A 57671-nucleotide genomic window follows, 5' to 3' on the forward strand; every position below is an offset into this window, starting at 1 on the left:
GGGTGGTACCCTTCCTGGCGACCCGGGGGGCCCCGAAGAGGTAGCGTCGCCCCCCGAGCAACCGCTTGTGGGTCATCGGTGGCGACGGGGGGGGGCTTCCCCCCCCTCCCCAGGCGCGCAGGCTCAAGGGGCCGGACGAGCTGGAGATCGTCGCGTTCGAGCGCGGTCACTTCTCCTCGTACTCGGCCTGCGGCATCCCGTACTGGGTCGGCGGTGACGTCGCCACCCGCGACGAGCTGATCGCGCGCTCCCCCGAGGAGCACCGGGCGCGCGCCGTCGACCTGCGGATGCGGACGGAGGTGACGGCGCTCGACGTGCCCGGCCGGCGGGTCCTCGCACGGGACCTGGAGACCGGTACGGAGACCTGGACGGACTACGACAAGCTGGTGGTCGCGACGGGCGCCCGCCCCAAGCGGCCGGCGCTGCCGGGGATCGACGCCCCCGGGGTGCACGGGGTGCAGACCCTGGACGACGGGCAGGCCCTGCTCGACTCGCTGGACGCGACCCCGGGGCGGCGGGCGGTCGTGGTCGGCGCGGGCTACATCGGCGTGGAGATGGCCGAGGCGCTCCTCAACCGGGGCTACGAGGTGACGGTCCTGCACCGGGGAGAGCAGCCGATGGCGACGCTGGACCCGGACATGGGCCGCCTGGTGCACCGGGCGATGGACGGTCTGGGGATCACGACGGTCGCCTCGGCGGAGGTCACGAAGATCCTCACCGGCGAGGACGGCCGGGTCAGGGCGGTGGCGACGGACGAGGCCGAGTATCCGGCGGATGTGGTCGTCCTGGGCATGGGCGTGGTGCCGGAGACCTCGCTCGCCCGCGCGGCGGGGCTGCCCCTGGGGGCGCACGGCGGGCTGCTCACCGATCTGGCGATGCGGGTCCGCGGCCACGAGGACATCTGGGCGGGCGGTGACTGCGTGGAGGTCCTGGACCTGGTCTCGGGCCGCGAGCGGTACGTGCCGCTGGGGACGCACGCGAACAAGCACGGTCAGGTCATCGGGTCCAACGTCGGCGGCGGCTACGCGACGTTCCCGGGGGTCGTGGGCACGGCGGTGTCCAAGGTCTGCGACCTGGAGCTCGCCCGGACCGGCCTGCGGGAGAAGGACGCCCGGGAGGTGGGGCTGCGGTACGTGACGGTGACCGTGGAGTCGACGAGCCGGGCCGGGTACTACCCGGGGGCCGCGGCGATGACGGTGAAGATGCTGGCCGAGCGGCGCACGGGCCGGCTGCTCGGGGTGCAGATCGTGGGCCGGGAGGGGGCGGCGAAGCGGGTGGACGTCGCGGCCGTGGCGCTGACGGCGGGGATGACGGTGGAGCGGATGACGGCTTTGGACCTCGGGTACGCGCCACCGTTCTCGCCGGTCTGGGACCCGGTCCTGATCGCGGCCCGCAAGGCGACGGCGGCGGTCCGCGCGGCGGGCTGACGACAGCACGACGGCCGCCGGGGTCTCCCCCGGCGGCCGTCGGACAGGCGTCGCGGGTGCGTCAGACGGCCGTCCTGGTGTGGACGTACTCGACGAGCCGGGACAGGGCGTCCGGGTCCATCGACGGCATGACGCCGTGGCCCAGGTTGAAGACGTGCCCCTCGAGGTTCTTCGCGGCGGCCAGGACCTCGTCCGTCTTGGCCTCGACGACCTCGCGCCCGGCGAACAGCACGGCCGGGTCCAGGTTGCCCTGGAGGGCCTTGCCGGGGCCGACGCGGCGGGCGGCCTCGTCGAGCGGGACGCGCCAGTCGACGCCGACGACGTCCGCGCCGGCCTCGCCCATGAGGCCGAGCAGCTCGCCCGTACCGACACCGAAGTGGATGCGCGGGACGCCGTACCCGGCGACCGCGTCGAACACCTTCACGGAGGCCGGCATCACCGAGCGGCGGTAGTCGGCCGGGGCGAGGGCGCCGACCCAGGAGTCGAAGAGCTGGACGGCGGAGGCGCCGGCCTCGATCTGGACCTTGAGGAAGGCCGAGGTGATCTCGGCGAGACGGTCGAGCAGATCGGCCCACAGCTGCGGGTCGCCGTACATCATCGCCTTGGTGCGCTCGTGGCTGCGCGACGGGCCGCCCTCGACGAGGTAGCTCGCGAGGGTGAAGGGCGCGCCCGCGAAGCCGATGAGCGGGGTGTCGCCCAGCTCCTCGGTGAGCATCCCGATGGCCTCGGTGACGTAGTGGACGTCCTCGGGGGTCAGGTCGCGCAGCCGGTCCAGGTCGGCACGGGTGCGGATCGGGTCGGCGACGACCGGACCCACGCCGGGCTTGATGTCGAGGTCGAGGCCGATGGCCTTGAGGGGGACGACGATGTCGCTGAAGTAGATCGCGGCGTCGACCTTGTGGCGGCGGACCGGCTGGAGGGTGATCTCGGTGACCAGCTCGGGCCGCATGCAGGACTCGAGCATGGGGATGCCCTCGCGCACCTTGAGGTACTCGGGGAGCGAGCGCCCGGCCTGCCGCATGAACCAGACGGGGGTGTGCGGCACGGGCTCCCGCCGGCACGCCTTGAGGAACGCGGAGTCGTGCGTCCGCGACTGCTGCTTCGTCTGCTGGCCCTGCGGGCTGTCGTTGGCACTCACGCCCAGAATCTTCGCATGTGGCGGGAAGCCGCTCGTCCGGGCAGGGTGTCCCTCCCTGCACGGAGGGCCCGTTCCGCCTACTCTTCCCCGCATGGCTGCGGCTCAGGGACATTTTTCCGATCATTCCGACGGCGATCGAGGGACGGACGAAACGGCGGACAGTACGGAGGCGAACCCGGTTCCACCCGCGTTCCGGCGGGCGGTGGAGGCGTTGCGCTCGGCGCGGCTGCGACCCGAGATCGAGATCGACCCCACGAGGCCGCCGCAGCGCCTCGCCCCGTACGCGTACGCGGTGGAGGCGGCCGTCGTGGACGGCGAGGAGGACCTCGCGGACGGGCGGCTCGTGCTGCTGCACGATCCGGACGGCCACGAGGCCTGGAAGGGCACGTTCCGCCTTGTGACGCTGGTCCGGGCGGAGCTGGAGCCGGAGATGGCGGCGGATCCGCTGCTGCCCGAGGTGTGCTGGTCCTGGCTGACCGGGGCGATGGAGGCCCGGGGGCTCGCGTACGGGGAGGCGAGCGGCACGGTCACGATGGCGGGCTCGCACTACTTCGGCGGTCTCGCGGACCGCAGGCCCGCGACGCAGATCGAGATCCGGGCGTCCTGGACGCCGCGCGAGGGTCTGGGCGGTGTGCCGGACACCGGGGCGCACCTGGCGGCCTGGTGCGATCTGCTCTGCCAGATCGCGGGACTGCCGCCGGCGCCGGCCGACCCGGCGACGGGCGCGGCGGGGACGGTGTCGGGTGCGGGGATCGTCTCGCTGCCCCAGCGGCGGGGGCCGCAGCAGGTCTGAGGGGTGGGATCAAGCCAACCTTCGAAGCGTCCGAACGACGGCCCCGGCGCTCCCTCTCAGGGGTGAAACGAGGGGGCCCGCTCGTAGGATGATCGATCACGCGTCCGAATTGCCCTAATTATTACTCACCAAATCGTGATCTTTCCCTAAAGGCGGGCGGCCCAGCTGCCGAAGGAACCAGTGACCCCTTCACAGCACGGGTTCGCCCCCGGCTTCTTCCCCGAGCCGGCTCCGTCCCGCACCCTTCCCCCCAGGAGGCCTGGTGTCCGTTCTCCTCGAGCAGCCCGCAAGCCTGGTCGCCTACCGCCCGAACAAGCCGACGGCCATGGTCGTCGTGGCCGACCCGCGCGTCCGCTCCACCGTGACCCGCCACCTGTGGGCCCTCGGAGTACGCGACGTGATCGAGGCTTCTTCCATCGCGGAGGCACGTCCCCGCGTCGGCAACCCGCGCGACATCTGCGTTGCCGACGTCCACCTGCCCGACGGCAGCGGCCTGACCCTGCTGTCCGAGACCCGCGCCGCGGGCTGGCCCAACGGCCTCGCCCTCTCGGCGGCGGACGACATCGGTGCCGTACGCAACGCCCTGGCGGGCGGCGTGAAGGGCTATGTCGTCACCGGCACCCGTACGAACATCGGCCACCCCACCCGACCCGGCGCCGCCCCCATCGGCGCCGCGGCCGCGCGGCTCGGTCACCGCCGCCCCCCGGGTGCCCCGAGCCACCCGGGCGGCTACCGCGAGCTCTCCGGCCGTGAGGTCGAGGTGCTCCGGCTCGTCGCGGAGGGCCAGTCGAACAAGGCGATCGGCGTCTCCATGGGCCTCTCTGCCCTCACCGTGAAGAGCCACCTCGCCCGGATCGCCCGCAAGCTGGGCACCGGCGACCGCGCCGGCATGGTCGCGGTGGCCCTTCGGACGGGGATCATCCACTGAGGAACCGCTGTACGAGAAGCCGGCGCCTGTCGACGGAACGTTCCGTCGACAGGCGCCTGCCGTTCACCGATACCCTTGACAGGTGACCGACGCCCAAGAGACCGCAGCAGACACAGCACTGCGCACCACCGGGGGCGGCCCCCCGGACGACGATGTCCCTGCGAATGGGCTTCCGATCCCGTTGCTGGAGCCCCGCGAGGGGATTCCGCCCGTCGTCGAGACCGAGGACGCCCTCGCCGAGGTGATCGCCGCCTTCGCGGCCGGCCGCGGCCCCGTCGCCGTGGACGCCGAGCGTGCCTCCGGCTACCGCTACGGCCAGCGCGCCTATCTCGTCCAGCTCCGCCGCGAGGGCGCCGGTACCGCGCTCATCGACCCGGTGGGCTGCTCCGACCTCTCCGGACTCGGCGAAGCCCTCGCCGGGACCGAGTGGATCCTGCACGCCGCGACGCAGGACCTCCCGTGCCTGCGCGACATAGGCATGCTCCCGACGTCGCTGTTCGACACCGAGCTGGCCGGGCGGCTCGCGGGCTTCCCGCGCGTCGGCCTCGGCGCGATGGTCGAGTCCGTCCTGGGCTACGCCCTGGAGAAGGGCCACTCCGCCGTCGACTGGTCCACCAGGCCGCTGCCCGAGCCCTGGCTGCGGTACGCGGCCCTCGACGTGGAACTCCTCGTCGACCTGCGGGACGCCCTGGAGAAGGAGCTCGACCGGCAGGGCAAGCTCGAATGGGCGCACCAGGAGTTCGACGCGATCGCCTCGGCCCCGCCCGCCCCGCCGCGCAAGGACCCGTGGCGGCGCACCTCCGGCATGCACAAGGTGCGGCGCCGTCGCCAGATGGCGGTCGTACGGGAGCTGTGGACGGCCCGTGACCAGGTCGCCCAGCGGCGGGACGTCTCCCCCGGCAAGGTGCTGAGCGACGCGGCGATCGTGGAGGCGGCGCTCGCGGTGCCGGTGAACGTGACCGCGCTCACCGCGCTGCCCGGTTTCGGGCACCGCATGGGCCGCCGCCAGCTGGAGCAGTGGCAGGCGGCCGTCGACCGGGCCCGCGCCCTGCCCGAGAGCGAGCTTCCCCAGCCGGGCCAGCAGGTGGCCGGCCCGCCGCCGCCGCGCGCCTGGGCGGACAAGGACCCGGTCGCCGCGGCCCGACTGTCGGCGGCGCGCGCGGCGGTCTCGGCCCTCGCGGAGGAGCTCAACCTGCCGCAGGAGAACCTGATCACCCCGGACACGGTGCGCCGGGTCTGCTGGGAGCCGCCGGCCCCGGCCGACGCGGCCGGCGTCGCCGCCGCCCTCGCGGGGCACGGCGCGCGCGCCTGGCAGGTCGGCCTGGTGACCCCGCTCCTGGTGAAGGCGCTGACGGCGACCGCGTGACCCGCTCGCCCGGAGAGCCCCTGGACGGTGAGAACCGCCAGGGGCTCCGTCGTGCCTACGGGGCGGGGCTGAGGTTGCCGTCGGTGTCCATGTCGAAGACGCCGTTGGTCTTGCCGTCGACCTTGTGGTGCTTGAGCCAGTGCTTCGAGAGGTTGTGGACGTTCTTGTGCTGCATCTCCCACACCACCGAATGCCCCGCGCACGCCAGCTTGACCATCAGTTTGTGGGCGCCCGCGACGGCGTCGTAGAGGGCGGGGACGGAGAAGTCGAGTTCCGGGTCCGGGTTGGGGGGTGACGTGTTCACCTGCTTGTCGTACTCCCCGTACACCATCAGCACGGGGACGCTTCCTCCGAGCACGCCGCCCTGTGCCGCGGTGGTCTTGTTCCATCCCCACCGCCAGAAGTTCCTGATCCGGTTGCGCCCCTCCCCGACCGGCCCCCAGGTGCTGCCGACCGGGTCGCTCTTCATGATCGCGTTCCACGCCGCCTCGACGACGGCGTCCTCGCGCTGGCCGTCGCAGTGCACCTCGGTCTTCCAGTTGTCGCCGAATCCGCCCTTCGTGCCGAGGAAGGTCGGGAAGCCCGGTCGCGGCAGCGAGGCGGGCGGGTTCGACGTTCCCTTGGGCGGGAAGATCGGTGCCAGGAGGAACAGGCTCTCGACCTTCGTGGGGTTGTTGACCGCGTACGGTCCCATCGTGAAGGCGGCGGCGGACCAGCCGATGAAGGCGACCTTCTCCGCGTCGCACTCGTCCAGGATGTAGTCCACGACGGTGTTCAGCTCGTCCCGGTCGCTGTTCGAGTTGGTCAGCTGGAACGGGTAGTTCGGCGGACCCGGCGTGAAGCCCACCGGCCGGGGCTTCAGCAGGTGCTGGTGGGCCGGGTTGACGTTGCGGGGGTCGTCCATCTTGGGGCGCGGCGACAGCCCGGACCCCTGGAGGTCCATCATGAAGACGTCGTAACCGGCCTTCGCCAGCGCCTCCGCCCAGTTGTACGTCTTGTAGGAGAGGTCGAAGCCGGCGAGCACGGGCACGCTCCGGCCGTGGAGCATGAGGACCGGCCTGCGCGGCTGGCCGGGGGGCGTGCCGTTCCGCTCCCGTACGAAGAGCTCGACGACATCGCCCTTGTTCGCGGGGACGGTGGATGTGTGGGTGACCTTGTGGTCGGTGGTGTCGATGGGCATGGGAGTCCGTTCCGTGGGCCTGGTCGGGGGCCTCGTGCCCCGGGCCGGTGCCAGACTCCGCCCGCCGACGCACGGAGGCGGCGCGACACGGCCGCCGCTCTGGGCCCATCGGGTTGCGGGACCGTCCGATCAGACGGGCGTACGCGGGGGGCGCGCAGTCGGCCCGGTGGCATCCTCGGGGTGTGACCTTCGCCGCTTGGGGCCCAGGGACTGGGCAGCCTGGTTACCCACAAGTAGCATGGGGGAAGCAAGCGCACGCTTAGGCGTGTGCCGCAGCAGTGCCATCCCGCACCCTGGAGGAGAGCCATCGTGCCTCGTACCGTCAGGGACGTCGTCTTCGTCGACGGCGTCCGCACCCCGTTCGGCAAGGCGGGCCCGAAGGGCATCTACCACGAGACCCGCGCCGACGATCTCGTCGTCAAGGCCATCCGGGAGCTGCTGCGCCGCAACCCCGGCCTGGACCCCGCGCAGATCGACGAGGTCGCCATCGCCGCGACCACGCAGATCGGTGACCAGGGTCTGACCCTCGGCCGCACGGCGGGCATCCTCGCCGGACTGCCGCAGTCGGTGCCGGGCTACTCCATCGACCGCATGTGCGCCGGTGCGCTCACGGCCGTGACGAGCGTCGCCGGTTCGATCGCCTTCGGCGCCTACGACGCCGTCATCGCCGGTGGCGTCGAGCACATGGGCCGCCACCCCATGGGTGAGGGCGTCGACCCGAACCCGCGCTTCGTGTCGGAGAAGCTCGTCGACGAGTCCGCCCTCTTCATGGGCATGACCGCCGAGAACCTGCACGACCGCTACCCGAGCATCACCAAGCAGCGCGCCGACGAGTACGCCGTGCGCTCGCAGGAGAAGGCCGCCAAGGCGTACGCCGACGGCAAGATCCAGCAGGACCTGGTGCCGATCTCGGTCCGCCGCACCGACGCCTCCACCGGCGAGACCGGCTGGGGCCTGGTCACCGCCGACGAGCCGATGCGCCCGGGCACCACCCTGGAGTCGCTGGCCGGCCTGAAGACGCCGTTCCGCGTCCACGGCAACGTCACCGCGGGCAACGCGGCCGGTCTCAACGACGGCGCCACCGCCTCGATCATCGCCTCCGAGGACTTCGCCCGCGAGAACGACCTCCCGGTGAAGATGCGCCTCGTCTCGTACGCCTTCGCCGGCGTCGAGCCCGAGGTCATGGGCTACGGCCCGATCCCGGCGACCGAGAAGGCCCTCGCGAAGGCCGGTCTGTCCATCGAGGACATCGACCTCTTCGAGGTCAACGAGGCCTTCGCCGTCCAGGTCCTCGCCTTCCTCGAGCACTACGGCATCGCCGACGACGACGCGCGCGTCAACCAGTACGGCGGCGCCATCGCCTACGGTCACCCGCTCGCCTCCTCCGGCGTCCGCCTCATGACGCAGCTGGCCCGCCAGTTCGAGGAGAACCCGCAGGTCCGCTACGGCCTCAACACGATGTGCGTCGGCTTCGGCATGGGCGCCACGGTCATCTGGGAAAACCCCCACTGGGAGGGCAAGTGAGCACCACCGCCGAGCTTCTGAAGGGCGCCGCGGAGCTCTTCCCCGACGAGGTCGTCACGAGCGCCCACGTACGGCACTTCGAACTGCCCGCGGGCGCGGGCCGGTTCGCCCTGATCACGCTGGACAACGGCTTCGACCACACCAAGCCGACCACCTTCGGCCCGCAGTCGCTCGCCAACCTGAACACGGCGATCGACCAGGTCGAGGCCGAGGCCGCGAACGGTGAGATCACCGGCGTCGGCATCACCGGCAAGCCGTTCATCTTCGCCGTCGGCGCCGACCTCAAGGGCGTCGAGCTGCTGAAGAAGCACGACGAGGCGCTCGCCATCGGCAAGGGCGGCCACGACGTCTTCAAGCGGCTGTCCGCGCTCGCCGTCCCGACCTTCGCGTACTACAACGGCGCGGCCATGGGCGGCGGCGTCGAGGTCGGTCTGCACTGCACCTACCGCACCGTGTCGAAGGCCCTGCCGGCCTTCTCGCTGCCCGAGGTCTTCCTCGGCCTGGTGCCCGGCTGGGGCGGCTGCGCCATCCTGCCGAACCTCGTCGGTGCCGAGAAGGCCGTCTCGGTCATCATCGAGAACTCGCTGAACCAGAACCGCCAGCTCAAGGGCAAGCAGGTCTTCGAGCTCGGCATCGCCGACGCGCTGTTCGAGGGCGCCGACTTCCTGGAGCAGTCGCTGATCTGGACGGCCTCCGTCCTCAACGGCTCCGTGACCGTCGAGCGTCCCGCGATCGACCGCGGCGAGGCCTGGGACCAGGCCGTCGCCAAGGGCCGCGCCATCGCCGACTCCAAGGTGCACGGCGCCGCTCCGGCCGCCTACCGCGCCCTCGAGATCATCGAGGCCGCCAAGGACGGCGACCTGCAGAAGGGCTTCGACGCCGAGGACCAGGCCCTCGCGGACCTGATCATGGGCGGCGAGCTCCGCTCCGGCATCTACGCCTTCAACCTGGTGCAGAAGCGCGGCAAGCGCCCCGCGGGTGCCCCGGACAAGTCGCTGGCCCGCCCGGTCACCAAGGTCGGTGTCGTCGGCGCCGGTCTGATGGCCTCCCAGCTCGCCCTGCTCTTCCTGCGCCGCCTGGAGGTGCCGGTCGTCCTGACCGACATCGACCAGGAGCGCGTCGACAAGGGTGTGGGCTACGTCCACGCCGAGATCGAGAAGCTGCTCGGCAAGGGCCGGATCAACCAGGACAAGGCCAACCGCCTCAAGGGCCTGGTCTCCGGTGTCCTGGACAAGGCGGCGGGCTTCGCGGACGCGGACTTCATCATCGAGGCCGTGTTCGAGGAGATGTCCGTCAAGCAGAAGGTGTTCGCGGAGGTCGAGGCGGTCGCCCCGGCGCACGCGATCCTCGCCACCAACACCTCCTCGCTGTCCGTCTCGGAGATGGCCTCCAAGCTCCGGAACCCGGAGCGCGTGGTCGGCTTCCACTTCTTCAACCCGGTCGCGATCCTCCCGCTCCTGGAGATCGTGCGCGGCGAGAAGACGGACGACGCCTCCCTCGCCACCGCTTTCGGTGTCGCGAAGAAGCTGAAGAAGACCGCGGTCCTCACCAAGGACGCCCCGGCGTTCGTCGTGAACCGCATCCTGACCCGCTTCATGGGCGAGATCCAGAACGTCATCGACGAGGGCACCTCGGTCGAGACGGCCGAGAAGGCCATCGAGCCCCTCGGCCTGCCGATGTCGCCGCTGGTGCTCCTGGAGCTCGTCGGCCCGGCCATCGGTCTGCACGTCTCCGAGACCCTGAACCGCTCCTTCCCGGAGCGCTTCACCGTCTCGCCGAACCTCAAGCGCGTCGTCGAGGCCGGCAAGCGCGGCTTCTACGTCTACAACGCCGAGAACGGCTTCAAGCCGGAGCTCGACCCGGAGGTCGCCGCCCTCCTCGTCCAGGGCGACTCCGTCCTGACCGAGGAGCAGGTCCGCGACCGCGTCCTGGACGCGGTGGCGCAGGAGATCGGCCTGATGCTGGAGGAGGGTGTCGTCGCCGAGGCGCAGGACATCGACCTCTGCCTCATCACCGGTGCGGGCTGGCCCTTCCACCTGGGCGGCATCACGCCGTACCTGGACCGTGAGGGCGTCTCCGAGCGCGTCAACGGCAAGCGTTTCCTCGCGCAGGGCGTGGCGAGCGTCCCGGCGTAACACCCGGCCTCGCGCCCCGGGGCGTACGTGGACGGCCCCGGCACCTGTTCCAGGTGCCGGGGCCGTCCGCGTACCGTCAGGCGCGTTCTCCCGGTGCTCCGGCTGGGCCTCCCGGGGTACGCGCCCGGGAGGCCTGGAGAAGCCCTGGGGAGGTCGCGTCGGGGCGTCACCCTATGGAGCGCCAGCCCTCCAGGAGCAGACCCTCCGCCGACGCCTTCTGGCGGGTGGTGATCGGGGCGCCCGCGCCGACCCGGGCCATCGCGACCAGTCGCCCGTCGAGCCCGCGGGTGAGGACGGCGGCGAGCTCGTGGTGCCGGTCCCCCGTCTCCGACCACTGGATGCCCTCGGTCTCCTGCTCGCTCGGGTAGGCGGCGAGGGCGAGCCGGCCGTCGGCGGAGTGCTGCGCGAGGACCGTGCAGTCGAAGCCGTCGATGAGACAGCGGGTGGCGGAGAGCCGTCCGGTGCCGACGGCCTTGCCGAGCACCGTCGGCTCCAGGGAGCGCTCCGGCGACCAGGCGCGGACCTGGCCGTCCAGGTCGAGGTAGAAGAGGGTGACGTGCCCGGAGGGGCCGGTCGTGGCCGCCAGGGTGCCCATGGTCACCGAGGCCGGGAGGAGCTCCTCGCGGATCGGACGGGCGCCGGACTCGCGCTGTACGTAGCGGACGAGGCCCTTGGCGTGCGAGCTGTACAGCTCGACGAAGCCGGAGCCGTTGGTGACCGCGACCGGCGAGGGGTCGGTCTTCGACCCCATCAGGTCCCACCAGGGGTGCCAGCCGCCGGCGTCCTTCTGGGCCCGCACGCTCAGTCCGCCGCCGCCGTTGCGCATGAAGGCGTACACACGGCCCTGGCCGTCCACCGCGACGGCGGGGTTGCCGGTCCACGGCCCCTTGCCGTTGGAGTGCCCGATCGGGCGCCAGGCGACCGCGGGGCGGCCCGTCTGGAACTGGACGCTGTGCACCAGCTCCACGTGGTCGTCGCCGCCGTCCGTGGGCCGCAGACCGACGAGGTGGACGTAGCGGTCGGCGCCCTGACCGACCGCGAGGAAGGGGGTGAGTCCGCCGGAGGGGCCGGGGCCGCCCAGCGAGACGGGTCCGCTCCAGCTCCCGTCCGGCTCCTCGGTCCAGCGCACCACCTCTCCGTCCCTGGGCAGGTAGGCGCTGAACCGGCCCTCCGTCCCTCTGGTCAGCCAGGCGCCCTGGAGCAGCGGGCCGGCGGAGGAGCCGTGGGACGGGGGGGTGGGGGCCTGGGATCGATTAGCCATGGGGGGATCCAGCACTCCGGTCGTCGGAAGGAGTTCGGGTACGAACCGACTGTAGTCGCCGTTCCGAACGGTCCCTTCCGCGCCTGCGGTGTCACCGCCTCACGACCCGCTCAGTGCAGCGCGCCCTGGCCTTGCTTCCCGAGCCGACTGTGACTGCGCCCGTACAGGAAGTACACGACGATGCCGATCGCCATCCAGACCGCGAACCGGAACCAGGTCTCGCCCGGCAGGTTGAGCATCAGCCACAGCGAGGCGGCGATGGAGAGGATCGGCAGCGCCGGCACCCAGGGGGTGCGGAAGGCGCGCTGCAGGTCGGGGCGGGTGCGGCGGAGCACGATGACACCGAACGCGACGACGACGAAGGCGAAGAGGGTGCCGATGTTCACCAGGGTCGCGAGCTCGTTGATGCTGGTGAAGCCGGCGACGACGGCGATGATCACACCGAGCAGGATGGTCGGGCGGTAGGGGGTCTTGAACCGCGGGTGCGTGACGGAGAAGAAGCGCGGCAGGAGGCCGTCGCGGCTCATCGCGAAGAACACCCGGGTCTGGCCGAGCAGCAGGATCAGACAGACCGTGGTGAGTCCGACGGCGGCGCCGAAGCTGATCACGCCCGCGTAGAAGGGATGCCCGGCGGCCTTGAAGGCGTCGGCGAGCGGGGCGCTGACGGACAGCTCGGTGTAGTGCTGCATGCCGGTGACGACCAGCGCGACGGCCACGTAGAGCACGGTGCAGATGAAGAGCGAGCCGAGGATGCCCCGGGGCATGTCCCGCTGCGGCAGCTTGGTCTCCTCGGCGGCGGTGGCCACCACGTCGAAGCCGATGAAGGCGAAGAAGACGACCGAGGCGGCGGTGAAGATGCCCATGACGCCGAAGTTCGTCGCCTCGTACCCGAAGAGCAGCTGGACGAGTGGCGCGTCCCAGTTGGAGCCGCCGCCCTCGGGGGTGACGGCCGGCGGGATGAAGGGCTTGTAGTTGTCGCCGACGATGAAGAACAGACCGGCGACGATCACGATCATCACCACGGTCACCTTGATCGCCACGACGATCGCGGTGATCCGGGCGGAGAGCTTCATGCCCAGGACGAGGACGACGGTCAGCACCAGGACGAGGAGGAAGGCCAGGATGTCGAAGGTGCCGCCCGGCACGTCCGGCCCTTCCAGCGCCGCGGGTAGGTGCCAGTCGATGTTGTCCATGAGCGAGCGGACGTAGCCCGACCAGCCGACGGCGACCACCGCCGTACCCAGGGCGAACTCCAGGACGAGGTCCCAGCCGATGATCCAGGCGGGCAGCTCGCCGATCGAGGCGTACGCGAAGGTGTACGCCGATCCCGCCACCGGCACCGTCGAGGCGAACTCGGCGTAGCACAGGGCGGCGAGCGCGCAGACGATGCCCGCGGCGACGAAGGCGAGCGCGGTGGCCGGGCCCGCGTTCTCCTTGGCGACCTTGCCCGTCAGGACGAAGATGCCGGTGCCGATGATGACGCCGACGCCGAACACCATGAGATCCCAGGCGGACAGGGATTTCTTGAGTGCGTGCTCCGGTTCCTCCGTGTCACGGATCGACTGTTCGATCGTCTTGGTCCGGAAGATGCCGTTGTTGGCTCGTGGCCTCTGGTCCGTACTCACTCGTCGTACCTCCCTGCCATGGGGCTGCCCGCCCTGTGGTCAGAATGCACGCGAAAGGGCCGATCGGCACTCCGAAGAGTGAGCCGATCGGCCCCAGGATGACGCGGGGTGACCGTGTCGGTCAGTCGCGGGCGGGCTCCACGGCCTGCGCGCTGCTCTCGAACCTGCCGTCGAGACGCGAGACCAGACCGGTGACCTGCCGGGCGATGTCCGGGGCGGTCAGGCCGATCTCCGCCAGGACCTCGCCGCGGGAGGCGTGGTCCAGGAAGCGCGGCGGGATGCCGAAGTCACGCAGCGGCACGTCCACCCCGGCGTCGCGGAGCGCCTGGGCGACGGCCGAGCCGACGCCGCCGACGCGGCTGTTGTCCTCGACGGTGACGACGACCCGGTGACGCTCGGCGAGCGGGGCGAGGGCCTCGTCGACGGGCTTGACCCAACGGGGGTCGACGACCGTGGTGGTGATGCCGTGCCGGTCGAGCAGATCGGCGATCTCCAGGCACATCGGGGCGAGCGCCCCGACGGAGACCAGGAGGACGTCCGGCCGGTCCGAGCCGGGCTCGCGGAGCACGTCCATGCCGCCGACGCGGCGCAGGGCGGGTACGGCGGGGCCGACCGCGCCCTTGGAGAAGCGGACCACGGTGGGTGCGTCGGTGACCTCGACGGCCTCGCGCAGCTGGGCGCGGACCTGGTCGGCGTCGCGCGGGGCGGCGAGCCGCAGGCCGGGGACGACCTGGAGGATCGACATGTCCCACATGCCGTTGTGGGAGGCGCCGTCGGTGCCGGTGATGCCGGCCCGGTCCAGGACGAAGGTGACGCCGCACTTGTGCAGGGCCACGTCCATCAGGACCTGGTCGAAGGCGCGGTTGAGGAAGGTCGCGTAGACCGCGAAGACCGGGTGCAGACCGCCGGTGGCGAGGCCGGCGGCGGAGACCGCGGCGTGCTGCTCGGCGATGCCGACGTCGAAGACCCGCTCGGGGAAGGCCTTGGCGAACTTGTCGAGACCGACGGGCTGGAGCATGGCCGCGGTGATGGCGACGATGTCCGCGCGCTCCTTGCCGAGCGCGACCATCTCCTCGGCGAAGACGCCGGTCCAGTCGGCGCCGGAGGTGGAGATGGGCAGACCGGTGTCGGGGTGGATCTTGCCGACGGCGTGGAAGCGGTCGGCCTCGTCCTGGAGGGCCGGCTGGTAGCCGCGGCCCTTCTCGGTGAGGCAGTGGACGATCACCGGGCCCCCGAAGCGCTTGGCGCGCGTCAGGGCGGACTCCAGGGCCTCGATGTCGTGGCCGTCGATGGGGCCGACGTACTTGAGGCCGAGGTCCTCGAACATGCCCTGCGGGGCGATGAAGTCCTTGAGGCCCTTCTTGGCGCCGTGCAGGGTCTCGTAGAGCGGCTTCCCGACGACGGGGGTGCGCTCCAGGATGTCCTTGCCGCGGGCGAGGAAGCGCTCGTAGCCGTCGGTGGTGCGCAGGGTCGCCAGGTGGTTGGCGAGGCCGCCGATGGTGGGCGCGTAGGAGCGCTCGTTGTCGTTGACGACGATGACGAGCGGCCGGTCCTTGGCGGCGGCGATGTTGTTCAGCGCCTCCCAGGCCATGCCGCCCGTGAGGGCGCCGTCGCCGATGACGGCGACGACGTGGTCGTCCTTCTTGAGGACCTCGTTGGCCTTCGCGAGGCCGTCGGCCCAGCCGAGGACCGTGGAGGCGTGCGAGTTCTCGATGACGTCGTGCTCGGACTCGGCCTGCGAGGGGTAGCCGGAGAGGCCGCCCTTCATCTTGAGCTTCGAGAAGTCCTGGCGGCCCGTGAGCAGCTTGTGGACGTAGCTCTGGTGGCCGGTGTCCCAGAGGACCTTGTCCTTCGGGGAGTCGAACACGCGGTGCAGGGCGATGGTCAGCTCGACCACGCCGAGGTTGGGCCCGAGGTGCCCGCCGGTCTTGGAGACGGCGTCCACGAGGAACGTCCTGATCTCGTCGGCCAGCTGATCCAGCTGTTCCGGGGAGAGCCGGTCCAGATCTCGCGGTCCCCTGATACGGGTCAGCAGAGCCACCCGTGCCTCCTTGCGTTTGAGCTGGTCGAGCTTGCCGATTTGTCGAGTCTAATGTTCCGTCTTGGATCGTGGGCATCGGGCCGGGGGATGACAGGTCACCCCCACGGCCTACATGCCGCTGATCTGTACGGCTCCGGACGCCGATCCGTGCTGCTCCCCGCGGGTCGGGGCACTGCTCCGGACGCAGCAGTGCCCGGCGCCGGTTTCACGGCGCCGGGCGGTGTGGCGAGCGTTACGCGCGCGGGACGGGGTCCCTAGGCGCGTCCTGCCGTCTTCTGCGTCTTGCGGGAGACCGAGTCGATGATCACGGCGATGAGCAGGACCGCTCCGGTGATCATGTACTGGATCGCGTTCGAGGACAGGTTCATCTGGTTGAGGCCCTGGACGATCGACTGGATGACCAGGATGCCGAGGAGCGCCGACCAGACCTTGCCGCGTCCGCCGAACAGGGACGTTCCGCCGATGACCGCGGCGGCGATGCACATCATCAGCTGGTTGCCGCCGCCGAGGGAGCGGTCGGCGCCGCCGGTCGCGGAGGCGAGGAACAGACCGCCGATCGCGCCCATGGTGCCGGAGATCATGAAGACCGAGATCCGGATCCACGAGACGTTGATGCCGGCGCGGCGGGCGGCCTCGATGCCACCGCCGACGGCGAAGACCTGGCGGCCGTACGTGGTGCGGCGCAGCACGAAGTCGGTGACGAGCAGGATCACCAGGAAGATCACCAGGGAGAGCGGCAGGCCCTGCTCCTGGTTGAAGCCGTACGCGGCGACGAGGACCAGGACCGCGAGGATCGCGGTGCGCAGGATGATCTCGCTCTGCGGGCGGTGCGGCAGCTCGGCGGCCTTGCGGCGGCGGGAGTCGCGCAGCTGGGCGAGGTAGAACGCGGCGACGACGGCCACGGCGAGGCCGTAGGCGGCGGCGACGTCGGAGAAGTAGTACTTGGTGAGGTCGCCGACGAAGCTGCCGATCGGGGTGGGGATGGTCGACTTGTCGCCCATCACCCAGGTCTGCAGACCGGCCCAGCCGAGGAAGCCGGCCAGGGTGACGACGAAGGCGGGCACACCGATCTTGGCGAAGACCAGACCGTGGAAGGCGCCGAGGAGGGTGCCGGAGAGGATGCCGAGGAGGATCGCGAGGCCGTCCGGCATGTCGGTGCCGAGGACGCCCCAGACGGAGCCGGCCAGACCCGCCACGGAGCCGACGGCGAGGTCGATCTCGCCGAGCAGCAGCACGAAGACGATGCCGACGGCCATGATGCCGGGGCCGACCGCGTACAGCGTGATCTGGTCGAGGTTGTACGAGGTGATGAAGTTGCCGGTGAGCGCCTGGAAGACGATGCCGATGACGATCAGGCCGACGACGACGGGCAGCGAGCCGATCTCACCGGAGCGGATCTTGCGCTTGAACTCCTCGACGTAACCCTTGAAGCCCTGCTCGCGGACGAGGAGGCGGGGGTCGACGGCGGGTATCGCGGCGGCGGCCGGGACCTCGCTGACCGGGGTCGTCTCTTCGGTGGTACGGGGCTCGGGCACCGCTGCCTCTTCGCTCGCGGTGGGAGGGGTGTTGCTCACTTCGCTACCTCCGCGTTGCGGGCCTGACGGCGGGTCACGGCGTTGTCCGTGGCACCGGTGATCGCGGCGATGATCTCTTCGTGCGTGGTGGTGGCGACCGGGAAGGTGCCGTTGTTGCGGCCCAGGCGGAGCACGGCCACGGTGTCGGCGACGGCCTTCACATCGGCCATGTTGTGGCTGATGAGGATGACGCCGAGGCCCTGCTCGCGCAGCCGCTCGACCAGGTCGAGGACCTGGGCGGTCTGCTCGACGCCGAGGGCGGCGGTCGGCTCGTCGAGGATCACGATCTTGGGGTTGCCGACCAGGGCGCGCGCGATGGCGACGACCTGGCGCTGACCGCCGGAGAGCGCGGCGACGGGGATGCGGACGCTGGGGATGCGGATCGAGAGCGTGGAGAGCAGGTCCTTGGCCCGCTTCTCCATGGCGACCTCGTCGAGGACGCCGCCCTTCTTGATCTCGCGGCCGAGGAACAGGTTGGCGACGACGTCGAGGTTGTCGCAGAGCGCGAGGTCCTGGTAGACGGTCGCGACACCGAGGTTCTGGGAGTCGTGCGGGCGCTGGATCTCGACCTGCTCGCCCTCCCACTCGATGACGCCCTCGTCGATCGGGTGAACACCGGCGATCGTCTTGACCAGCGTGGACTTGCCCGCTCCGTTGTCGCCGACGAGCGCGACGACCTCTCCTGCGTGGACTTCGAGATCGACACCGGAGAGGACCTGAACCGCTCCGAACCGCTTGAAGATCCCGCGCAACGCCAGCACGGGCGCCTGCGTCTGGGACACGTGAACCAACTCCTTCGCCGCCCGCGGGCGGCGGCATGTCGCGCCGCCGGTGCAGCGCCAAAGTTCGAGGGGGGGCTGAGCTCGTCCGGCCCCCGGACCGACAGCGGGGTCTGGGTCGGCCGGGGGCCGGACGGGCAGGGGGACGGATCGTTTCGACGGGCGCCGGGCGGTCGGCGAGGGCTTCACCCTGTGGCGGGGTGTCACCCTCGACGGGGCTCTTCACCCCGTTTCCGGGGCTTCAGCCTCTGTACGCGGGCCGTTGTCGTGATCCGTGACGCCGGGCCCTCGGGGGGCCCGGCGGGCTCGGCTCAGGGCTTACTTGATGCCCAGTTCCGTGCACTTGGCGGCCAGGTCCGAGGTGCAGAGGTCGGCGGCCTTGTAGATGCCGTCCTTGATCACCGTGGTCTGGATGTTGGCCTTGTCGACGACGACCGGCGGGAACAGCGTCGACGGCACACCGTCGGTCGCGCCCTGGGCGCCGAGGTCCTTGCCCTGGAGCAGGTTCACCGCGAACTTGGCGGCCTCGGGGGCCAGCTGGAGCGGCGACTTGTAGATCGTGAAGGTCTGCGAACCGGCGATGATGCGCTGGATGCCCGCGACCTCGGCGTCCTGGCCGCCGACCGGGATGTTCTTGATGCCGGCGTTCTCGAGGGAGGTGACGATGCCACCCGCCATGCCGTCGTTCGCGGAGTAGACCGCGCCGATCTTGTCCTTGCCGACCGAGGAGATGGCGGCGGACATCTTCTCGCCGGCGACCTTCGGGTCCCACTCGCCGGACGCCTCGTAGGCGATCTTGCCGACCTTGCCGTCGAGCGCGGTGTGGGCGCCCTTCTTGAACAGCGCGGCGTTCGGGTCCTTCTCGTCGCCGTTGATCATCACGACGTTGGCGGAGGCGGCCTTGCCGCCCAGGGCCGCGAGGAGGGCCTGGCCCTGGAGCTCGCCGACCTTGTTGTTGTCGTGGCTGACGTAGGCGTCGGCGCCCTTGACGGCACGGTCGTACGCGACGACCTTGACGCCCTTGGCCTTGGCCTCGGTGACCCAGCCCTCGGCCTTGGTCGCGTCGACCGGGTCGAGCGCGATGACCTTGATGCCGTCGGCGATCAGCTGGTCGAACTGCTGCTTCTGCTTGACGACGTCGGAGACCGCGTTGTTGTACACGACCTCGCAGTCGCCGCACGCGGCCTTGACGGCCTTCTCGAACTGGGGCTTGTCGAGAGCCTCGTAGCGCGAGGTCTTGTTCTCGGGAAGGAGCAGACCGATCTTGGTCGAGCTGCCCTTGTCACCGCTGTCGTCGCCGCCGGCCTGGCCACAGGCGGCGAGCGAGAGGGCCATCGACACCGCGGCCGTGGCTATGACGGCGCGACGCGTCACTGCGTTCATTTGGGTTGCCTCCCTGACGAGGCCGCGACGTTGCGGCCGAGGTGGCACGAAGTCAACTCGGCCGTCACACCGACGTCAAGAAGTAAATCCTTAACGAGATGACAACGGTGGTGTTCGTTATCTAAGTGAACGCAAGGCGTGAGGTCGGAGCAGCTGCCGGCAGGGCACTCTCCAACAGGGTCGAATCGCCCATTTCACTCAGTACGAGGGCCAGCGCGCCGAGCACCTCGGCGCGGCCTCCCAGGGCCCCCTGGGCCAGCGAGAGCTGCCTGGCGGCGCTGGGGATCGCGTACCGCGACACGGAGTCCCTGATGGGCGCCAGGACCAGCTCCCCGGCCTCTGCCAGGTCGCCGCCGAGCACCACCCGGCTCGGGTTCAGAAGATTGCAGAGGTTGGCGATACCGCTGCCGATGTGCCGCCCCACGTCGGCGATCACCCGGCGGCAGCCGGGGTCGCCCTCGCGGGCCAGTTGCACGACCCTCTCCATGGTCAGATCGGGGCCGTGACTGGGCTGGAGCAGCGGCAGCACGTACCGGGCGGCCGTGAAGGTCTCCAGGCAGCCGCGGTTGCCGCAGCGGCAGACCGGGCCCGACTCGTCCAGCGTGATGTGCCCGATCTCGCCCGCGGTGCCGCCCGGGCCCCGGTAGACCCGCCCGTCGATCACGAGGCCGGCGCCGACGCCGCTCGCCACCTTGATGTACGCCAGGTCCTTGACGCCCCGCCCACTGCCCCAGACCAGCTCGCCGAGGGCTCCGAGGTTGGCGTCGTTGTCGACGTGCACGGGGACGCCGAGGCGGCCGGAGAGCTCCTCCGCGGGGTTGATCCCGCTCCAGCCCGGCAGGATCGAGGTCGAGCCCAGGGTCCCGGAGGAGACGTCGATGGGGCCCGGTACGCCGAGCCCGACGCCGATCACCTTGTCCGGGCCGATCCCGGTGGCCAGGATCAGCCGCTTGACCAGCTGCTCCGCCCGGTCGAAGCCCTCCGCGGCGGAGGCGTCCACGTCGAGCGGCTCCGCCTCCTCGGCGAGCACCTGGTGGGCGAGGTTGCCCACGGCGACCCGGAGGTGGGTGTGGCCGAAGTCCACGCCGATCACGATGCCGGCGTCACCGGAGAGCGAGACGCTGCGGGCCCTGCGACCGCCCGCCGAGGTGGGCGTGACGTCGACGGTGCCGCCGTCCTTCAGCTCCCTGACGATGTTGGAGACCGTCGCGGCGGACAGTCCCGTCGCCCGGGCGATCTCCGCCTGGGTGAGCGAGCCGGCCATGCGCACCGCCCGGACGACCCGTTCGAGATTGGCCCTGTGCAGAGACGTCTGCGACCCCGGAGTCTCCATCGACTCACTCACTCCCACCGTTTTCTCCAACATGTGAACTCTAAGGGGACTCTTTCGGCTTGCTCCCCGTCAAGACCTTGAGTTGGGGAGGGTCTGTGTCACACGACGCGCGGGGCCCCCGGCGCGGGTGCGCCGGGGGCCCTGGAGACCGTGGGGACGGGGGTTACTTCACGGCGCCGGCGGTCAGACCGGCCACCACCTGCCGCTGGAAGATGATGTACGCGGCGAGCACGGGGAGCATCGCCATCACCAGACCGGCGAAGAGACCCGACCAGTCGCCCTTGTAGCCCTGGCTCGTGGCCAGCTGGACCAGGCCCTGGGAGAGCACCTTCTCGTCCTGCTCGGTGTTGAGCACCGTGGGCAGCAGGTACTGGTTCCACTGGCCGAGGAAGTTGAAGATGCCGACGCTGATGAGGCCCGGCTTCGCCATCGGCAGCATCACCTGGAAGAAGGTCCTGGTGTGCGAGGCGCCGTCCACGAAGGCCGCTTCCGCCACCGAGCTCGGCAGCGTGCGGAAGAAGGCCGTGAGGAAGAAGACGGTGAAGGGCAGCGAGTACGCGATGTAGACGAGGATCAGGCCGTGCGGGGTGTTGAGCAGGGCCATGTTCTGCATCACGTAGAACAGCGGCACGAGCGCCAGGATGATCGGGAAGCTCATCCCTCCGATGAAGAGGAAGTAGATGAAGCGGTTCCCGGGGAAGTCGAAGCGGGCCAGCACGTACGCCGCCATCGAGCCGAGGAGCAGCGTGCCGACGAGCGAACCGCCGACGACCACGATCGTGTTCATGAAGTAGTCGCTCATGTGCGCCTGGGACCAGGCGCGCGACCAGTTCTCGAAGTGCAGGGTGTCGGGCAGGGCCCACGGGGAGGTGAAGATCGCCCGGTCGGTCTTGAAGGAGGTCATGACCGCCCAGAGCAGCGGCATGACGACCATGATCGCCCAGATGATCAGGACGCCGTGCGAGAAGACGTTGAGGACCGAGCCCTCGCTCTTCGACTCCTTGCGGGGCGCGGGCGGCACCGTCTTGGTGACCACGGGCCCCGAGCCCCCCGAGGGGCCGGGGGCGTCGACGCCGGGGGTGGCAGTGTCGGTCGTCTTCATCAGAACTCCAGCCGCTCGCGCCGGCCCAGCTTCATCACGATGGCCGCGAAGGCCAGGGTGACGAGAAGGAGCGCGACACCGATGGTCGTTGCGTAGGCGGCCTGACCGTCCCGGAACGCCTTCTGGTACACGTACAGCGGAAGGACGACGGTGGAGTAGTCGGGCCCGCCGCCGTTGGGGCCGACGGTCATGATCTGGACGACGGCGAAGGACTCCGCGCCGAGCGCGAGGATGCCCATGTAGATCCAGCCGGACTGCACGGTGTCCCAGAGCAGCGGCAGGGTGATCTTGAAGAAGGTCGTGAAGCGGTTGGCGCCGTCGAGCAGCGCGGCCTCGTAGAAGTCCCTCGGAATGGACGCCATGCCGGCCGAGAAGAGGACGACGAAGAAGCCGACCGTGGACCAGACGAGAACCGCCATCACACAGATGAGGGCGAGTTTCGGATCGCCCAGCCAGTCCGGCTGAATACTGCCGAGGCCCACGAGCTGCAGAGCGGAATTGATGGCTCCGCTGTTCGGGTTGTAGGCGAACTGGAAGAGCAGCGCGACGATGGCGATCGACAGCACCTGCGGGAAGAAGTACACGATCTTGTAGAAAGCCGATCCGCGCACGCCGGCGATGGCCGCTCCGCGACGGCGCCGACCGCCGACATTGAGCATGAACGCGAAGAACAGCGCGAGTCCGACGGTCACCAGCGGCAGCACCACCGCGAGGGTCAGACTGTGCTGGAGCGATTTCCAGAAGATCTCGTCGTCCAGCATTCGACTGTAGTTGTCGAATCCGACGAACCCGAATTCGGGGCTCAGGCCGCTCCAGTCCGTGAGCGAGTAGTAGATGGACTGGACGAACGGCCAGATGACGAAGAGCGCGTAGAGCGCGAGGGGTGCCGCCAGGAACCCCACGATGAAACGGTACTTGCCGTGCTGCATTCCTACCGACCCCGATCTTCCCGCGGAGGCGCGCCGCGGGTGCCGCGCGCCAAGGGGCCGGGGCCCGCTCCCGGTCGGCGGGAAGGGGCCCCGGCACTGCTCACTGGTGCTTGTAGTGCTTGATCGAGGTGTCCTTGGCCGCCTCGTCGGCGAACTTCTGGATCTTCTTGATCGTCTCGGCCGGGGTGGCGCGGCCGGCCATCATCTCGCCGATGCCCGCGACACCGATCTTCTCCTTCTGGAGGGCGACGTACCAGTCCTGGAGGCGCGGGTTGACGACGTTCTGGCCGGCCTTCTCCAGGGCCGCGACACCGGACTTGAGGCCCGGCGTCAGCTCGATGCCGTCGGTGCCGCCGTTGAACGCGGAGAGGGACTTCACGGACTGCGTGAAGTTCTTGGACGAGGCCTCGCTCAGCATGATGCGCAGCTGCTCCATGCCGCCCTCGGGGTTGGCCGCCTTGGCCGGGACGATGAACGGCTCGCCGCCGGACGCCCACATGGTGCCGAAGGGCATCTTGTCGGAGGCGTCGATGCCGCTCGGGGCGGAGACGGCCAGGTCGAAGTCGGCCGGCATGGTCTTCGCCGCCTCGTTCTCGACCCAGGAGCCGTTCGGGATGAACAGCGCCTTGCCCTCGGTCCAGGCGGTCTGCGACTGGATGTGGTCGAGGCCGGGGGTGCCCTTGAGGATGTAGCCCTTCTGGACGAGCTCGTAGTAGGCCTCGAAACAGGCCTTGACCGCGGGGTGCTCCCAGGCCTTCGGCTCCAGGTTGTCGATGGCGTCCAGGACCTCGCGGCCGCCGACCTTGCCGATCATCGGGTAGAGGGAGAAGGGGAGGTAGTACGGGTGCTTGCCCGCGTACGTCCAGCCCGCGATGCCCTTCTTCTTGGCCTTCTCGCAGACGGCCAGCATCTCGTCCCAGGTCTCGGGGTACTTCGCGTCGAGCGAGTCGAGCAGCTTCTGGGAGTACCAGACGCCGTAGACGGTGTACGCGTAGTAGAGGACCCAGACCGGGGCGCCGTCGAACTGGCCCATCTCAACGATGCCGGGCCGCAGGGTGTCGCGGACCTTCTTGCTCGGGTCGTCGACGGAGGCCGAGTCCAGGAGCGCGGTGAGGTCGGCCAGCTGCTTCTGGCCGACGAGGACGCCCATGTCCATCTGCTCGGCGCCGGAGTTGTCGATGAGGTCCGGCGGGTTGCCGCCGTTGAAGCGCGGCTGGAGCTCGGTGGTGATCTTCTGGGTGGGCGTGAACTTGACCTTGGCCTTGGGGTAATTCGTCTCGTAGACCTTGATCGCGTCCTTGGCGTACTGCTGTCCGAATCCGCCGTCGAAGAGGACGAAATCGAGCGGTGCCGACTCGTTCACCCCGAGCGGGTTCTTGTCGGACTTCGTACCCTTCTCGACCTTCGCGTTTCCGTCGCCGCTGCTGCTCGCGCAGGCGGAGAGGAAGCCCATGGTCGGCACCGAAATCAGGCCGATCGCGGCGGAACGCTTGATCAGGTCGCGACGGCCAAGGCCCTCATTGGTCTGAGCGGAGGTGGATCCCATGCTCAAGTCCTCGCCTTCATTCAGGACTCAGGCGGTGTACCGGTCGCCCGTACTCACTCGCCACAGGCGAAGGGCCCCGCCACCGCGGTCATTTGCAGCCGGGTCGTGCAGGCGTCGGGCCGTCGTGTGAGGAAACCGACTGGCTGGACGCGACAGGTATAGTCCACTTCCCTTCGCCTGAGCAAGATCGAAAGCAGGTTTTGACGGCCATCTTTCCCGAGTTGAGACCTCCGGGATAAGCACGCTGGATCTGCGGCGTTTCGTCCAACCATCCGTCCGTCAATGCCCTTGACAGGGCCTCAGGCCTCCCCGTAGTGGAGCATCTTGAGGGGTGTGGCCCCGCGCGCCGCGGGGGCATGGGCGGGCAAAGGGGACATACGGTCGGGATCGAAACAGTCGTGTCACAGACACCCCGAAAAGTAAGGATCCTGTGAGGACGGCAGGGATCATAGGAGGACCGCCGAGCTCGTCCGCGTGTTCGAGCGCCCGGCGGTGACTTCCTTGTCCCTCTCCCTTATGGAGTACTACGTGGCCAACTCTTCTGGCCTGAACCGCACGGGTCTCCTGTCCCGTGTCACGGTCGCCGCGATAGCCGCCGCCCTGGTGGGCACCTCGACCGCCGCGGTCGCGGCGGAGCCGGGCCCCGCGACGAAGGCTCCCTCCGCGGCCCAGTCGGACCGCGTGTCCGCCGCAGGGCAGTCGGACCGTGCGTCCGCCGCCGCGGCCTCCGCGACCGCCGCCTCCGGTGCCGCGCTGAACAACCTCTACGGCTGGCACACCAACGGCGACATCATCGGTTACACCCCCGTCGGCGGCGGCGCCATCCAGCGGATCGCCGGGCGCCAGGGCTGGAACTGGGTGGGATACAAGAACTTCACCCAGGCGGACACCGACGCGCGGCCCGACGCCGACGGCTGGTACCACGCCGACGGCTGGTACGCCGTCAACCGCACCGGCCGCCTGCACTTCGCCAGCGACGGCCCGGTCCGTGACCTCGGTGGCGGCTGGAACGCCTACAACCGTGTCATCTCGGCCGGCAACACCGGTGGCGGCGCCCCGGACGACGTCCTGGCCCGTGACGGCGCCGGTGTCCTCTGGCACTACCTGGGCAACGGCAACGCCTCCCTGACCCAGCGCTACCGCGTCGGCTCCGGCTGGAACGCGTACACCCAGATCGCGGGCAAGGGCGACGTGACCGGCGACGGCCGCGCCGACCTGGTCGCTCGTGACCGCAGCGGCGTCCTGTGGCTCTACAAGGGCACCGGCAACTACCGGTCCCCCTTCTCCACCCGGACCCGCGTCGGCGCCGGCTGGAACATGTACAACCACATCTTCTCCCCCGGCGACCTGACCGGTGACCGCCGCGCGGACCTGGTGGCCCGCGACAGCGCCGGCGCGCTGTGGCTGTACAAGGGTGCGGGCAGCTCGACCAACCCGTACCCCTCCCGCATGAAGATCGGCACGTCGGGCTGGAACGGCTTCGGCGCCCTGTTCTAAGTCGCCCCCGGGCAACGCAAGGGCCCCGCTCCTCTTCCGAGGAGCGGGGCCCTTCCCGTTACCGGATCCGGCGCTGGTGTCAGCCGCGGATCAGGTTGCGGAGCACGTACTGCATGATGCCGCCGTTGCGGTAGTAGTCCGCCTCACCGGGGGTGTCGATGCGGACGACCGCGTCGAACTCGACACCGGTGTCGGTGGTGACCTTGACCGTGCTCGGCGTGGTGCCCTCGTTCAGCTCCGTGACGCCCGCGATGGAGAAGGTCTCCTCGCCGGTCAGGCCGAGCGAGTCGGCCGACTGGCCGGCCGGGAACTGGAGCGGCAGGACGCCCATGCCGATGAGGTTCGAGCGGTGGATGCGCTCGTACGACTCGGTGATGACGGCCTTGACGCCGAGGAGCGCGGTGCCCTTGGCGGCCCAGTCGCGGGACGAGCCGGAGCCGTACTCCTTGCCGCCCAGGATGACCAGCGGGGTGCCGGCGGCCTGGTAGTTCTGCGAGGCGTCGTAGATGAACGACACCGGCGCGCCCTCGACGGTGAAGTCGCGGGTGAAGCCGCCCTCGGTGCCCGGCGCGATCTGGTTGCGCAGGCGGATGTTGGCGAAGGTGCCGCGGATCATGACCTCGTGGTTGCCACGGCGCGAGCCGTAGGAGTTGAAGTCACGACGCTCCACACCGTGCTCGGTGAGGTACTTGCCGGCCGGGGTGTCGGCCTTGATGGCACCGGCCGGGGAGATGTGGTCGGTGGTGACCGAGTCGCCCAGCTTGGCCAGGACACGGGCGTCGACGATGTCGGTGACCGGGGTGGTCTCCATCGTCATGCCCTCGAAGTACGGGGGCTTCCGGACGTAGGTGGACTCGGTGTCCCACTCGAAGGTGTTGCCGGTCGGGATCGACAGCGCCTGCCACTGGGCGTCGCCCGCGAAGACGTCCTGGTAGGACTTGTTGAACATGTCCTCGCCGATGGCGTTGGCGACGACGTCGTTGACCTCGGCCTCCGTCGGCCAGATGTCGGCCAGGTAGACGGGCTTGCCGTCCTGGTCGACGCCGAGGGCGTCCTTGGTGATGTCCACCTTCATGGAACCCGCGAGGGCGTACGCGACGACCAGCGGCGGGGAGGCCAGGTAGTTCATCTTGACGTCGGGGTTGATACGACCCTCGAAGTTACGGTTGCCCGAGAGCACCGAGGTCACGGCGAGGTCGTGCTCGTTGACGGCCTTGGAGACCTCCTCCGGCAGCGGGCCGGAGTTGCCGATGCAGGTGGTGCAGCCGTAGCCGACGAGGTTGAAGCCGACCTTGTCGAGGTACGGGGTGAGACCCGCCTTGTCGAAGTAGTCGGTGACGACCTTCGAGCCCGGGGCGAGGGTGGTCTTGACCCACGGCTTGCGGGTCAGGCCCTTCTCGGTGGCCTTCTTCGCGACGAGCGCGGCGGCGACCATCACGTACGGGTTCGACGTGTTGGTGCAGGAGGTGATCGCGGCGACGGTGACGGCGCCGTGGTCGATCTCGTAGGTCGAGCCGTCGGGGGCCGTGACGGTGACCGGCTTCGACGGGGCGCCGTTGGGGTGGTTCGCCGGGGCGTCGGAGGCCGGGAAGGACTCCTTGCCCGCCTCGTCCACCTCGTCCACGTAGTTGCGGACGTCCTGGGCGAACTGCGCGGCGGCGTTCGCGAGGACGATGCGGTCCTGCGGGCGCTTCGGGCCGGCGATGGAGGGGACGACCGTGGAGAGGTCGAGCTCCAGCTTCTCGGAGAAGTCGGGCTCGGCGGCCGGGTCGAGCCAGAGGCCCTGCTCCTTGGCGTACGCCTCGACGAGCGCGACCTGCTGCGCGGAGCGGCCGGTCAGCTTGAGGTAGTTCAGGGTCTCGCCGTCGATCGGGAAGACGGCGGCGGTGGAACCGAACTCCGGCGACATGTTGCCGATGGTGGCGCGGTTCGCGAGGGAGGTGGCGGCGACGCCCTCACCGTAGAACTCGACGAACTTGCCGACGACGCCGTGCTTGCGCAGCATCTCGGTGATCGTGAGGACCAGGTCGGTGGCGGTGGTGCCGGCCGGGAGCTCGCCGGTCAGCTTGAAGCCGACGACGCGCGGGATGAGCATGGAGACCGGCTGGCCGAGCATCGCGGCCTCGGCCTCGATGCCGCCGACGCCCCAGCCGAGCACACCGAGGCCGTTGACCATGGTGGTGTGGGAGTCGGTGCCGACGAGGGTGTCGGGGTACGCCTGGCCGTTGCGGACCATGACCGTACGGGCCAGGTGCTCGATGTTCACCTGGTGGACGATGCCGGTGCCCGGGGGGACGACCTTGAAGTCGTCGAAGGCGGTCTGGCCCCAGCGCAGGAACTGGTAGCGCTCCTTGTTGCGGCCGTACTCCAGCTCGACGTTCTCCGCGAAGGCGGAGTTCGTGCCGAACTTGTCGGCGATGACGGAGTGGTCGATGACCATCTCGGCCGGGGAGAGCGGGTTGATCTTCGCCGGGTCGCCGCCGAGCGCCGCGACGGCCTCACGCATGGTGGCGAGGTCGACGACACAGGGAACGCCGGTGAAGTCCTGCATGATCACGCGGGCCGGCGTGAACTGGATCTCCTGGCTCGGCTGGGCCTGCGAGTCCCAGCTACCCAGGGCCCGGATGTGGTCGGCGGTGATGTTCGCGCCGTCCTCGGTGCGGAGCAGGTTCTCCAGGAGGACCTTCAGGCTGTAAGGGAGGCGCGCGGAGCCCTCGACCTTGTCCAGCTTGAAGATCTCGTACGACTCGTCGCCCACGCGCAGCGTGCTGCGGGCGTCGAAGCTGTTCGCCGACACGACAGTCTCCTTCATCAATGTGCGCGTACTACCGCGCCGCGACAATATGCGGCTCCGCCGCGTGGTGCGCGCCACGACTCCCTCGCCGATCCGCTAAGGTAAGGCTTGGTTAGGTAACCCTTACCGGGTGGGCGGCCGCGGTGCGCCGTAAGCAGTTATCTCGATGTCGAGATAACTCTAGTGCATCCCCGCTGCTCGGTCATGCCCGGCATGCCTGTGACGGCCGCCATCCTGACGACCGCCCGAGGGCGACCCCCGAACGCGGCGGGCGAATCGGGAGATGCCGCGGGCGAACCCGGAGGCGCGGCGGGCGGTATCGGGTGAGGGCCGCGGCCCTCACCCGCTCCCCCGGCGGGCCGACGCGCGCGGGCACAGCCGGGCCGGGACCGTCAGGCCGCCCGGCGCGGGGGCCGGCCGGGCGGGGTCGAGCCGGGACACCAGCGTCGTGATCGCCGTCTCCGCGATGGTCTCGGGCCGCAGCGTCACCGTGGTCACCGGCGGGTCGGTCTCGGCGTACGCCGGATCCTCGCTGGCGCAGACGAGGAGCAGGTCGTCGGGGATCCGCAGCCCGTGGCGGGCCGCCGCCGCGAGGACCTGCCGGCCGCCCGGGTCGTAGAGGGAGTGGACGGCGTCGCAGGACCGGTCGGAGAACGCCCGGTCGAAAGCGTGGCCGGGCGCGTCCGCCGGGTCGAAGGCGATCACCGACGGCTCCCGGCCGCGCTCCCGGCACCACTCCTCGTACGCCCGGGTCACGGCGCCCGTGTAGTACTCGCGGCCGTACCCGGCGTGCAGGGCGATCCGGCGCGCACCGGCGGCGGCCAGATGGTCGAGGACCTCGCGGGTGGTCGTGGCGTGGTCGTTGTCGACCCAGACGTCGCCGGGGTGCGGGTCGGTGGGACGGCCGTCGAAGACCACGGGGATGCCCCGGGCCCGCAGGGCGCGCAGCACCCGGTCGTCCTCGGGACTGTCGAGCAGGAGCATGCCGTCGACGGACAGGGTGTGCCACAGGGTCTCGCCGCCGCGCGCCGCGGGCAGGACCGTCAGCGCGTAGCCGAGGGCGTGCGCGGTGGCGGCGGCGGCGGTCAGCAGGCGGGAGAAGTAGGGGACCTCGAGGTAGTTCCAGGGCGCGCCCGCGTAGGTGGTGACGGCGAGGCCGAGCGTCCCGGTCCGGGTGAGGGGCGTCCGGCGCGAGCCGTAGCCGAGGGCCGCCGCCACCTCGCGGACCCGGCGCCGGGTGGACTCACCGAGCCGGCCCGTGCCGTTGAGGGCGTGGGACACGGTGGCGGTGGACACCTCCGCGGCGCGGGCGATGTCGGTGAGGGTGGGCCCTGACATGCGCGCCATCGTACGGATTTCGCGGTCCGCGGAGGGTACTGGTTACGACGTTAATCAGCGAGCGTCCGGCCACAGCCAATGTTTGGAGTGGTCATGACTTCTTCCCTGAGCCGGCGCACCGTTCTCGCCGCCGCCGGCGCGGCGGGTCTCGTCGGGGTCGCCGGGAGCCCCGCGGCCGCGGGCTCGCGCCCCCGGTCGGCCGCGCTGGTCGTGCACAACGCCCGGGTGTTCACCGGCCGGTCCGGCGGCCGTCGCGTCGAGGCCGTGGCCGTCGGCCGCGACGGCCGGATCCTGGCGACCGGGCGGGGCAACGAGCTGCGCCGTCTCGTCGGCCGGGACACCGAGGTCGTCGACGCGCGCGGCGGGACCGTGATGAGCGGCATCCACGACGGCCACGTCCACCCCCTGGGCGCGGGCAGCCGCTCGCTGCGGCCCTCCCTCGAAGGGGCGGAGACGACGCGGGAGGAGCTGCTCGCGATCCTGACCGGCTTCCTGAAGGACAGCCCGGGGCAGGAGCCGGACGGCTGGCTCGTGGTGGAGGACTGGAATCCGGTCGGCCTGCTGCCGCAGGGCTCCCTCCCCCACCACTCGCTGCTCGACGCCCTGCCCACCCGCCGTCCGGTCGCCCTGGTCGGCGGCGACGGCCACAACGTCTGGGTCAACGGCCGTGCCCTGGAGATCGCCGGCATCACGGCCGCCACGCCGGACCCGGCGGGCGGGAAGATCGTGAAGGGCGCGGACGGCAGGCCGACCGGCGTCCTCAAGGACGACGCGCAGCCGCTGGTGACCCGGCACATCCCGGAGCCGAGCGAGGCCGAGCTGGTCGCGGCCTGCGCGCGGGTGCTCGCCCAGGCGGCGGCCTCGGGGGTCACCACGATGATGGACGCCCTGGTCGGGCGCGGTGAGCTGCACACGTACCGGGCGCTCGCCGCGGCCGGGAAGCTGCCGCAGCGGATCGTCCCGGCGATCCGGCTCGACCCGGACCAGGCGAAGGACCCGGCGGCGGCGCTCGCGTACGCCCGGGGGCTGCGCCGCGAGTTCGGCGAGGTGCGGGGGCTGCGCTTCGGAATGATCAAGGTGTTCCTCGACGGGGTGATCGAGTACCCGGCGCAGACGGCGGCGCTCCTCGAGCCGTATCTGGACGGCGAGGGGCGAACCACCACCAACCGGGGCGAACTGTACGTCTCGGCCCAGGACTACGGACGACTTTCGGCCGTCTTCAACCGGGCCGGCTGGCAGATGCACGCCCACGGCCTGGGCGACCGGGCCGTACGGACGGCGCTCGACGGATACGCGTACGCCCGCCGCGCCACCGGACTGCGCGATCCGCGCAACGCCGTCGCCCATCTCCAGCTGGTGGACCCGGCCGACCTGCGGCGCTTCGCCCAACTGGGCGTGGCGGCCTGCATGCAGCTGCAGTGGGCGTCCGCGGACACCTGGACGATGGAGGCGCTCCTGCCGTACATCGGGCCCGAGCGGCACCGGTGGATGTACCCGGCGCGTTCGCTGGAACGTCACGGCGCAGTGCTCTCGGGCGGTTCGGACTGGCCGGTGGACGCGCTCCAGGTGTGGAACCAGATCCGGACCGCGATCGACCGGCAGGGGGCGCACGGCGAGGGCCCGCTCCACCGCGAGCTGGAGGGCCTGAGCCGTGCCTCGACGCTGCGGATGCACACGTACGGCACGGCCTGGCAGCTGCGGATGGACGGGGAGACCGGGACGATCCGGGAGGGGCGGGCCGCCGATCTGCTGCTTCTCGACCGAGATGTAATGGAATGTCCGGTCGCGGACATCAGTGACACCACGGTGCGGCTCACCCTCGTCGGGGGCCGCGTGGTCCACGACGCGGAGTCGGCCTCGGGCCGTACGGCCACCGCGGGGCTGGCCCGCGCGGCGTCCGCGCCGCGCCCCTCGACGTACGCGGCGGTGCACGGCGGCCGGCACCGGGCGTGCGGCTGCTCGGCACACTGAGCCCCCGCTCCCTCGCACCCACCCGCCCGTACGGCCGCGGACGAATTGCCGCGGCCGTGCGGGCGGCCGACGATCGGGACATGTTCAGTGGCGCGCATGTGATTCTCTACACGCGGGACGCGGAGGCCGACCGGGCCTTCCTCAAGGACGTCGCCGGCTTCCCGCACGTGGACGCCGGGCGCGGCTGGCTCATCTTCAAACTGCCGCCCGCCGAGGTCGCCGTCCACCCGACGACGGAGGAGCCGAAGCACGAGCTCTACCTCATGTGCGACGACCTCGCCGCGACCCTGAAGGACCTCGAGGACCGGGGCGCGGAGATCTCACGCGCCATCACCGACCAGGGCTGGGGCCTGCTCGCCGCCGTACGGCTGCCGAGCGGGACCGAACTCCCCCTGTACGAGCCGCGTCACCCGACCGCGCACAGCCTGTCACTCTGATGGCCCACCCCAACGACAGGCACCATCTCATATCTGAGATAACGTGACGCCATGGCAGACGACTACCTCGTACGCATCGGCAAGCTCATCCGTGACGCCCGTCAGCACCGCGGCTGGACACAGACGCAGCTCGCCGAAGCACTGGCCACGAGCCAGAGCGCCGTCAACCGGATCGAGCGCGGCAACCAGAACATCAGCCTTGAGATGATCGCCCGGATCGGCGAAGCCCTCGACAGCGAGATCGTGTCCCTGGGTTACGCCGGACCGATGCACCTCAGGGTCGTCGGCCGCCGCCGCCTCTCGGGCGCCATCGACGTCAAGACGAGCAAGAACGCCTGTGTCGCGCTGCTCTGCGCCTCCCTCCTCAACAAGGGCCGCACGGTCCTGCGCCGGGTCGCCCGGATCGAGGAGGTCTTCCGGCTCCTGGAGGTCCTCAACTCCATCGGCGTGCGCACCCGCTGGGTGAACGACGGCGTCGACCTGGAGATCGTGCCGCCGGCCGAGCTGGACATGGACTCGATCGACGCCGAGGCCGCGATCCGCACCCGCTCGATCATCATGTTCCTCGGCCCGCTGCTGCACCGCATGGACCGCTTCAAGCTGCCGTACGCCGGCGGCTGCGACCTCGGTACGCGCACGATCGAGCCGCACATGATCGCGCTGCGCCGCTTCGGCCTCGACATCACCGCGACCGAGGGCATCTACCACGCCCAGGTCGAGCGCTCCGTCTCCCCCGACCGCCCGATCGTGCTGACCGAGCGCGGCGACACCGTGACCGAGAACGCCCTGCTCGCGGCCGCCCGCCACGACGGCGTCACCGTCATCCGCAACGCCTCCTCCAACTACATGGTCCAGGACCTGTGCTTCTTCCTGGAGGCCCTGGGCGTACGGGTGGACGGCATCGGCACCACCACCCTCACCGTGCACGGCGTGCCGCAGATCGACGTGGACGTCGACTACTCCCCCTCCGAGGACCCGGTCGAGGCGATGAGCCTGCTGGCCGCGGCGGTCGTCACGGAATCCGAACTGACCATCCGCCGGGTCCCGATCGAGTTCATGGAGATCGAGCTCGCGGTCCTGGAGGAGATGGGCCTCGACCACGACCGCTCGGCCGAGTACCCGGCGGACAACGGCCGGACGCGCCTGGTCGACCTCACGGTCCGCCCCTCCAAGCTGGAGGCGCCGATCGACAAGATCCACCCGATGCCGTTCCCGGGCCTGAACATCGACAACGTCCCCTTCTTCGCGGCCATCGCGGCCACGGCCCAGGGCAAGACGCTGATCCACGACTGGGTCTACGACAACCGGGCCATCTACCTCACGGACCTCAACCGCCTCGGCGGGCGCCTCCAGCTCCTCGACCCCCACCGCGTCCTGGTGGAGGGCCCCACCCGCTGGCGCGCCGCCGAGATGATGTGCCCGCCGGCCCTGCGCCCGGCGGTGGTCGTCCTCCTCGCGATGATGGCGGCCGAGGGCACGTCGGTCCTCCGGAACGTGTACGTGATCAACCGGGGTTACGAGGAGCTCGCTGAGCGCCTCAACTCGGTCGGTGCGCAGATCGAGATCTTCCGGGACATCTAGGCACCGGAGCCCGAAGGCCCCCTCGCTCCTCAGGAGCGAGGGGGCCTTTCCCGTGGGGTGTCAGGAGGCGTTCGGGGCGCTCGCGTCGGTGTACGGGGGGGGCGCCAGGCGGGTGAGGAGGGAGGTGCGGCCCAGGAGGGATCAGCCGCCCACGCCCGGGCCCACCCCGCCCTTGAGGCGGTCGATGTCCGACTGGCGGACCTGGATCACGAAGAGGGCCACCAGCGCGCCGACCACGGCGAAGATCGCCGCCGTGACGAAGCCCGCGGAGACGCCGGAGGTCAGCACCTGGTCGCCCCAGGGGGCGGGGAGTTGGCCCGTTCTGGCGAACTCGGCCTTCTCCAGCGGTGTGGCCTGGGAGAGGAAGGCGGGGACCTGGGTGTCCGCCTCGTTGCGGCTGGCCGTGCCGAAGACCGTCACCAGGATCGACAGGCCCAGCGAACCTCCCACCTGCTGCATGGCGTTGAGCAGGCCGGACGCGGCGCCCGACTCCTGGGGTTCGACGTTCGACAGCGCCATGATGGTGAGGGACACGAACATCAGGCCCATGCCGAGGCCGAAGACGAGGATCGGTCCGAGGATGCTGCCGAGATAGGTGGAGTCGATGTTGGTCAGGGTCAGCCATGACAGGCCTGCCGCGGCGAGCACCGACCCCACCACCATGAAGGGTTTCGGGCCGTACCGGGGCAGCAGGTTGGACGTGAGGCCGGCGCCGACCCCGATGATCGCGCTGACCGGCAGGAACGCGAGCCCGGTCGCCAGGGGGCTGAAGCCCAGCACCTGTTGGACGAACAGGGTGAGGAAGAAGAACATCCCGAAGATGGCCGCCGCCAGACAGAGCATGATGACGTAGGTGCCCGAGCGGTTGCGGTCGGCGAACATGTGCAGGGGCGTGATGGGTTGCTGGGAGCGCCGCTCGATCAGGATGAACATGGCCAGGAGGACGACCGCCGCGACGAACGAGCCGATCGTGTACGGGTCGCTCCAGCCCTCCTGGGCGGCGCGGATGAAGCCGTACACCAGGGCCACCATGCCGAGCGTGGAGGTGAGGGCGCCGGCGAGGTCGAAGTGGCCGGGGTGCCGCTCGGACTCCTTGACGTGGCGCGGGGTGAGGAAGGCGATCAGCAGCGCGATCGGCACGTTCACGAAGAAGATCCAGCGCCAGTCGAGCCATTGGACGAGCATGCCGCCCGCGACCAGGCCGATCGCGCCGCCGCCCGCCGAGACGCCCGCGAAGACGCCGAAGGCCCGGTTGCGCTCCGGGCCTTCGTCGAACGTCGTGGTGATGAGGGAGAGCGAGGTCGGGGAGGCTATCGCGCCGCCGACGCCCTGGAGGGCGCGGGCCGCGAGGAGTTGCCACTCGCTCTGTGCGAGTCCGCAGAACAGTGAGGCAAGTCCGAAGAGCAGGACGCCGAAGATGAACACGCGCCGCCGGCCCAGGATGTCACCGGCGCGTCCGCCCAGGAGGAGCAGACCGCCGAAGGTCAGGGTGTAGGCGTTGACGACCCAGGACAGGCTGGTGGTGGAGAAGTCCAGCGCGGTCTGGATGTGTGGGAGCGCGATGTTCACGATGGTGATGTCGAGGACCACCATCAGCTGACACGAGGCGATCACGAACAGGGCGATGCCCTTGCCGTCCTTCCCGCCCTTGCGGGGGGCGGTCGCCGTCGGAGTCTTCGGCTCGGGGGTTCTACTCATGGCAGTTCATGGCGCATCGCGCCCTCACCTGACGGGTCCGTGGGCCGGTCAGTCCACCTTTCGACATTAAGCCCGGCCCACGTGGGTGACCAATTGATCAAGTGTGGGCGGGTTCGTCCAGGACCGCGAAGCCGTCCAGCTCCACCAGGGCCTGCTCGTCCCAGAGCCGTACGACGCCGATCACGGCCATCGCCGGGTAGTCGCGGCCCGCCAACCGTCGCCAGATCCGGCCGAGTTCGGGTGCGTGCGTGCGGTAGTCCTCGACGTCGGTGGTGTAGACGGTGACGCGGGCGAGGTCTGCAGGGGTGCCGCCGGCGTGGCGCAGGGCGGTGAGCAGATTGGCGAGTGCGGTGGTGAACTGCTCGGCCAGGGTGTTCCCCACGACGGCGCCCCCGCTGTCGAGTGCGGTCTGTCCGGCGAGGAAGACCAGCCGGGTGCCGGTGGCGGTGACGGCGTGGGAGAAGCCGGTGGGCGGGGCGAGTTCGGCGGGGTTGTGCCGGTGCAGGCTCATGGGGTCGGCTCCTCCTGGCGGGAGTGGGACCGTCGGTGGGACGCGTACAGCTCCTTGGCGATGATCGTGCGCTGGACCTCGGTCGCCCCCTCGTAGATACGGGGTGCCCTGACCTCGCGGTAGAGGTGTTCGAGGAGGTGGCCGCGCTGGAGGGCGCGGGCGCCGTGGAGTTGGACGGCGGAGTCGACGACGTACTGCGCGGTCTCGGTGGCGAGGAGCTTCGCCATGGCGGAGCGCCGGGGCACGTCCGGGTCGCCGTCGTCGTACGCGGTGGCCGCCGCGTAGACGAGGAGGCGGGCGGCCTCGGTACGGGTGGCCATCTCGGCGATCCGGTGTGCGACGGACTGGAGGTCGGCGAGGTGTCCGCCGAAGGCGGGACGGTCGGCGGTGTGGGCGAGGGCCGCGTCCAGGGCGGCCTGGGCCATGCCGACGGCGAAGGCCCCGACGCTGGGGCGGAAGAGGTTGAGGGTGTTCATGGCGACCCGGAAGCCCCGGTCGGGTTCGCCGAGCAGGTCGTCGGGGCCGACGGGGACGCCGTCGAAGGTGAGGGTGCCGAGGGCGTGCGGGGCGAGCATGTCGAGGGCCTCGCCGCCGAGTCCGGGCCGGTCGGCGGGGACGAGGAAGGCGGTGACTCCTCGGGCGCCGGCGTCCGGGGTGGTGCGGGCGAAGACGGTGGCGAAGTCGGCCTCGGGGGCGTTGGAGATCCAGCGCTTCTCGCCGTGCAGGCGCCAGCCGCCGGCTCCGTCGGGGCGGGCCTCCAGGGCCAGCGCGGCGGCGTCGGAGCCGGCGCCGGGCTCGGAGAGCGCGAAGGCGGCGACGGCGCGTCCCGCGGTGGCCTCGGGGAGCCAGCGGGCGCGCTGCGCGGGGGTGCCGAAGGCGGCGACGGGGTGGGTGCCGAGGCCCTGGAGGGCGAGGGCGGTCTCGGCCTCGGTGCAGGTCCGGGCGAGGGATTCGCGCAGGAGGCAGAGTTCGAGGGCGCCCGCGTCGAAGAGCCGGGCGAGGAGGCCGAGCTCGCCGAGTGCGGCCACGAGGGGCCGGTTGACCCTGCCTGGTTCGCCCTTGTCGGCGAGGGGCTTCAGTCGTTCGGCGGCGAGGGTGCGGAGTTCCGCACACCAGGTGGTCTGTGCCGGATCGAGCGAGAATGCGGGCATGTGGGCCCTCTCTGACGCCCTCGGGCGTCTTCGTCCCCGCACCGGGCGGGGTGCCTGTGCCACCCGGTGCGGGCGTCCCTGCGCCGTCCGGCGTCCGCGCGCCGTCCGGTGCCTTCGTCGGGGCGCTCGGAAGCACCCTTGTCGCGAACCGTTGACTGCCGTCACCAACACGATACGCTCGTGGAGCGACGGGCGACCCCACCACGACAGGGGGACGGACTCATGGAGCTGACACCCTCGGCCCACCTCGACAGCTTCGCCCGTGACCGGCTGCCTCCGCCCGACCGGTGGCCGCGTCTCGTCTTCGACCTCCCCGAGCTGGCGTACCCCGACCGGCTCAACTGCGGCACCGAACTCCTCGACCGCACCACCGAACGGTTCGGCGCCGACCGGCCCGCCTTCCACGACGGCGACGGCGGCGTCTGGACCTACGGAGAGCTCCAGGACCGGGTCGACCGCATCGCCCATGTCCTCACCTCCGACCTGCGGGTCCGGCCCGGCAACCGGGTCCTCCTGCGCGGCCCCACCACCCCCTGGCTCGCCGCCTGCTGGCTCGCCGTGATGAAGGCCGGCGCGGTCGCCGTCACCGTCCTCGCCCAGCAGCGCGCCCCCGAGCTGGCCACCATGGCCGACGCGGCCCGCTGCACCCACGCCCTCTGCGACGTCCACAGCCTCGACGAGCTCCTCGCGGCCCGGATACCGGGGCTCCGCGTCACCCCCTTCGGCGGGGACGGCCCGGACGACCTGCTCACCCTCGCGGCCCGCCGCCCCGGCCCGTACACGGCGGTGGAGACGGCCGCCGACGACGTGGCCCTCATCGCCTTCACCTCCGGCACGACCGGGCGGCCCAAGGGCTGCGTCCACTTCCACCGGGACGTCCTGGCCGTCGCCGACACCTTCTCCGCGCACGTCCTGCGCCCGCTGCCCGACGACGTCTTCGCCGGTTCTCCGCCGCTCGCCTTCACGTTCGGCCTCGGCGGGCTCGTCGTCTTCCCCCTGCGGGCCGGGGCGAGCGCGGTCCTCCTCGAACAGGCCGGACCCAAGCAGCTGCTCGCCGCGATCGAGCGGCACCGGATCTCGGTTCTCTTCACCGCCCCGACGGCCTACCGGGTCATGCTGGACGAGCTCATCCAGGGCACGGCCCCCGATCTGAGCTCCCTGCGCCGCTGTGTCTCGGCCGGGGAGAACCTGCCGGAGGCCACCTGGAAGGCCTGGTACGCACGCACCGGCCTCCGCCTGATCAACGGCATCGGCGCCACCGAACTCCTGCACATCTTCATCGCGGCCGCCGACGGCGACATACGCCCCGGCACCACGGGCCGCCCCGTCCCCGGCTGGCAGGCCAGGGTCGTCGACCACGAGGGCAAGGACGTCCCGGACGGCGAGGAGGGGCTGCTCGCGGTACGCGGCCCGGTCGGCTGCCGCTATCTGGCCGATCCGCGCCAGACGGAGTACGTACGGGAGGGCTGGAACGTCACGGGCGACACGTACGTCCGCGAGCCCGACGGCTACTTCCGCTACGTCTCCCGCGCCGACGACATGATCATCTCGGCCGGGTACAACATCGCGGGACCCCAGGTCGAGGAGGTGCTCCTCGACCACCCCGACGTGGTGGAGACGGCGGTCGTGGGCCGCCCCGACGAGCTGCGCGGGCAGGTCGTCGTCGCCTACACGGTGATACGGGACGGGGTGCCGCGCGACGCGAGCACCGCCGCCGCGCTGCGGTCCTTCGTCCGCGCCCGGCTCGCCCCCTACAAGTCGCCCCGCGAGATCGTCTTCCTGGACGCGCTGCCGCGCACCCCCACGGGAAAGCTCCAGCGCTTCCGGCTGCGCGACTCGGCGTGACGGTCGCCCCTATGCCGGTGCCGGCCGTCCCGGCACCGGTCGCCCCGCCGGGACTCCCCCGGCACGGCTCCCCCGCCCGGCCCCGCCCGACCCGGCCGGACCGGCGAACCACCCTCTACAGTGATCACGTGGCCGAGCAGCACACCCCCCGATCCCTGATCGTCTCCCTCTACGGCGCGTACGGCCGTGCGCCCGACGGGTCGCCGATGCCGGTGGCCGCGCTCATCCGGCTGCTCGCGGTCCTCGGGGTGGACGCGCCCTCGGTGCGTTCCTCGGTGTCGCGACTGAAGCGGCGCGGACTGCTGCTGCCGGGCCGGACGGCCGACGGGGCCGCCGGATACGCCCTCTCGGACGACGCCCGCAGGCTCCTGGACGACGGCGACCGCCGGATCTACGCCCGTACCGAACCCAAGCTCTCCGAGGGCTGGGTCCTGGCCGTCTTCTCGGTGCCCGAGGCCGAGCGGCACAAGCGGCACCTGCTGCGCTCCCGGCTCGCCCGCCTGGGCTTCGGCACGGCGGCGCCCGGCGTCTGGATCGCCCCCGCGCGGCTGTACGAGGAGACCCGGAACGCCCTGGAGCGCCTGGAGCTCTCCTCGTACGTGGACCTCTTCCGGGGCGATCACCTGGGGTACGCGGCCACGGCCGAGGCGGTGGCCCGCTGGTGGGACCTGCCCGCCATCGCCCGGCTCCACGAGGAGTTCCTGGCGGCCCATGAACCGGTGCTGCGGGCCTGGCGCGGGACCCGCGCGGCGGGCACGGAGGGCCCGGAAGGCGCCGAGGCCCCGGGAAGCGCCGAGAAGGCCTACCGGGACTATCTGCTCGCCCTGGACTCCTGGCGCCGCCTGCCGTACGCGGACCCGGTGCTCCCGGCCGAGCTCCTGCCCGACGACTGGCCGGGCCGGCGCTCCGCGGAGGTCTTCGCGGCCCTGCACGAGCTGCTGCGGGACCGTGGCGCGGAGTTCGTCCGCCCACACGTGGCCGGGTCCGGGGACTAGGGCTCCGGTCCGGGTCCGGGACCGGACCGGGGTTCCGTTCCGTCTCGCTGTCCGGGGGCTCGGCGCGGGCCTCGGCCTGCCCCTGCGGGAGCAACCGTGAGGGGCGGCCGGAACCCGGCCGCCCCTCACGGTTTCTCCCTTGGGAAACGCGCGTCCGTCAGGTCACTCGGCGGTGGATCCACCAGGCGCAGAACCCGCTCAGGGCCAGGGCGAGACCGAGGTAGAGCCCGGTCTCGGCCCACTGGAGGGTCCAGAAGTTCCCCGCGGGCTGGTACGTCACCTGCTGGCTGTAGCCCAGGGCGTGGAGGTCGGCGAAGCAGCCTTCGACCTGCTGCAGGGCGGGCGGGCCCGACTCGGTGCGCAGGCAGTCGGCGAACGACGACGGTACGGGGGCCGGCCGGCCGGCGGCGTTCAGGGTCTGTTGGGAGATGACCCAGGACCCGGGCACTTCTTCGAGATGCGCGACGATCTGCTCGGCGCCGTCCTGGATGCTGATGGGGGCGCCGCCCGGCTCGATGGGCACGACGGTCCGGTCCGCGGCGGCCAGGTGGGGCCTGATCCATGTCGGTACGACGATCTGGACGGCGGTGTAGAGGGCGAACGTGGTGGCCATCGCGGACAGGGTGCGACGGATGACGAGGCCGAGGGCGACGCCCAGGGCGAAGGCGAAGGCGGCGTGGGCCATGGGGACGACACCCCGTGCGGCGAAGGCGACGGGGTCGAGCCGCGGGAAGTACGTGTCCGTGGCGCCGCCGCCGTCGACGGCCCGGTCGATGGGGCTGCTCCACCAGCTCACCGCGAGTGCGGCCAGCCCGGCGGCGGTCATGGAGGCCGCCGCGCCGAGGCCCAGCTTGGCCGCCAGCCAGCGGGTGCGGGTGACGCCCTGGTTCCATGCGAGGTAGTGGGTACCGGTCTCCAGTTCACGGGCGATCAGTGGCGCGCCCCAGAACATCCCGATGACCGCCGGCACGGCGAGCACGACCAGCAGTCCGGTGTAGTAGAGGGTCTGGTCCGCACTCGAGATCTGGTCCACCAGGCTGCTGCCGGCGGTCCGGTAGAGGTCGGCCAGCTGCGGGCCGGTGGCCGCGAGCGTGGCGGCGAGGACGGCCACGGCGGCGAACATCACGGCGGCCTGGGTACGGAACTGGCGCCAGGTCAGCCAGATCATCGGATCACCTCCAGTGTGGGCCGGGTGTCCCGTACCGCATCGGCGGGCCGGGTCATGTAGGCCAGGACGATGTCTTCCAGACCGACCGGGCCGACGGTCCAGGACGGATCGTGGACCGCGGTGTCGGCGCGCACCAGGAGGGTGGTCTGCCGGTCGGTGTGGCTGGCGGTGATGACGTGGACACCGGACGGGAGGGTGTCCGGGTCCCGGCGCGGTCCGGTGAGCCGGTGGTGGCAGGCGACCAGGTCGTCGAGGTCTCCGGCCAGTTGCACCTGGGAGTCGACCAGGACGATGACGTAGTCGCAGGTCCGCTCCACGTCGGAGACCAGGTGGGAGGAGAGCACGACGCTCAGCTCCTGCTCGGCGACGGCCTCCATCAGGTCCTGCATGAACTCCCTGCGGGCGAGCGGGTCCAGGGCCGCGACCGGCTCGTCCAGGATGAGCAGTTCGGGGCGCTTGGCGATGCCCAGGGTGAGAGCGAGCTGCGCACGCTGGCCGCCGGACAGCTTGCCCGCCCGCTGCCCGGGGTCCAGACCGAGGCGACGGATCCGGTCGCGGGCCACGGCGTCGTCCCAGTTCGGGTTGAGGCGCTTGCCGAGGTCGAGGTGGTCGGCGACGCTCAGCGCGACGTAGACCGGGGTGTCCTGGGCGACGAAGCCGACCTTGGCCAGCTGTTCCACGCCCGCGGCGGGGCGGCCGCCGCACACCTCGATGGTGCCGGCCGTCGGGGTCAGCATGCCGGAGGACAACTTCAGCAGGGTCGACTTGCCGGCGCCGTTGGGGCCGACGAGGCCCACCACCCGGCCGGCGGGGACGTCCAGGTCGCAGTTCCGCAGCGCCCAGCGCTGCCGGTACCTCTTGCCCAGGTCCTGGGCTCGCAGGACAGTGCTCATGCCACGCCCTCCCCGGCGGCGTGCCGGAACGTGTTCGTGAACAGCGCCTCGATGCTCTCGTCGTCGAGCCCGGCCAGGCGGGCCTTGGTCAGCCAGCGCTGCAGGTCCTTGCGCAGCGGTCCGTGCGCGGCGAGCGTGCCGTCGGCCAGCGTCCGCGTCACGAACGTCCCGACGCCGGGACGGGCGGCCACCAGGCCGTCGTGCTCCAGCTCCCGGTACGCCTTGAGCACCGTGTTCGGGTTGACCGCCATCTGCTTGGCGACGTCCTTGACCGTCGGGAGCCGGTCACCCTCCTCCAGCAGGCCCAGACGCAGGGCGTGCCGCACCTGCTGGACCAGCTGCTGGTACGGGGGCAGGCCGGACCGGCTGTTCAGATGGAACTCAATCACCGGTTCCTCCATTTATCTAGTTGCCTAGCACTATAGCTCTCTCCGTCGGCTGTGCGGCAAGGCACGCACGCACAACCGACGGGACGGCAGGCAACCGGAGTTCGCCTCTAGCGCGGGGGCCGGGACCGTACGGCAAGGGCCCGGAGCAGGCAGGCGAAGCCCACCGTGGTCAGGAGGGCGCGGACCAGGTTCCACGCCACCCAGGGCGCCTCGAAGGCCGCACGGGCGGCCGCGGGGTCCTTGGCCGCGGCGAGCGCGTCGTTGAGGGGGACGTTCACCGCCGAGGTGACCAGGAAGACCGCCACGGAGAGGACCAGCGCGGCGAGCGTCCAGATCCGCGCCCGGGTGGCGCGGTGCTGCCAGGCCGCCACCGCCGCGAGGATCGTCGACCCGAAGAACGGGGTGAAGAAGACCGGGTTCTGGATCACCTCGTTGATGTTCCGCATCACTTCGACATAGACCCGGTCGTCGCTGCGTGCCAGCGCCGGCATCACCGAGCACACATACGCGAACCACACCCCCGCGACCAGTCCGGTCGCCACCGTCGCCGTGCCGAGGACCGCCCCGGCACCCTTCCCACCCCGCTGCTCTGTCATGTCCTCATTCAAGAGCAGGGGGTGGTGCGCGGACCATGCTTCCGCGTCGCCCCCGCATACGCGGACGTCCACGCACCGCGGGGCGCCCCCTCCCGAGAGGGCGTCCGCGGACCGCGGGGCGCCCTCAGCCCCGACGGCCGGTCGGGGGTGGGCGGTTGCCCGCGCGGTACGGGGCCGGCCAGGGGGCCGCCGGGCCCTCGTAGCCCTGCTCGGCGGCTGCGTGCAGGGTCCAGTTCGGGTCGTAGAGGTGCGGGCGGGCGAGTGCGCACAGGTCGGCGCGGCCGGCCAGGAGCAGGGAGTTGACGTCGTCCCAGGAGGAGATCGCGCCGACCGCGATCACGGGGACGCCGGTCCCGTTGCGGATCCGGTCGGCGTACGGGGTCTGGTACGAGCGGCCGTAGGCGGGGGTCTCGTCCGGGACGACCTGGCCGGTGGAGACGTCGATCGCGTCGGCGCCGTGCTCCGCGAAGGCGCGGGCGATCGCGACCGCGTCGGCGCCGGTCGTCCCGCCCTCGGCCCAGTCGGTGGCGGAGATGCGGACGGTCACGGGGCGGTCCTCGGGCCACACCTCCCGTACGGCGTCGAAGACTTCGAGCGGGAAGCGGAGCCGGGCGGCCAGGTCGCCGCCGTATCCGTCGGTGCGGTGGTTGGTGAGCGGCGAGAGGAAGCCGGAGAGCAGGTAGCCGTGGGCGCAGTGCAGTTCGAGGAGGTCGAAGCCGGCGTGCGCGGCGCGGCGGGCGGCGGCCGCGAACTCCTCGCGCACGACGGTGAGTCCGGCGCGGTCGAGGGCGCGCGGGGTCTGGTTGACGCCGGGCCGGTACGGGAGGGGGGAGGCGGCGACGAGCGGCCAGTTGCCCTCGGGCAGGGGCTGGTCGATGCCCTCCCACATGCGCCGGGTGGAGCCCTTGCGGCCGGAGTGGCCGAGCTGGACCCCGATCGCGGTGCCGGGTGCCCGGCCGTGGACGAAGGCCGTGATCCGGCCCCAGGCGGCGGCCTGTTCGTCGGTCCACAGGCCGGTGCAGCCGGGGGTGATCCGGCCCTCCGGGCTCACGCAGACCATCTCGGTCATGACGAGTCCGGGGCCGCCGAGGGCTCTGGACCCCAGGTGGACGAGGTGGAAGTCGCCGGGGACGCCGTCCTCGGCGACGTACATGTCCATCGGGGAGACGACGATCCGGTTGCGCAGGGTCAGTCCGCGGAGCCGGAAGGGCGTGAACATCGGCGGGGTGCCGGGCGGGCAGCCGAAGTCGCGTTCGACGGTGGCGGTGAAGGCCGGGTCGCGGAGCCGCAGGTTGGCGTGGGTGACGCGGCGGCTGCGGGTGAGCAGGTCGAAGGCGAAGCGGCGGGGCGGCCTGTCGACGTGTCCCGCGAGCTCCTCGAACCACTGGAGGCTGGCGACGGCCGCGCGCTGGGTGGACTCGACGACGGGCCGGCGCTCGGCCTCGTAGGCGGCGAGGGCCTCGGCGGGGGTGGGGTGGTCGCGGAGGCTGTGGGCCAGTGCCAGGGCGTCCTCGACGGCCAGTTTGGTGCCGGAGCCGATGGAGAAGTGGGCGGTGTGGGCGGCGTCGCCGATGAGCACGGTGTTGCCGTACGACCAGCGCTCGTTGACGACGGTGCGGAAGGCGGTCCAGGCGGAGCGGTGGGAGCGCAGCTCCCGGCCGCCGAGCGCCTCCGCGAAGATCTTCGCGCAGCGGACGGTGGACTCCGCCTCGTCGAGTTCGTCGAACCCGGCGGCCCGCCAGACCTCCTCGCGCATTTCGACGATGGCGGTGGAGGCACCCGCCTCGTAGGGGTAGGCGTGCAGCTGCATCACGCCGAACTCGGTCTCGGCGGTCTCGAAGCGGAAGGCGTCGAAGGCGAAGTCCGCGGCGAGCCAGATGTAGCGGCAGCGGTGGGTGGTGATCCGCGGGCGGAAGTGGCCGGCGAGGGCCTCGCGGGTGTGACTGTGGACGCCGTCGGCGGCGACGACCAGGTCGTGGCCGGCGGCGAGGACGTCGGCGGTCGGGGCCTCGGTGCGGAAGCGGAGCCGTACGCCCAGGTCGGTGCAGCGGGCGTGCAGGATCTCCAGGAGCCGTCGGCGGCCGAGGGCGGCGAAGCCGTGGCCGGTGGAGGTGGTGCGGTGGCCCCGGTGGACGACGTCGATGTCGTCCCAGCGGACGAGGTCGCGGCCGAGCGCCTCGTGGACGACGGGGTCGGCGTCCCGGATGCCGCCGAGGGTCTCGTCGGAGAGGACGACGCCGAAGCCGAAGGTGTCGGAAGGGGCGTTCCGCTCCCAGACGGTGACCTCACGGGCGGGGTCGAGCCGCTTGAGGAGCACGGCGGCGTAGAGCCCACCGGGTCCGCCGCCGACGACGGCGATGCGGGAGAGGGTGGAGGGGGAGGCGGAGGCAGGAACAGGGGTTGAGGCCAGGGTGGAGGCGGAGGCAGGGGTGGAGGCGGCCGCGCGACGCGGGTCGGGGCTCGGGCTCGGGGCGGGGCCCACGCCCGTACCCGGGGCCGAGCCCGCGCCCGTACCCGGGGCCGAGCCCGCGCCCGTACCCGGGGCCGAGCCCGTACCCGAGCCCACGCCCGTACCCGGGTCCCGCCCGGGGCCCGGCATCGTCAGCACCCCCGCCATTTCGGGGGCCGTTTCTCCGTGAAGGCGGCGTGGAACTCGGCGTAGTCCTCGCCGTTCATCAGGAGCGCCTGGGTGGCCGCGTCCAGTTCGATCGAGGCGGCCAGCGGCATGTCCAGTTCCGAGGTGAGCAGCGCCTTCGTCTGGGCGAGCGCGAGCGCCGGGCCGTCGGCCAGGCGGCGGGCGAGCTCGGCGGCCCGCTCCCCCGCCGCGCCCTCCTCGGTGAGCTCGGAGAGCAGGCCGATGCGCTCGGCCTCGGGGGCCAGGACGGGTTCGCCCAGCATGAGGAGCCGGGTGGCGTGGCCGAGGCCGACGACCCGGGGCAGCAGATACGCCGCGCCCATGTCGCCGCCGGAGAGTCCGACCCGGGTGAAGAGGAACGCGAAGCGGGTCGTGGGGTCGGCGATCCGGAAGTCGGCGGCGAGGGCGAGGACGGCCCCGGCGCCCGCCGCGACGCCGTGGAGGGCGGCGACGACCGGGAAGGGGCACTCGCGGAGGGCCCGGACGACCTGGCCGGTCATGCGGTTGAAGTCGAGGAGCTGGGCGGTGTCGAGCGCGAGCGTGGCGCCGATGATCTCGTCGACGTCTCCGCCGGAGCAGAAGCCGCGGCCCTCGCCGTCGAGGACGAGGGCGCGGACGGACCGCTCACGGGAGAGCTCGGCGAGGAGGTCGCGCAGGTCGGCGTAGGCGCCGAAGGTGAGGGCGTTGAGTTTCGCGGGGCGGGCCAGTGTGACGGTGGCGACGCCCCGGTCGATGTCGACGCGCAGATGGTGCCAGCGTGCCGTGCGGGGCGTGGAGCCGGTAAAGGGGCTCATCCGGAACGGCCTCCTTCCTCCGTTCGGAGGGTATCACCCTACTGTGACTGTCGTCACGAGTACGCGATAAGGGAGGGATGAGGGTGCGCCGCAGAAGGTCCTGGGCAGTCGATGACGGACGTCCCTGCCGATCAGGGAGGGGCGCCTCTGGAGAAATGGATTGCGCCTCGTAAGGTTGAAACCAGGACGTCTCGGGATGCCTCCGCCTCACTCGCCCACCCCCCACTCGGTGAAGGGAGCCTGCTCCATGCCCGAAGCCAACGGCCCCGAAGCCGACGGCCCCCAAGCCGACGCACCCGCCGGACCGCCCGAGCCCGCCGGACCGGCCGCACCCGCCACTCACGACCCCGCCGCCTCCTGGCGCGTCCGGCTGCCCCACACCACCGCCGCCGTGCCGATCGCCCGCGCCCTGATCCGTGACGCCCTCACCGACCTCGCCCCCGAGACCGCCGGCCGCCCCGACAGGGACACCGCGGAGCTGCTCACCGCCGAGCTCGTGGCCAACGCCGTCGAGCACACCGCCGGCCTCGGCCCCATCGAGCTGGTCGTCGAGCTGCTCGCCACGCCCGGTGGCTGTCAGATCGAGGTCCACGACTCCGAGCCCGCCCGTCCGGGCGGGCTCGTCTGTCCCGAGCCGGGGGATGTGGACCCCTGGCAGGAGCACGGCCGGGGCCTGCTCCTCATCCGGGCCCTCAGCAGCGACTGCGGCCATCGCCCCACCCCGCACGGCAAGGCCGTCTGGTTCACCCTGCCGGGGATACCGGCGCAGCGCCCTCGCTCGGAGCAGTGACCAGGCGCGAGTGGCGGCGCCCGTAGAGGGCGTACACCAGGGTCCCGGCGACCAGGAATCCGGCGAACTGCAGCCAGGTCGCCCAGCCCGTGCCCCAGATCAGGTAGAGACAGAACCCGATGCCGAGGATCGGGCTCAGGGGGAAGAGCGGCACTCGGAACGAGCGCGGCAGCTCGGGGTTCCGGCGCCGCAGCACCATCACCGCGAGGTTGACGACCGCCATGACGGCGAGCGTGCCGATGGTGGTCAGGTTGACGACCACGTCGAGCGAGGCGAACGCCGCCGGTACGGCGAAGACCGCGGCCACGATCCACGTGTTGGCCACCGGAGTGGCGGACTTCGGCGAGACCCGCTCGAAGACCCGGGGCACGAGTCCGTCGCGGGACATCGACATCAGGATGCGGGTCTGCCCGTACATCACCGCGAGGACGACGGACGCGATGGCGACGACCGCGCCGAACGCGATGATCCCGCCGCCGACCGACGATCCGGTGACCTGGTCGACGACCAGTGAGAGCGCGGCCGGCTGGTCGGCCACGGCGTCGGCGCCGAGTGCGCCGATCGCGGAGAGCGCGACGGCGCAGTAGAGCAGGGTGACGAGCCCGATGCAGATGAGGATGGCGATCGGGATGTTCCGCCGCGGGTTCTTGACCTCCTCGCCGGCCGTGGTGATCGCGTCGAAGCCGATGTACGAGAAGAAGGCCACCGAGGCGCCCGCGGTGATCCCGGCCATGCCGTGCTCGGCGAACGGCGAGAGATGGCCGGCCTGGAACGCCGAGAAGCCGACGGCACAGAAGAGGATCAGGATGCCGATCTTGAGGATCGCCATGGCGGCGGTCGCCCGCGCGCTCTCCCGGACCCCGCGCACCAGCAGGGTGGCGGCGAGCGCGATCACGACCACGGCGGGCACGTTGACGACCCCGCCCTCGCCGGGTCCGGCGGAGAGCGCGGCGGGGAGGTGCCAGCCGGTGAGGCTGTCGAGCAGTTCGTTGAGGTACTGGCTCCAGCCCACGGCGACCGCGGAGACCGAGACGCCGTACTCCAGGAGCAGGCACCAGCCGACGAGGAAGGCGGCCCGCTCGCCGAGGCTCGCGTACGCGAAGGAGTACGAGGAGCCCGAGACCGGGATCGCGCCGCCCAGCTCCGCGAAGGAGAAGGCGGTGAAGACGCAGGTGATCGCGGCGAGGACGAAGGAGATCACCACCGCGGGACCGGCCTCGGCGACGCTGTCGGAGAGGCCGACGAAGATTCCGGTGCCGACGATCGCGCCGACTCCGAAGCACACGAGCTGGAAGAGGCCCATGGTGCGCTTGAGGCCGTGGCCTTCGAGGTCGGCGCCGGATTCGGCGAGGAGCTGCTGCGGGGTCTTGATCCGCGAGGCGGACGGGGTCATGCGGTGGTTCTCATCTCTCATGGGCACGCGTCAGGGGGTTCGGACATGAAAGCCCGAACCCCCTGTAAGGGTGCGATCGTAAACCGCACCGCGCATATTCACCCAATCGGGCGTAAAGCTATTCCGCCGGGAGCACCGTGGAGCTCACCGCGGGGAGCGCCTCCTCGGTGCTCGCCACGGGGATCGCGTCGGGGAGCGGGCCGCCGGCCATCGTCGACACCAGGACCGCCTTGATCGTGTGCATCCGGTTCTCCGCCTCGTCGAAGACGACCGAGTGGGCCGACTCGAAGACCTCGTCGGACACCTCCAGCTCGGTGAGGCCGTGCCGGGCGTGGATGTCCCGCCCGACGTCCGTGCCCAGGTCGTGGAAGGCCGGCAGGCAGTGCAGGAACTTGACTCCGGGGTTCCCGGTGGCGCGCAGCACGTCCATCGTCACGGAGTACGGGGCGAGGGCGGCGATCCGCTCGTCCCAGACCTCCTTGGGCTCGCCCATGGAGACCCAGACGTCGGTGGCCACGAAGTCGGCGCCGCGTACCCCCTCGGCCACGTCCTCGGTGAGGGTGACCGTGGCCCCGCCGGCCTCGGCCAGCCGACGGGCGGCGGCGACGATCTCCTCGGACGGCCAGTACGCCCGCGGGGCGACGATCCGGACGTCCATGCCGAGGAGGGCGCCGGTGATCAGGTAGGAGTTGCCCATGTTGAAGCGGGCGTCGCCGAGGTAGGCGAAGCAGATCCCGTCCAGCGGCTTGTCCGTGTGCTCGGTCATGGTGAGCACGTCGGCGAGCATCTGGGTGGGGTGCCAGTCGTCGGTGAGCCCGTTGAACACGGGGACGCCGGCGAAGGCGGCGAGTTCCTCGACGATGTCCTGGCCGTCGCCCCGGTACTCGATGCCGTCGAACATCCGGCCGAGGACGCGGGCGGTGTCCTTGACCGACTCCTTGTGACCCATCTGGGAGCCGGACGGGTCCAGGTAGGTGGTGGCGGCCCCCTGGTCGGCGGCGGCGACCTCGAAGGCGCAGCGGGTGCGGGTCGAGGTCTTCTCGAAGATCAGCGCGATGTTCCGGCCACGCAGCCGCTGGACCTCGGCACCGGCCTTCTTGGCGGCCTTGAGTTCGGCGGCGAGCGCGATCAGGCCGCGGAACTCCTCGGCGGTGAAGTCCAGCTCCTTGAGGAAGTGGCGGCCGATGAGGTCTGTGGCCATGGGACGCGCTCCTGTGGGTACGGTCGAGGGGTCGGCGATCGGGGACGACGATCAGGGACCCTGGAAGTGTATACGCACTTCAACATTTATATACAGCCCTGGTCGCGCTCGCCTACAGCCTCGGTCCACCTGGACTCGCGGTTCCGGGGCCGCCGCCGGAAGACGTCAGGCGGCGTCCCGCTCCACCGGACAGCTCATACAGCGCGGGCCGCCCCTCCCCCGGCCAAGCTCGCTGCCGGGGATCTCGATCACCTCGATGCCCTGCTTCCGCAGATGGGTGTTGGTCGTGACGTTCCGCTCGTACGCGACGACCACGCCCGGCTCCACCGCGAGCACGTTGCAGCCGTCGTCCCACTGCTCGCGCTCGGCCGCGTGCACGTCCTGCGTGGCCGTCAGGACCCGGACGTCCTGGAGGCCGAGCGCCGCCGCGATGGCGCTGTGCATCTGCTCCGGCGGATGGTCGGTCACCCGCAGGGACTGGCCGGCGTCCCCCGGTTCGATCGTGTACGAGCGGAGCATCCCGAGCCCCGCGTACTGCGTGAACGTGTCCTGGTCGACCATCGTCATCACCGTGTCCAGGTGCATGAACGCGCGCCGCTTCGGCATGTCGAGCGCGACGATCGTGCGCGCCGAACCCGCCGCGAACATGCCCCGGGCCAGCATCTCCACCGCCTGCGGCGTCGTCCGCTCGCTCATCCCGATCAGCACGGCGCCGTTGCCGATGACGAGCACGTCCCCGCCCTCGATCGTCGACGGGTAGTCGGCCTGCCCCTCCGACCAGTGGTGGAAGGCGCCCGCCTCGGCCCCCGTGAACAGCGGATGGTGCTTGTAGATCGCCTCGAAGTGCACGGTCTCGCGCTGCCGGGCCGGCCAGCGCATCGCGTTGATCGAGACGCCGTCGTAGATCCAGGCCGAGGTGTCCCGCGTGAAGATGTGGTTCGGCAGCGGGCCGAGGACGAAGTCGTCGAGGTCCATGGCGTGGAAACGGACCGAGGTCGGCTCCCGGTGCGCCGCCAGGAACTCCCGCTTCGTCATCCCGCCGATGAGCGCCTCGGCCAGCGCGACCGCGTCCAGCGAGTCGAACGCCGCCCGGAGGTGGTCGGCGGCGAGCGGGCCGTACTCCTTCTCGTCGAAGACCCGGTCGAGCACCAGCGCGCGTGCGGTGGGCACGTCGAGGGACTCGCTCAGGAGATCTCCGAAGAGGTGCACCTCGACGCCCCGGTCGCGCAGCACGTCCGCGAAGCCGTCGTGCTCCTGCCGGGCCCTGCGGACCCACAGCACGTCGTCGAAGAGCAGGGCGTCCTTGTTGGTCGGGGTGAGCCGCTTCAGCTCCAGATCGGGCCGGTGCAGGATGACGCGGCGCAGCCGCCCGGTCTCGGAATCGACGTGGAATCCCATGCGCCCATCCTGACGGAGCGGCGCGCCCGTGGCCCGTGTTTCGGGGCAGGTGGGGCCGGGGCGCGTCGAACGGCCCGCGGTGTCCCCGCTCCCCGCGGCGGCGGTCCCGGTCAGCCGAACCACGCCCTTACGGCGACCAGCAGGACGATCGCCCCCACCATGCCGCCGATCAGCAGCCCGGCGCGGCGCAGGAAGCGGCGGGTGTAGCCGTTGCCGGGATCGTCCGGGGAGCCGGTGGCCACCCCGGGTGCGGCCTGCCCCGGTCGGCGCGCCGTACGGGGCAGGCCGTACGCGTCCTTGAGAAGGGTGAGCCAGACGGCTTCCGGCAGGCCGGGGCGCTCGTCGTCGACGATCAGCCAGAAGGTCTCGCGGGCGGACGGCACCGGGCTCGTACGGAGCCGGGCGAGCAGCTCCCCCACGGTGCCGACCGGGGCGTCGCCGCCGGCGAGGAGCGGGCGGACCGCCCAGCGGTGCAGCTCGGCGGCGTTGGCCGCGCGCTGCTCCTCCGCCGGGTCGGACGGGTCGGTGGAGGCGCCCGGCGGTGCGACGGACCAGAACTCCTGGCCGATGGCCACCTCGCACAGCTCCCGGCGCAGCGGATGCTCCCAGGACGGCAGGCGGCGGGCGGCCTCGCGGAGAAGGAGGGTGAGGACGACGTACGCCTGCGGGCGGCGCAGCGAGTCGAGCAGCTCGCGGTTGCCGCCGTGCTCGACGAGCTCGCGCGCCTCGTCCACGGTGCGCGCGGCGGGCAGTTTGTGCAGGAGGCCCGTCTCGGCCTCCCGCTCCCGCCCACGGCCCCGTACGGCGGCCCACGCCCGTCCCGAGGCCGCCCCCGGGCCGGTCCACGCGGGCGCGACGAGGGGGAGAGCGGGGCGGGGGTACGCGTCGGCGCCCTCCGCCCGGGGCGGGCGGACACCGGACTCGGCGGGTCCCTTGGAGAGATCGGGGCGCCGCGGGGGGATGTCGGCGGGCCGGGACCGGTCCGGGGCCGGCGGGACGGCGGGACGCTCGGGATGGTCGGGATGGTCGGGATGGCCCGGGTGACCGGGACGGTCTGCGTGGTCGAAGCGGTCGGGGTGGTCGGGGTGGTCGGGATCGGGGCGGTCGGAGGGGACGGGGCGCGGCTCGCGGTCGGCGGCGTCGCCGTCGTACGGGCCGTCCCCCTGGGTCGGGTGGGGCACGCGGGACGAGCCGTACGCGTCGGGCTCCGGGTCCGACTGGGGTGAGCGACGGTACGGGTCGGTCTGGGAGGCCGAACGGGACGAGCTGTACCCGTCGAGCTGCGGGTCCGGGTGCGGGTCCGGATGAAGTGGGCGGTACGGGTCGGGGTCCTGGGTCGGGCGGGGTGGGCGGTACGGGGTGGGCTCGGGCGCCGGTCGGGGCGGGTCCGCCCGGCGGGCCGGTCGTGTCGTCGGGCCGTCCTGGGAGGCCCCCGGAGCCCCGGAAGCAGGCTGCGCCGCCTGCTTCCGCTCCGGCGGGTCCGGGCGGAACCAGTCGTCGGGACTCTCGTACGGACCGGGTCTGCTCGCGGCTCGGGGGTCTCCCCCGACGGGTGCCGCGTCACGGGCCGCCCCCGAGCGGTCGGCGGTGGGACCGCCGGCCGTCGGCGGGGCGTCGTCGCCGGTCCGGCCTCCCAGGCCCCGTCCCCCTCTCAGGCCCGACGTCCTGCGGGGCTCCGGGGCGGGCGGCGCCGGGGTGCGAGGGCCCTCCGGGTCCGGGGGCCACGAGGTCCTGCCCGTCGGCTCGGGGGCGGGCGCGTGCCCGCCGGGGCGGCGGCGGTCGAGGACGTCCAGCGCCCGCAGGGCCGTCACCAGGAGCGAGGCGCCACCGGCGGACGAGGCCCCGTGCAGGGCGCTGCCGACCGCGTACTCCTGGCCCTCCCCCTCGGCGACGCCCCTCAGGTGGTGGCGGACGAGCCGGGCCGCGATCTCCTCCGCCCGGTCGCCGACGCGCTCGCGCGGGTCGACGCGGCGCCGGTCGGTGTTCCGGCTCGCCGCGCCCGACCACCGGCCGACGAACACGAAGCGGAGCGCGCCGAGTTCGACGGTGTCATGGGTGGCGAAGGTCCACCGGCGGCCGGTGAGCCCGCCGAACATGCTGTGCAGCCCCCAGAGCACGGGGCCCGCGGTGTCGCCGCGCTCGTCGAGGACGGTGAAGCGTTCGTCCGGGTGGCGCAGCAACTCCGCGACCATCCCGGTGAGTTCCCCGGCCGCGTGCTCCAGAGCCCCGTCGAGTTCGCCCTGCCCGCGGCCGGTCGCGGGGACGAGGACCCGCTCCGGGATCACCGGCAGCTGCCCGCGCACCCGGGCACCGTCCATCACCGCGCCCTCCCAGTTCCACGCGTGGAGCCCGAGGCAGGTGGCGGGTTCGAGGAGTTCGGGCGCGCCGACGAGGGCGTGGCAGAGGACGGACGTCCCGCCGCCCGCGTCGGTGAACGGCGTGCGGTGGATGAGCATCACCTCCGAACGCCGCTGGAGCCGGATCAGCGCGGGAAGGGTCTCCTCACCGCTGGCGCGCAGCACGGGCCCGGAGGTCCGGAAGAGGTTCTCGGCCTCCTCGCGGGGTCCGGACCAGGCCACCGGTCCGAAGCCGGTGCTGCCGGTGAGGTTCTCGCTGTCCCACCGGAACACGATCTGGTCGACCTCGTTCTCCGACCGTGTCATCGGCCGATCCCCTCCATAGGTCCCGCGGGTTCCGCCCCGGGCAGCAGCCCGCACAGGGCGAAGAGCGACAGCAGTGGCGCGAGGACCCGGCGCGGCCGGGCCCCGTGCGGAAATCGGTCGCCGCGCGCCTGTCCACCGGTGGCGGCGACGAAGTGCAGCGTGCAGTCGGCGCAGTCGTCGAACGGCTTGAGCCAGGCGGGGCTAGCCCCGTGCGCCAGGAAGGCGTACGCGTCCCGGCTCTCGGCCCGTGCCGCGGCGGGGTCGTGGCGGCCCGGCAGGGCACGGCCGAGCCAGCGGTCGACGACGGGTTCGAAGCGCACCAGGTCGCTCTTGTTGACGGCGAGCGCCGCGGGGGCGGCGACGAGTCCGCCGCGCTGCCGGGGGATCCGGTTGAGCACGGTGGCGAAGGCCTCGTCGCCGAGGTCACGCAGCCGCAGTCCGCTCTGCTCCCGTACCGGTTCGAGGGAGGGCAGCCGGAGCGCGCGCAGCGGGTCGAGGACGAAGATGAAGGCGTCGACGCCCATGAGGAAGCGGCCGACCTCGCTGTCCTGGGCGAGGTCCTCGCCCGCGAGGTCGAAGAAGACGACGGGCCGGGGCGTGGCGCCGCCGGCCGAGACGAGCAGACCGTCGGCGAACCGGGCGAACGTCTGCTGTCCCGTGCGGCCCAACTGCCGTCCCTGCTGGAGGCTCTGGACGCGTTCGCGCAGATAGGCGCGATGCGCATCGGGGTTGAGGGGCAGGCACTTCAGTCCGTACGGTTCGAGGCCGCCGAGTTCGACCTCGCCCAGCATGGCGGCGAGCAGGTGGGTCTTGCCGACGGAGGAGCTGCCGACCAGGGCGATGGAGAGCGGCTCGCCGTTGACGAGGTAGGGCAGGGGCAGTTCGTGGCCCTCGTCGCCGTCCACCGTGTGCGGACACAGGTGGTACGCCTTGCGCAGGGCGTCCGCGCGATGGGCGGGCCGGCGTTCGGCCCTGAGGTCCAGGGGAATGCGGTTGCCCTTGGCGTCGATGGTGACGAGCAGACGTTCGTCGTACTCGACGGGGAGCAGGCAGTGCGGGCACATCCGGCTGCGTGACGGCGGCGCCTGGACGAGATCGGAGAGCGGGGCGGCCGCGCGGGGCGGTTCGGCGGCGGGCGGGTCCGGGTCGCGGGGCGCGGCGGCACGGGGCGGGTCGCCGCCGCCGAAGATCTTGCTGATCAGGGAGGGGCGCGCCGGGCGCGGGTCCCGGGCGGGAGCCTCCGGTGTCTCCGCGGCCGGACCCGCCGCCGGACCCGCGCCCGGCCGGCCGCCCCCGGCCAGCGCGCGTTTCCGGGCGAGCTGGGTGTCGTACTGGGCGCGGAACGGTTCCAGCACATCGGCCGCGTCGGCCCCCGCCGCGAGCGGGTCGGGCACGTACAGGAGCCTCAGCAGCTCGGCCGGGTGCGGCCGTTCCGTCGCGTTCGGGGAGAAGAGACCACTGTGCTGGAGAGCGGCGAGGCGCCGGTAGTCGGCGAGGTCCGCGGGCGGCCCCTCCCCGCGGTCCGGGCGGCCGGAGAGCAGGTAGTAGGCGAGTTCGGCGACGGACCACAGGTCGTCGCGCGGGTCGACGGTGCCGCGCCCCGCACGCTGCTCGGGCGAGGCCCAGGGAGCCGCCCCGAAGGGCTCGCGGGCCTCTCCCGCGCGCAGCGCCGCGTACGGCTCGCAAAGCCGCACGCGGGCGCCGTCCCACCGGACGTTCTCCGGTGTGATCGCCCGGTGGACGAGGCCCTGCTCGCCCAGGAGGCGTACGGCCATGGCGAGTTGACCGGTGATCCGTTCCTGGTCCTCGGCGCCGAGCCGCCCCGCCCAGTCGGAGAGCGGACGCCCGTTCGGCGGCCGGTAGAGCACGAAGGGTTCGGCGGCGGTCAGGTCGAAGCCGACGATCCGGGTGAGGATCCCGACGAACCTGTCGCCGCCGTAACGCCGTTCGAGGGCGACGGAGGCCGCCACCTCCCGCTCCAGGAGCCCGTACGCCTGCGGGTCGCCCTGCGCGGACGAGGCCAGCCGATACTGGACGACGGGCACGCCGGCGGCCCCCAGGACCGCCCGGCGCGCGAGGAACCCGGGGCGTCCGGGGGGCCTGTGGTCCTCCCCGTACCGCACGACGAAGCGGCTCAGCGCCTCCCTGGGGGTGAGGAACTCCAGTTCCTGGTAGTACGGATGGGGCGGTGCGCTCGGTGCGCCGAGGTGGTCGGGGTGGTCCGGGCCGATGGGCCCGCTCGGGCCTGCGCCGTGACCGCGGTCGCTCGGGCCCGCGGCGTGGTTCCGGTCGTCGGGGTGGTCCGGGTCGGTCCGTTGGTTCGGACGGTTCGGGTCACTCCGGCCGTTCGTACGGTTCGGGTCGCGCCGGTCGGTCGGATGGTTCGGGTCGGTCACGCTTCTCCCGCCTCCTCGGCGCGGACGGTCTGCACGACGTCGGCGCGCAGGGGTACGAGGCGGAGGATTCCCGCGTGGCGGCCCGCACCGGTCCAGACGACGTCCTCCGCGATGCCCCGCCAGATGTCGTCCCCGGCGGCTCCGCGCCGCATCGCCTCCGGCACGAACCGGACCTGCCGGGCGGCGAGCGGGTCGTGGGAGAGCAGTCGCATGTGCTCCGGGCCGCAGAGCGCGACCGTGCGGGCGGGGTCGTCCTCGGCCAGCACCAGCCGGGCGATCGCGTCCGGTGCGACGCCGGTGAGCCGGGCGGCGTCGGGCCGGTCGGAGCGGTCGGTGAAGGCGGCGAGGCCGGAGAGCGCGTCCTGGTCGCGGAGACCGTCGTACCGGGGCGGCGGCGAAGCGGCGACGTCGCGCTCCAGGCGCACCCGGGTCTCGTCCAGGAGCTCCGCGATGCGTTCCTCGTGGACCGCGGGCGCCACGGTCCCGGGGTCGCGCTCGATGCCCGCCCAGCACCGGTCGAGGATCAGCAGGGTCCCGGCGACCAGGTCGCCGACGAGCGTGTCGACGAGCAGGGGGCCGCCGTCGCCGTACCGCCGTTCCAGCCACGCGGGCGCGGGTACGGACTCGGGGCAGGTGCCCGGTCCCGCCCATGCCGTCCCGCCTCGGGAGACGGCGGGGTCCCGGTCGGAGGGAACGGAAGGCCCGAACGGCCCCGAGGGGTCGCCGGTGCCGGAAGGGCCGAACGGGTCGGAAGAGTCGGAAGAGTCGGAAGGACTGAACGGGTCGGACACGTCGGAGGGGCCGAACGGATCGGACGGGTCGGACGTGTACGGAGAATCGTTCGTCGGCGGAGCGGGTGCCCGTACCGGCGACGGGGGGTCCTCGTCCATGTCCGACCAGACGTCGTCCGCTCCGCGGTCCCAGTCCTCCCAACTCCACGACGAGGTACCGCCGTCCCGCTCCGGCGGCCCGGCGGACTCCCTCCGGAATCCGCCCTCCGCCGAGGCGGCGGGGTCGGCCGACGGCACGTACGCGTACCCGGACCCGTTCCCGTGGGACGGCCCCCGGCCGTGCGCGTCGGCCGTGTCCGCGAGGCCGCGGAGCAGCCGGGCCACCGCGCCCGCACCCGCCGAGCAGTGATGTCGCACCTCGGCGAAGAGCCAGTCGTGAACGGCGGTCGTGACCACGAGGCTCTGGACCTCGCGCAGGATCCGCCAGGCGTCCTCCGGGTCGGCACGGGCCCACCAGTCGTCCACGGCCCGGCTCCAGTCGCGGAGCGCGAGGAGGAGGACCGCGGTCAGGGCCGCCGCGAGGGCCACCGCCCCCGCCCAGAGCGGAAGCCCGAGGAACTGGCCGAGGCCCGCCCCGACGAGACCTCCGAGCACTCCGCCGACGAGCCGGGGCGCCGCCCCCGTGGCACCGCCTCCGTCGATCCGTCCGTCCGGTGAACGGTTGGGCCTGCGCCGCAGCATC

At 71.7% G+C, this 57671-nt stretch carries 42 protein-coding genes (1 of these 42 cut by a window edge); 13 read left to right on the forward strand and 29 right to left on the reverse strand.

All coding sequences use genetic code 11. From position 1 onward, the window contains the following. The first annotated feature begins 65 nt into the window (after positions 1 to 65). Entirely contained in the window at positions 66 to 1427 is a 1362-nt protein-coding gene (locus tag ACZ4XX_RS01730) for an FAD-dependent oxidoreductase (protein WP_468506019.1), read from the forward strand. A gap of 61 nt (positions 1428 to 1488) precedes the next feature. Here ACZ4XX_RS01730 and hemE read toward each other — a convergent pair whose 3' ends face one another. Next, positions 1489 to 2565: a uroporphyrinogen decarboxylase gene (gene hemE, locus ACZ4XX_RS01735; protein WP_355959868.1), complete on the reverse strand. Its 1077-nt coding sequence runs from the start codon at positions 2563 to 2565 to the stop codon at positions 1489 to 1491. A 91-nt stretch (positions 2566 to 2656) separates the two neighbouring features. On the opposite strand from hemE, the gene ACZ4XX_RS01740 reads away from it, so the two are divergent. From ACZ4XX_RS01740 to ACZ4XX_RS01750, 3 genes are all read left to right on the forward strand, one after another. Further along, on the forward strand, positions 2657 to 3358 hold the full coding sequence (locus ACZ4XX_RS01740) for a DUF3000 domain-containing protein (protein ID WP_468506020.1): 702 nt from the start codon (positions 2657 to 2659) through the stop codon (positions 3356 to 3358). Positions 3359 to 3620: 262 nt separating this feature from the next. Then, the gene (locus tag ACZ4XX_RS01745; RefSeq protein WP_015037008.1) at positions 3621 to 4286 is read left to right on the forward strand and encodes a response regulator transcription factor; all 666 of its coding nucleotides are present in this window, start codon (positions 3621 to 3623) and stop codon (positions 4284 to 4286) included. An 82-nt stretch (positions 4287 to 4368) separates the two neighbouring features. Then, positions 4369 to 5652, forward strand: a complete 1284-nt coding sequence (locus tag ACZ4XX_RS01750) for an HRDC domain-containing protein (RefSeq protein WP_468506021.1) — start codon at positions 4369 to 4371, stop codon at positions 5650 to 5652. 55 nt (positions 5653 to 5707) lie between these two features. Here ACZ4XX_RS01750 and ACZ4XX_RS01755 read toward each other — a convergent pair whose 3' ends face one another. Next, positions 5708 to 6832 carry an alpha/beta fold hydrolase gene (locus tag ACZ4XX_RS01755; RefSeq protein ID WP_468506022.1) on the reverse strand — a complete coding sequence of 375 codons (1125 nt, stop codon included), beginning with the start codon at positions 6830 to 6832 and terminating at the stop codon, positions 5708 to 5710. Positions 6833 to 7141: 309 nt separating this feature from the next. Between ACZ4XX_RS01755 and ACZ4XX_RS01760 the strand changes: the two genes are divergently transcribed. Then, the gene (locus ACZ4XX_RS01760) at positions 7142 to 8356 is read left to right on the forward strand and encodes a thiolase family protein (protein WP_468506023.1); all 1215 of its coding nucleotides are present in this window, start codon (positions 7142 to 7144) and stop codon (positions 8354 to 8356) included. Then, positions 8353 to 10491: a 3-hydroxyacyl-CoA dehydrogenase NAD-binding domain-containing protein gene (locus ACZ4XX_RS01765; RefSeq protein ID WP_468506024.1), complete on the forward strand. Its 2139-nt coding sequence runs from the start codon at positions 8353 to 8355 to the stop codon at positions 10489 to 10491. Before ACZ4XX_RS01760 ends, ACZ4XX_RS01765 begins: the two co-directional genes overlap by 4 nt. 166 nt (positions 10492 to 10657) lie before the next feature. On the opposite strand, the gene ACZ4XX_RS01770 is transcribed toward ACZ4XX_RS01765, so the two are convergent. The 10 genes from ACZ4XX_RS01770 to ngcE all read right to left on the reverse strand — a co-directional run bounded on the left by ACZ4XX_RS01770 (position 10658) and on the right by ngcE (position 24064). Beyond that, on the reverse strand, positions 10658 to 11752 hold the full coding sequence (locus ACZ4XX_RS01770) for a PLL family lectin (RefSeq protein WP_468506025.1): 1095 nt from the start codon (positions 11750 to 11752) through the stop codon (positions 10658 to 10660). A 110-nt stretch (positions 11753 to 11862) separates the two neighbouring features. After that, positions 11863 to 13377 (reverse strand): amino acid permease, encoded by a 1515-nt coding sequence (locus ACZ4XX_RS01775; protein ID WP_468506026.1) that lies wholly within the window; start codon positions 13375 to 13377, stop codon positions 11863 to 11865. Between the two features lie 121 nt (positions 13378 to 13498). Continuing rightward, complete coding sequence (gene dxs / locus ACZ4XX_RS01780) at positions 13499 to 15418, reverse strand: 1-deoxy-D-xylulose-5-phosphate synthase (protein ID WP_468506027.1); 1920 nt, start codon at positions 15416 to 15418, stop codon at positions 13499 to 13501. 254 nt (positions 15419 to 15672) lie between these two features. Then, the gene (locus tag ACZ4XX_RS01785; protein ID WP_468506028.1) at positions 15673 to 16992 is read right to left on the reverse strand and encodes a sugar ABC transporter permease; all 1320 of its coding nucleotides are present in this window, start codon (positions 16990 to 16992) and stop codon (positions 15673 to 15675) included. Continuing rightward, positions 16989 to 17783 carry an ATP-binding cassette domain-containing protein gene (locus ACZ4XX_RS01790; RefSeq protein ID WP_468506029.1) on the reverse strand — a complete coding sequence of 265 codons (795 nt, stop codon included), beginning with the start codon at positions 17781 to 17783 and terminating at the stop codon, positions 16989 to 16991. Before ACZ4XX_RS01790 ends, ACZ4XX_RS01785 begins: the two co-directional genes overlap by 4 nt. A 306-nt stretch (positions 17784 to 18089) precedes the next feature. Beyond that, positions 18090 to 19154 (reverse strand): sugar ABC transporter substrate-binding protein, encoded by a 1065-nt coding sequence (locus ACZ4XX_RS01795; RefSeq protein WP_468506030.1) that lies wholly within the window; start codon positions 19152 to 19154, stop codon positions 18090 to 18092. A gap of 121 nt (positions 19155 to 19275) precedes the next feature. Further along, the gene (locus ACZ4XX_RS01800) at positions 19276 to 20487 is read right to left on the reverse strand and encodes an ROK family transcriptional regulator (RefSeq protein WP_383580643.1); all 1212 of its coding nucleotides are present in this window, start codon (positions 20485 to 20487) and stop codon (positions 19276 to 19278) included. A gap of 163 nt (positions 20488 to 20650) precedes the next feature. Next, positions 20651 to 21589 (reverse strand): carbohydrate ABC transporter permease, encoded by a 939-nt coding sequence (locus tag ACZ4XX_RS01805; protein WP_468506031.1) that lies wholly within the window; start codon positions 21587 to 21589, stop codon positions 20651 to 20653. Further along, positions 21589 to 22518 (reverse strand): carbohydrate ABC transporter permease, encoded by a 930-nt coding sequence (locus tag ACZ4XX_RS01810; RefSeq protein WP_468506032.1) that lies wholly within the window; start codon positions 22516 to 22518, stop codon positions 21589 to 21591. Before ACZ4XX_RS01810 ends, ACZ4XX_RS01805 begins: the two co-directional genes overlap by 1 nt. 100 nt (positions 22519 to 22618) lie before the next feature. Further along, a complete protein-coding gene (gene ngcE, locus ACZ4XX_RS01815; RefSeq protein WP_468506033.1) occupies positions 22619 to 24064 on the reverse strand; it encodes an N-acetylglucosamine/diacetylchitobiose ABC transporter substrate-binding protein in 1446 nt (481 codons plus the stop codon). Positions 24065 to 24592: 528 nt separating this feature from the next. Here ngcE and ACZ4XX_RS01820 point away from each other — a divergent pair. Further along, positions 24593 to 25561 carry an FG-GAP repeat domain-containing protein gene (locus ACZ4XX_RS01820; protein ID WP_468506034.1) on the forward strand — a complete coding sequence of 323 codons (969 nt, stop codon included), beginning with the start codon at positions 24593 to 24595 and terminating at the stop codon, positions 25559 to 25561. Between the two features lie 79 nt (positions 25562 to 25640). Here the strand turns inward: ACZ4XX_RS01820 and acnA are convergent, their stop codons facing one another. Further along, positions 25641 to 28358 carry an aconitate hydratase AcnA gene (gene acnA, locus ACZ4XX_RS01825; RefSeq protein WP_468506035.1) on the reverse strand — a complete coding sequence of 906 codons (2718 nt, stop codon included), beginning with the start codon at positions 28356 to 28358 and terminating at the stop codon, positions 25641 to 25643. 336 nt (positions 28359 to 28694) lie between these two features. Continuing rightward, entirely contained in the window at positions 28695 to 29693 is a 999-nt protein-coding gene (locus tag ACZ4XX_RS01830; RefSeq protein WP_468506036.1) for a LacI family DNA-binding transcriptional regulator, read from the reverse strand. A 93-nt stretch (positions 29694 to 29786) separates the two neighbouring features. On the opposite strand from ACZ4XX_RS01830, the gene ACZ4XX_RS01835 reads away from it, so the two are divergent. The 3 genes from ACZ4XX_RS01835 to ACZ4XX_RS01845 all read left to right on the forward strand — a co-directional run bounded on the left by ACZ4XX_RS01835 (position 29787) and on the right by ACZ4XX_RS01845 (position 33682). Beyond that, complete coding sequence (locus ACZ4XX_RS01835) at positions 29787 to 31664, forward strand: amidohydrolase (RefSeq protein ID WP_468506037.1); 1878 nt, start codon at positions 29787 to 29789, stop codon at positions 31662 to 31664. An 80-nt stretch (positions 31665 to 31744) separates the two neighbouring features. Beyond that, positions 31745 to 32101: a VOC family protein gene (locus ACZ4XX_RS01840; RefSeq protein ID WP_229313036.1), complete on the forward strand. Its 357-nt coding sequence runs from the start codon at positions 31745 to 31747 to the stop codon at positions 32099 to 32101. Positions 32102 to 32152: 51 nt separating this feature from the next. Then, on the forward strand, positions 32153 to 33682 hold the full coding sequence (locus ACZ4XX_RS01845) for a helix-turn-helix domain-containing protein (protein WP_468506038.1): 1530 nt from the start codon (positions 32153 to 32155) through the stop codon (positions 33680 to 33682). A gap of 141 nt (positions 33683 to 33823) precedes the next feature. On the opposite strand, the gene ACZ4XX_RS01850 is transcribed toward ACZ4XX_RS01845, so the two are convergent. The 3 genes from ACZ4XX_RS01850 to ACZ4XX_RS01860 all read right to left on the reverse strand — a co-directional run bounded on the left by ACZ4XX_RS01850 (position 33824) and on the right by ACZ4XX_RS01860 (position 37042). Further along, complete coding sequence (locus ACZ4XX_RS01850) at positions 33824 to 35380, reverse strand: MFS transporter (protein ID WP_468506039.1); 1557 nt, start codon at positions 35378 to 35380, stop codon at positions 33824 to 33826. 97 nt (positions 35381 to 35477) lie between these two features. Beyond that, the gene (locus ACZ4XX_RS01855; protein ID WP_468506040.1) at positions 35478 to 35891 is read right to left on the reverse strand and encodes a RidA family protein; all 414 of its coding nucleotides are present in this window, start codon (positions 35889 to 35891) and stop codon (positions 35478 to 35480) included. Continuing rightward, positions 35888 to 37042: an acyl-CoA dehydrogenase family protein gene (locus tag ACZ4XX_RS01860; protein WP_468506041.1), complete on the reverse strand. Its 1155-nt coding sequence runs from the start codon at positions 37040 to 37042 to the stop codon at positions 35888 to 35890. The genes ACZ4XX_RS01855 and ACZ4XX_RS01860 overlap by 4 nt, the downstream gene beginning before the upstream one ends. Positions 37043 to 37264: 222 nt before the next feature. Between ACZ4XX_RS01860 and ACZ4XX_RS01865 the strand changes: the two genes are divergently transcribed. Together ACZ4XX_RS01865 and ACZ4XX_RS01870 are read left to right on the forward strand one after the other, a co-directional pair. After that, on the forward strand, positions 37265 to 38887 hold the full coding sequence (locus tag ACZ4XX_RS01865) for an AMP-binding protein (RefSeq protein WP_468506042.1): 1623 nt from the start codon (positions 37265 to 37267) through the stop codon (positions 38885 to 38887). Between the two features lie 128 nt (positions 38888 to 39015). Beyond that, the gene (locus ACZ4XX_RS01870) at positions 39016 to 39882 is read left to right on the forward strand and encodes a PaaX family transcriptional regulator (RefSeq protein WP_468506043.1); all 867 of its coding nucleotides are present in this window, start codon (positions 39016 to 39018) and stop codon (positions 39880 to 39882) included. A 157-nt stretch (positions 39883 to 40039) separates the two neighbouring features. Here ACZ4XX_RS01870 and ACZ4XX_RS01875 read toward each other — a convergent pair whose 3' ends face one another. The 6 genes from ACZ4XX_RS01875 to ACZ4XX_RS01900 all read right to left on the reverse strand — a co-directional run bounded on the left by ACZ4XX_RS01875 (position 40040) and on the right by ACZ4XX_RS01900 (position 46357). Next, positions 40040 to 41050, reverse strand: a complete 1011-nt coding sequence (locus ACZ4XX_RS01875) for an ABC transporter permease subunit (RefSeq protein WP_468506044.1) — start codon at positions 41048 to 41050, stop codon at positions 40040 to 40042. Next, positions 41047 to 41943 (reverse strand): ABC transporter ATP-binding protein, encoded by an 897-nt coding sequence (locus ACZ4XX_RS01880; protein WP_468506045.1) that lies wholly within the window; start codon positions 41941 to 41943, stop codon positions 41047 to 41049. Before ACZ4XX_RS01880 ends, ACZ4XX_RS01875 begins: the two co-directional genes overlap by 4 nt. Then, the gene (locus ACZ4XX_RS01885) at positions 41940 to 42344 is read right to left on the reverse strand and encodes a GntR family transcriptional regulator (protein ID WP_468506046.1); all 405 of its coding nucleotides are present in this window, start codon (positions 42342 to 42344) and stop codon (positions 41940 to 41942) included. Before ACZ4XX_RS01885 ends, ACZ4XX_RS01880 begins: the two co-directional genes overlap by 4 nt. A 95-nt stretch (positions 42345 to 42439) precedes the next feature. After that, positions 42440 to 42928 carry an anthrone oxygenase family protein gene (locus tag ACZ4XX_RS01890; RefSeq protein ID WP_468506047.1) on the reverse strand — a complete coding sequence of 163 codons (489 nt, stop codon included), beginning with the start codon at positions 42926 to 42928 and terminating at the stop codon, positions 42440 to 42442. A gap of 124 nt (positions 42929 to 43052) precedes the next feature. Next, the gene (locus ACZ4XX_RS01895) at positions 43053 to 45545 is read right to left on the reverse strand and encodes a bifunctional salicylyl-CoA 5-hydroxylase/oxidoreductase (protein WP_468506048.1); all 2493 of its coding nucleotides are present in this window, start codon (positions 45543 to 45545) and stop codon (positions 43053 to 43055) included. Continuing rightward, a complete protein-coding gene (locus tag ACZ4XX_RS01900; RefSeq protein ID WP_468506049.1) occupies positions 45530 to 46357 on the reverse strand; it encodes an enoyl-CoA hydratase family protein in 828 nt (275 codons plus the stop codon). Before ACZ4XX_RS01900 ends, ACZ4XX_RS01895 begins: the two co-directional genes overlap by 16 nt. A gap of 247 nt (positions 46358 to 46604) precedes the next feature. Between ACZ4XX_RS01900 and ACZ4XX_RS01905 the strand changes: the two genes are divergently transcribed. Further along, positions 46605 to 47147 carry an ATP-binding protein gene (locus ACZ4XX_RS01905; protein WP_468506050.1) on the forward strand — a complete coding sequence of 181 codons (543 nt, stop codon included), beginning with the start codon at positions 46605 to 46607 and terminating at the stop codon, positions 47145 to 47147. Here ACZ4XX_RS01905 and ACZ4XX_RS01910 read toward each other — a convergent pair. The 6 genes from ACZ4XX_RS01910 to ACZ4XX_RS01935 all read right to left on the reverse strand — a co-directional run. Beyond that, a complete protein-coding gene (locus tag ACZ4XX_RS01910) occupies positions 47101 to 48540 on the reverse strand; it encodes an amino acid permease (protein WP_468506051.1) in 1440 nt (479 codons plus the stop codon). The two genes, ACZ4XX_RS01905 and ACZ4XX_RS01910, sit on opposite strands and share 47 nt — an antisense overlap. Before the next feature lie 118 nt (positions 48541 to 48658). Further along, the gene (gene argF, locus ACZ4XX_RS01915; RefSeq protein ID WP_468506052.1) at positions 48659 to 49741 is read right to left on the reverse strand and encodes an ornithine carbamoyltransferase; all 1083 of its coding nucleotides are present in this window, start codon (positions 49739 to 49741) and stop codon (positions 48659 to 48661) included. Between the two features lie 165 nt (positions 49742 to 49906). Further along, positions 49907 to 51139 (reverse strand): arginine deiminase, encoded by a 1233-nt coding sequence (locus ACZ4XX_RS01920; protein ID WP_468506053.1) that lies wholly within the window; start codon positions 51137 to 51139, stop codon positions 49907 to 49909. A gap of 110 nt (positions 51140 to 51249) precedes the next feature. After that, positions 51250 to 53802 carry a hypothetical protein gene (locus ACZ4XX_RS01925; protein WP_468506054.1) on the reverse strand — a complete coding sequence of 851 codons (2553 nt, stop codon included), beginning with the start codon at positions 53800 to 53802 and terminating at the stop codon, positions 51250 to 51252. Continuing rightward, positions 53799 to 56198: a hypothetical protein gene (locus ACZ4XX_RS01930; protein WP_468506055.1), complete on the reverse strand. Its 2400-nt coding sequence runs from the start codon at positions 56196 to 56198 to the stop codon at positions 53799 to 53801. Before ACZ4XX_RS01930 ends, ACZ4XX_RS01925 begins: the two co-directional genes overlap by 4 nt. Then, positions 56195 to 57671: the 3' portion of a hypothetical protein gene (locus ACZ4XX_RS01935; RefSeq protein WP_468506056.1), read on the reverse strand. The gene runs 1244 nt beyond the window's last position; only the last 1477 of its 2721 coding nucleotides appear in the window; its start codon lies off the right edge, out of view; the stop codon is at positions 56195 to 56197. The genes ACZ4XX_RS01930 and ACZ4XX_RS01935 overlap by 4 nt, the downstream gene beginning before the upstream one ends.

The sequence above is a fragment of the Streptomyces sp. NPDC029956 genome, assembly GCF_055574655.1.

Bases quoted from the DNA above. Each gene is read 5' to 3' on its own strand.
- ACZ4XX_RS01740 (WP_468506020.1), top strand. From the start codon at position 2,657: ATGGCTGCGGCTCAGGGACATTTTTCCGATCATTCCGACGGCGATCGA.
- ACZ4XX_RS01755 (WP_468506022.1), bottom strand. From the start codon at position 6,832: ATGCCCATCGACACCACCGACCACAAGGTCACCCACACATCCACCGTC.
- ACZ4XX_RS01770 (WP_468506025.1), bottom strand. From the start codon at position 11,752: ATGGCTAATCGATCCCAGGCCCCCACCCCCCCGTCCCACGGCTCCTCC.
- ACZ4XX_RS01795 (WP_468506030.1), bottom strand. From the start codon at position 19,154: ATGAACGCAGTGACGCGTCGCGCCGTCATAGCCACGGCCGCGGTGTCG.
- ACZ4XX_RS01800 (WP_383580643.1), bottom strand. From the start codon at position 20,487: ATGGAGACTCCGGGGTCGCAGACGTCTCTGCACAGGGCCAATCTCGAA.
- ACZ4XX_RS01805 (WP_468506031.1), bottom strand. From the start codon at position 21,589: ATGAAGACGACCGACACTGCCACCCCCGGCGTCGACGCCCCCGGCCCC.
- ACZ4XX_RS01810 (WP_468506032.1), bottom strand. From the start codon at position 22,518: ATGCAGCACGGCAAGTACCGTTTCATCGTGGGGTTCCTGGCGGCACCC.
- ngcE (WP_468506033.1), bottom strand. From the start codon at position 24,064: ATGGGATCCACCTCCGCTCAGACCAATGAGGGCCTTGGCCGTCGCGAC.
- ACZ4XX_RS01830 (WP_468506036.1), bottom strand. From the start codon at position 29,693: ATGTCAGGGCCCACCCTCACCGACATCGCCCGCGCCGCGGAGGTGTCC.
- ACZ4XX_RS01835 (WP_468506037.1), top strand. From the start codon at position 29,787: ATGACTTCTTCCCTGAGCCGGCGCACCGTTCTCGCCGCCGCCGGCGCG.
- ACZ4XX_RS01840 (WP_229313036.1), top strand. From the start codon at position 31,745: ATGTTCAGTGGCGCGCATGTGATTCTCTACACGCGGGACGCGGAGGCC.
- ACZ4XX_RS01845 (WP_468506038.1), top strand. From the start codon at position 32,153: ATGGCAGACGACTACCTCGTACGCATCGGCAAGCTCATCCGTGACGCC.
- ACZ4XX_RS01850 (WP_468506039.1), bottom strand. From the start codon at position 35,380: ATGAGTAGAACCCCCGAGCCGAAGACTCCGACGGCGACCGCCCCCCGC.
- ACZ4XX_RS01855 (WP_468506040.1), bottom strand. From the start codon at position 35,891: ATGAGCCTGCACCGGCACAACCCCGCCGAACTCGCCCCGCCCACCGGC.
- ACZ4XX_RS01860 (WP_468506041.1), bottom strand. From the start codon at position 37,042: ATGCCCGCATTCTCGCTCGATCCGGCACAGACCACCTGGTGTGCGGAA.
- ACZ4XX_RS01865 (WP_468506042.1), top strand. From the start codon at position 37,265: ATGGAGCTGACACCCTCGGCCCACCTCGACAGCTTCGCCCGTGACCGG.
- ACZ4XX_RS01875 (WP_468506044.1), bottom strand. From the start codon at position 41,050: ATGATCTGGCTGACCTGGCGCCAGTTCCGTACCCAGGCCGCCGTGATG.
- ACZ4XX_RS01880 (WP_468506045.1), bottom strand. From the start codon at position 41,943: ATGAGCACTGTCCTGCGAGCCCAGGACCTGGGCAAGAGGTACCGGCAG.
- ACZ4XX_RS01885 (WP_468506046.1), bottom strand. From the start codon at position 42,344: ATGGAGGAACCGGTGATTGAGTTCCATCTGAACAGCCGGTCCGGCCTG.
- ACZ4XX_RS01890 (WP_468506047.1), bottom strand. From the start codon at position 42,928: ATGACAGAGCAGCGGGGTGGGAAGGGTGCCGGGGCGGTCCTCGGCACG.
- ACZ4XX_RS01895 (WP_468506048.1), bottom strand. From the start codon at position 45,545: ATGGCGGGGGTGCTGACGATGCCGGGCCCCGGGCGGGACCCGGGTACG.
- ACZ4XX_RS01900 (WP_468506049.1), bottom strand. From the start codon at position 46,357: ATGAGCCCCTTTACCGGCTCCACGCCCCGCACGGCACGCTGGCACCAT.
- ACZ4XX_RS01905 (WP_468506050.1), top strand. From the start codon at position 46,605: ATGCCCGAAGCCAACGGCCCCGAAGCCGACGGCCCCCAAGCCGACGCA.
- ACZ4XX_RS01910 (WP_468506051.1), bottom strand. From the start codon at position 48,540: ATGACCCCGTCCGCCTCGCGGATCAAGACCCCGCAGCAGCTCCTCGCC.
- argF (WP_468506052.1), bottom strand. From the start codon at position 49,741: ATGGCCACAGACCTCATCGGCCGCCACTTCCTCAAGGAGCTGGACTTC.
- ACZ4XX_RS01920 (WP_468506053.1), bottom strand. From the start codon at position 51,139: ATGGGATTCCACGTCGATTCCGAGACCGGGCGGCTGCGCCGCGTCATC.
- ACZ4XX_RS01925 (WP_468506054.1), bottom strand. From the start codon at position 53,802: ATGACACGGTCGGAGAACGAGGTCGACCAGATCGTGTTCCGGTGGGAC.